Here is a 56,482-nt window from a genome sequence, read left to right as displayed (position 1 = left end):
CCAGGCAATGGCGAAAAGCGCCCCCGATGGTTAATGGGTGGCAAATGTGGCGCGATGGTGAAGGGAAGGCAAGGTTCGCGGGAACCGGCCGCTTTTGCAGGACAATTTGGCCTGCGCGCAACAGTCGATCGACACTGACTCGATGAGAATGGCCGATTCCCTCAGGGATTCGGCACGATCGAAGCGCGCTCGAACGGCTGCACGAAGCCGTCGGGCTGCAACTGGCCTTCGCGGTCGAACAGCATGCGCCGCTCGAAGGCGCTGGAGCGCAGGAAGGGATAGCGGGCCAGCACGCGTTCCCGCACCGTCGGCAAATGCGACGCCATCAAGCCGACCGGCTTCACCAGCCCGGGATAGAGCCGCGGCTCCGACCAGGTCTCGTGCAGGAACACACGCCGGTAGAACGCCATGTGCTCGGGCCGGACCGGCGCCAGGCCGTAATCGGCGTTGAAGTGCACGCCCGCGGTCGAGCCGAGGCGCACGGTGACATAGGGCAGTTCCGGGACGTTCCGGGCCTTCTCGGGATCCGCGACGAAGCGCGTCGAGTCGATGAAGACCAGACCCTGATCAAGCTTCGGCAGCAGCACGTCGCCGAACACCTCGAGCGTCGGCGAGGTACGCCATTCCGGCGTCACCACGGTGATGCGGATCGAGCTGCAGAGTTCGCCTTGCAGATAGACACCGAACACCCAGGCATTCGGCGCATCATCGAACTGATCGACAACCCGCTCATCCGCCGAGGGCCGGATCGCGCCTTCGCGCAGATAGGCGCGATAGCGAAGCCGGTAGATCTCGTCTTTCTGTTCCGGGGTCTGAGCGAGGCGGTAATCGACTTGATCCAGAGGGTCCGCAAGCCTTCCTGTCGCGGGCTTGATGGCTTCGGCCGCGGACCTCATTTGGTACTCCCTGAACAACGCAACAACTTCAACGCGCGGCCAAAAGATTAACAGCTTCTTAATTTCCGTCAAAGCAATCGAGGCAATACAGTTAACCTCTCGCCGCAAGGGTACACTACGAATGGTGCAGCCGAAGGCTCTCACAACTATCGATTGAGGGTATTGCGCCGGGTCAAGCGATCGAGCGCGAGGGAACCACGTGCAGTTGCTCGTCGGTCCGCCGGCCGTGCGAGGCATTGAGCAGCTGGCGGATGCGGACGGAGGGAACCGGCCGGCTGAACAGGTATCCCTGTGCTTCGGTCACCGCGCCATCGGCGCTGATCAGTTCGAGCTGCTCATTGGTCTCGATGCCCTCGACCACGACCGACATGCCGAGATCCGCCGACAGTCGCGCCACCCCCCGCAGCAGGGTCAGCGGACGGTCGCTGTCGATGCCCTCGAGGAAGGAGCGGTCGATCTTGACCTTCTGCAGCGGAAAATTGTGCAGGTAGCTGAGCGACGAGTAGCCGGTGCCGAAATCGTCCAGCGAGATCCGCACGCCGAGCGAGCGCAGCTGGGACAGCAAGTCGTGGGTCAGCTCGGTGTTGTGCAGCAGCGAGGATTCGGTGATCTCGATCTCGAGCCGGTGCGCCGGCAGGCCGGAGACCTCGAGTGCGTAGCGAACCTCGCTCAGCACGTCGCGCTGGTGGAACTGCTGCGGCGAGAAGTTGACCGCGACGCTGACCGCCTCGGGCCACTTCATGCATTCCATGCAGGCCTTGCGCAGGATCCAGCGGCCGAGATCGACGATCAGGCCCATGTCCTCGGCAACGGGGATGATGTCGACGGGAGAGACCGTGCCGCGTGCCGGATGGTTCCAGCGCAGCAGCGCCTCGCAGGTGCTCACCTTGCCGGACTTCAGGTTGATCAGCGGCTGGTAGAACAGCTCGAATTCCTCGTTGGCGAGCGCCTTGCGCAGGTCGAGCTCGAGGATGCGGCGGGCCTCGACGGTTTGCGCCATCTCGTCGCGGAAGAAGCAGAAGGTGCCGCGGCCGTCGGCCTTGGCGCGGTAGAGCGCCATGTCGGCGTTCTTCAGCAGCGTGTCGGCGCCGACGCCGGGCGCGGTCATCGCGATGCCGACGCTGGCGCCGATCTCGACCAAATGGTTGTCGATCTTGTAGCGCTCGCTGAGGCGGTCGACGATGCGACGAGCCAGCGCCGCAGCGTCCTCGTGCGAGTGGATGTTCTGCTGGAACACCACGAACTCGTCGCCGCCGAACCGCGCCACGAAATCCTCCGGCCGCAGCATCTCGCGCAGCCGCTCGGCGACCGCGCAGAGCAGCTGGTCGCCGCAGGGATGACCGAGCGTATCGTTGACCTGCTTGAACTGGTCGAGGTCGACGAACAGCAATGCGGAGCGATGGTCGCCGTGCTGCATGGCGAGCAGCCGGCCGATTTCGTCGCGGAAATTGACGCGGTTGGGCAGCGCGGTCAGCTCGTCGTAGCGCGCGAGGTGGCTGATCCGGGCCTCGGCGTCCTTGCGCTCGGTGATGTCCTCGACCAGCACCACCGTGCCGCCGCCGGCCATCGGCTGGAAAGTCCAGTCGAGCGAGCGGTTCTTGGTTGGGTCGGGATCGCTGGTGACGATATCGCCGCGCTGCGAGCTCTCGATCTCGTAGAGGATCTGCTGTGCGGCCGCGGCCGAGATCGAGCCGGACAGGACACAGGCGTTGCAGATGTCGGTCGCGCTGGCGCCGCGCTGCACGAAATCGTCCGACAGCTGCATCATCTCGATGAAGCGGTGGTTCATCACCGCAACGCGGCCGTCGGCGCTGAACATGCACAGGCCGTGCGGCATGTTGTTCAGCGCGGTATCGAACTGGCCCGCCAGCGCGGCCTCGCGCTCCTTGGCGATCCAGGCGTTGACGTAGATGCGCTGCAGGCTGGAGGTCAGATGCCGGATGGCGCTGAAGAACACCAGGCTGAGCAGTGCAAGGGCGATGTGATAGGGGCCGCCGACATACATCAGCGCCAGGATCAGGGGACCGATCGACATCAACAGATGCAGGTGGAAGATCTGCGGCCGGCCGAAGGTCCGCCCTACCCCCGCCGAGGTGTAGGCGACCACCGTGGTCACGCACAGCATGTGCGCGGCGGCATCATTGGTCGTGAGCAGCACGGTGACGCCCCAGATGCCGAGCGAGATGCCGTAGGCGATGGTGCCGATCCGGTAACGCTTCTCCCAGGTCACGGACTCTTCGACGGTGAGCCGGGAATTGCGCTGCTGGTAGCGGTACATCTGCAGCGCGCGCGCCAGCCCCACCACGATGAACAGCGGCACGCATAGCCAGCACAACAGATTGCTCGTGACAGCCGCAATCACGGCGCCCGCAATGGCGGGACCGAAGGCGCCGAAAATCATGGGCGCTGGGTTCATGAACAGGGAATCGACCAGTGCCGCCGAAATCGTCGGCGACATCGACCGGTCCGGTTCACCCGTCTGACTTGCAAACTGCATTGTGAGAGCGCGCGTCCTTTTCAGCTCGCACTCTTACTGATCGCAGGTGAAGTCTTTCTGAGCGAACATCGTTAGCAAGTCCTTGCCGCGCCCAGGCGACGACCGGAATTCACTATAAAATTCAGTGCGCTAGGTGAGAAGTGTTGACCGCCGCCGAGGTTCCCGGAGCAGCTCTGCACCCGGCTCACGACAACAGCGGCGACCAGGCCGGGTCGGAGGCAAAGCCCGGGGTCGGTACCCGCAGCTCGTTGCGGCCGGAGACGTCGATGGTGAACAGCGACGGGCCGCTGTTGCCGCCGGGATCGCGGAAAAACATCACGACGCGCCCGTTCGGCGCAAAGGTCGGGCCTTCATTGTGGAAGCCCGAGGTCAGGATGCGCTCGCCCGAACCGTCGGGTTTCATGATGCCGATCGCGAACTGCCCGCCGCCCTGCTTGGTGAAGGCGATGTAGTCGCCGCGCGGCGACCAAACCGGCGTCGAATAGGTGCCGTCGCCGAACGAGATGCGCTGTGCACCGCCGCCGGTTGCCGGCATCACGTAGATCTGCGGCTTGCCACCGCGATCCGACTCGAAGCACAGCCGCGTGCCGTCGGGCGCGTAGGACGGCGAGGTGTCGATCGCCGGCGTGTCGGTCAGCCGCGTCATCGACTTCGAGCGGAGATCCATCACGAACAGGTTGGAGTTGCCGCCCTGCTGCAGGCTCATGATGACGCGCTGGCCGTCGGGCGAGAAGCGCGGCGAGAACGACATGCCCGGGAAGTTGCCGACGATCTCGCGCTGGCCGGTCTCGATGTTGAGCAGATAGACGCGCGGGTCGCCCTGCCCGAATTCCATGTAGGTGATTTCCTGGGTCGACGGCGAGAAGCGCGGCGTCAGCACGAGATCCGAGCCGCGGGTCAGGTAGCGCACATTGGCGCCGTCCTGGTCCATCAGCGCGAGCCGCTTGACGCGGCGATCCGCCGAGCCGCTCTCGTCGACGAACACGACGCGGGTATCGAAATAACCCTTCTCGCCGGTCAGCCGCTCGTAGATCTGGTCGGAGATGATGTGGGCGATGCGCCGCCAGTATTCGGCCGAGGTGTCGTACTGCTGGCCGGCGAGCTGCTGGCCGGTGTTGACGTCCCAGAGCCGGAACTCCGCCTTGACGCGCCCGTTGCCCTGGCGCGTCATGCGGCCGGTCACCAGCGCCTGCGCGTTGATGCTCTTCCAGTTGTTGAAGTTCGGCGCCGCGTCGATGTTGATCTGCTTCTCGAGATAGGCCGCCTGATCGATCGGCGCAAACAGGCCGCTGCGCTTCAGATTGTTGGTGATCACCTGCGTCACGCCGACACCGACCTCGGTGTCCCCGGGCGTACCGGCGGCGAAGTTCGGGATCGCGATCGGCAGCGGCGCGAAGTCGCCTTCCGGAATGACGACGCGCTTCTGTGCAAAGGCGCTGCGGCTTCCGGCCAGCACGCCAAGGGCAGCCATTCCGGAGATCATCTGTCGGCGGTCGAGGCGAAACGTCATTGTACGCAAATCATTCTGGTCGGTCATTGTCCGTAGACTTTGTTTGCTATTGGCCAAGCGACGCCGTCGCCCTCAGGTCTTTCGCTCTGTGAACACCGGCGCAAAATACTTCCATTCGTCGAAGAAGGCCGCCGGCAGATTGTACGGCTGGCATTCGATGATCGCCCGCAGCGCGCTCTCCTGATAGACGCGCAGATAGGGCGTCGCCGGCGTGCCTTCCGGCACCGGCATGCCCTCGAGCGAGCCGTCACGCTTCAGCTTGATCGAGAACACCGCCTCGGTCTGCTGCGCCTCGATGCCACCATAGGGCTTCTTCCAGCAGCGCTCGACCTGCTGCTTGAACATCGCGCCCCAGGTCGCGGAGTTGTCGGCAGCCTTGCCCTTCGCGGTGCCGAGCGCCGCATTGGCATTGAGCGTATCGCCGGTCGCCGCGGCCCGCGTCGGGTCACGCTTGTCGAGGAGGGCTGCGATCTTGCTCTGGTCGAACACGCGATCCTTCGGCTTCTGCTCCGGCGGCGGCTTGGCGGCCTGTGCGACCGGCTTCGGCGGCGGCTTCTTCTCTTCCTTCTTGATCGCTTCCGCGATCGGGTCGGGCTTCACCGGATCGGGTTTCTTCTCGACCGGCTTCGGCTCTTCCTTCGGCTTGTTCTCGACCTTCTTCGGCGGATCCGGCTTCTTGTCTTCCGGCTTCTCCACCTTCGGCGCCGGCTGCGGCGCGGTGTCGGTCACGACAGGGGGCTTTTTCTCCTCGACCTTGCCGACGGTGTCGTCGACCGGCTTGGCTTCAGCGACCTTGTCGACCAGCGGCTTGGGATTTTCCTTCTTGCCGTCCTTCTGACCGGCCATGACATGCGAGAGCTGGTCGGGCGAGATCACGTCGACGGCAACCGATTCCTCTTCGGGCATCACGTACGCCTTGGTCGACCACGACACGAGGCCCCACCCGATCACGAGGACGTGCAGGACAATCGATGCCGCCAGAGTCTTGTCGACCTTGACCTTCAAATCAGGCTTCCCCGTGCCTTGGCATGGTGGTTATCCGCCTTCCGGGATGATGACGATATTCGCCTTGAATCCCGCGGCCCGGACCTCCCCGAGCAGTTTCATCATATCCGTGTAACAGACGTCCTTGTCGCCACGCAGATAGACCACTTTTTCGGCATCCGACCGGGCGTCACCGATCGCCTTGATCTTGGCCGGAAAATCGGCGGCCGTGACCGGCGCGTCACCCAGATAGAGCTCGACATTCGAGTTGCAGCCGCCGCCGGTGCGCTTGACCGACAATGTCAGCGGCGGCTGGTTCGACGAGATCGACTTGCCGCCGCTCGCCACCGGCAGGTCGATGTCGATGTTCGACGTCATCAGCGGCGCCGCGACCATGAAGATGATCAGCAGCACCAGCATCACGTCGACCATCGGCGTGACGTTGATCTCGGCCATGACCGGCTTGCGGCCGCCGCGGCGGCGTCTGCCACCGCCGGACCCTGCCATGCTCATCGCCATGATCGCACACCCGCAAAAGTGACCATCATCTAACTCAACCCCGCTCGTCGATCTGACGGGACAGGATGGCGGAGAACTCGTCGGCGAAGCCCTCCAGGCGCGCGGCCTGCCGGTTCACCTCCGAAGTGAACTTATTGTAGAAAATAGTCGCCGGAATTGCGGCAATCAGGCCGATTGCAGTGGCAAACAGCGCTTCCGCGATACCGGGCGCCACCACCGCCAAAGAGGTGTTTTTGGAGGCCGCGATCGACTGGAAGCTCGACATGATGCCCCAGACGGTGCCGAACAGGCCGACAAAGGGGCCTGCCGAGCCCACGGTGGCGAGCACCAGCAGCCGGCGTTCCAGCCGCTCCACCTCCCGGGCGATCGAGACGTTCATGACCTTCTCGATCCGCGCCTGCAGGCCGGCAAAGGACCGCGACTGGCTCTCGAAGGAGCGCTTCCACTCCCGCATCGCCGCGACGAAACAGGCCGCCATCGACTGGGTCGGCTTGGCCGAGAGGGCCCGGTAGAGTTCCTCGATCGACTGGCCGGACCAGAACGCCTGCTCGAACTTGTCCATGGCCCGCTTGGTGCGGGCGTAGAGCAGGATCTTGTCGATTGCGATCGCCCAGACCCACACCGAGCAGGACAGAAGTCCCAACATCACGCATTTGACGACCCAATGGGCCTGCCAGAACAGCGCGATCAGCGACACGTCGCTCGATGCCAGTGGCAGAGTTGACTGAGCCACGTCGGCGGGATTCATCGGCAATATCCTCTCAACGCAAGTGTCCCAATTCGGCGGGCCGCCAATCGGCACCCCTTCCACGGCCGCGCGCCCGGCGCGGCAAAACTGCGCGAGAGCCTCTTACATCTGTCGCATGGGGGGCCCGTCCAAAGCCGCGCCCTGCTTCCCCTGCCAACATGTCAAAACGAGGGCTTTTCACGCGTCATTCCGACCCTAACCAAACGCTAATCATGGTTAAGGCGAGGTTACCAAAGGGAAATTTGGAGGCGGGAAATGCCGCCGGCCGGGGAGGTTGGCGGGTTCCACAGATGAACAGTTTCCGCGGGATGGAAGGTGACGAGACCCCTGCCCACGTCGTCCCGGCCTAGTGCGCAATTGCGCACGGGGGCCGGGATCCAAACCACCGCACTCAGTGATGAACGGGATCGCGGCCCCAGCGCGCGCAACATTTGAGACTTGGGGTAATGGATCCCGGCCTTCGCCGGGACGACGGGAAGGATGGTTCTCGATTCAAGTTGCCACACCACGCGGTGTCATCACCCGCATGCGGGTGATCCAGTATTCCAGAGATGGCGGTGCCGAGTGCATCTCACGTCAAATGCCTGATGATCGCGAGCCCGGCGAACAGGCCGGCGATCGAGAGAGCGACCGAGCCCGCGACATACAACACCGCAAGGCCGAGCTCGCCGCGCTCGTAGAGCAGCGCGGTGTCGAGCGAGAAGGCGGAGAAGGTGGTGTAGCCGCCGAGGATGCCGGTCATCAAAAATAGCCGCCAGGGCTGCGAGGCGTCGCCCTTGAAGGCGAGATAGCCGGCGATCAGGCCCATCACGGTCGAGCCCGTGATGTTGATGATGAAGGTGCCGTAGGGAAACGCGGTGCCGATGCAGCGCGCGCAGGTGACGTTGATCAAATGCCGCAACGTCGCGCCGAGACCGCCGCCGAAGAAGACGAGGAGATAGCTTGCCGCGTTACCCACCAATGCCCCCGCTGGTGTGTCGAGTGAGGGCGCATCTTGCCGCACACTCAAATCACCCACCCCTGAAAGGGGAGGGTCGACGCGAATGAAATGAGCGGCGGGGCGGGGTCACAGTCTCTCCATTGAGAGACTGCTCGTGCTGAGAGATGACCCTCCCCGTTTCGCATTTCGCTTCGCTGCATGCGAAACGACCCTCCCCTTCAGGGGAGGGTGAAGAAATATGCGACGGTCGAAGCCGCGCTTAGCCGGCCTTGCCGAACAGCTCGTCGACATAGTCCCAGTTGACGAGGTTTTCGACGAACGCCTTCAGATAGTCCGGACGGCGGTTGCGGTAGTCGATGTAGTAGGAGTGCTCCCAGACGTCGACGCCGAGGATCGGCACCGCGCCGTGGACCAGCGGGTTCTCGCCGTTCGGAGTCTTGGCGACCTCGAGCTTGCCGCCCTTGACCTGCAGCCAGGCCCAGCCGGAGCCGAACTGACCGGCGCCGGCAGCAGCGAAGTCGGCCTTGAACTTGTCGAAGCCGCCGAGGTCCTCGTTGATTTTCTTCTCGAGCCGGCCGGGCAGCTTGCTGCCGCCGCCATTCGGCTTCATCCACTTCCAGAAATGGATGTGGTTGTAGTGCTGACCGGCATTGTTGAAGACGGCCGCGTTCTTGCCGAACGAACCCTTCACGATCTCCTCGAGGGACTTGCCTTCGAATTCGGTCCCCTTGATCGCGTTGTTGCCGTTGGTGACGTAGGCTTGGTGATGCTTGTCGTGGTGAAACTCCAGCGTTTCCTTGGACATGTAGGGAGCAAGGGCGTCGTGGGCGTAGGGCAGATCGGGTAGCGTGAAGGTCATGGGGTAATGTCCAACAGAGGGTGGGAGACTACACTTAACGGGCCCCCCTTATAGAAGGTTCCATGGCGGAGAAACACCGCATTTTCGGATCGCCCATGACAGATCGGCACAGCCCGAACCAAGACCAAGGACCCAGACGATGAGCATCGAAATCGACATTCTCAACGGAGATGCGTCGTGGAAGCGCGCCGAGCCGCTGCTCCAGGCGGTCTGGAGCCCGGATGCCGCCGAGAAGCCGGTCTGGGCGGACATCAAATGGGCCCACGCGGATTTGCGCGTACTGCTCGATGCGCCCGACGACAGCGGGCTGGCCTGCCATGTCGGTATCTATTTCCGGACCATCACCTGGAATGGCCACAAGGTGCATGTCGGCGGCATCGGCGGAGTCTCGACCCGCGCGGACTGCCGGCGGCGCGGCTATGCGTCACTCGCGTTGGATGCTGCCGTGCACACCATTCGTGCCAACGACGCGGTGAAATTTGCAATCTTATTCTGCGAGCCGCACAATTTCGCGTTCTACCAGGCGCGCGGCTGGCATCCCTTCAGCGGCGAAGTTTATTGCGAGCAGCCTTCCGGGCAGATCCGCTTCGAGGCGATGGCGCCGTTCGTCAACGACATCGTCCGCGCGCCGCGCCAGGGCAAGATCGACCTATGCGGCCTGCCGTGGTGACCCCTGCATCGGCGGCGGTGGCGATCAACGGTGCAACCTCGTAACATGTTGATCATCATTTATTGATTGCGAGCCCGGTTCACTGGCGTTGGATTGCAGTGCGCCCCTCTCCCGCTTGCGAAGTGAGCCGTGACGCATGACCATTGATGCCTCGATCGACGACGTGCAGCCGGCCACGGCCGCGCCCGCCACGCCGGTCAATGACCTGCTGACCGCGCCGATCCTGCCGACGCTGCTTCGCCTCGCGATCCCGAACACCATCGCCATGTTCGGCTCGACGCTGGTCGCGGTGGCCGAGACCTCTTACATCGGCCGGCTCGGCACCGAGCCGCTGGCCGGCATTGCGCTGGTGTTTCCGTTCGCGATGCTGACGCAGATGATGTCGGCCGGCGCGATGGGCGGCGGCGTCTCGTCGGCGATCAGCCGCGCGCTCGGCGCCGGCGATCGCGACCGCGCCGCCGATCTGGCGCTGCATGCGGCGATCATCGGCGGATGCGCCGGACTGTTCTTCACCGTGATGATGCTGGGCTTCGGCCGCAAATTCTATGCGCTGCTCGGCGGACATGGCGGCGTGCTCGAGCAGTCGATGCATTACTCGCAGGTGCTGTTCTCCGGCGCGATCTCGATCTGGCTGGTCAACACGCTCGCCTCCGTGGTGCGCGGCACCGGCGATATGCGAATTCCCTCGATGACGCTGATCACGGTCTCGATGATCCAGATCGCGGTCGGCGGCGTGCTGGGTCTCGGGTTGTTCGGCATGCCCGGTCTCGGCATGCGCGGCGTCGCCGCCGGACAGCTCACGGCCTTCACGTGTGGTGCGATCTTCCTCGCCTGGTATCTCGCCTCTGGCCGCAGCCGGTTGAAACTCGACTTCGCCGCCTTCAGCTTCCAGCGCGCGATGTTCCTCGACATTCTCAAGGTCGGCGCGATCTCCTGCCTGTCGCCGCTGCAGAGCGTGCTGACCATCCTGATCTTCACCAAGATCCTGGCCAGCTTCGGCACCGAGACGCTGGCCGGTTACGGCATGGGCTCGCGGTTGGAGTTTTTGCTGATCCCGATCGCGTTCGCGGTCGGCGTCGCCTCGGTGCCGATAGTCGGCATGGCGATCGGCGCGGGACTCGTGACGCGCGCCCGCAAGGTGGCGTGGACCGCCGGCACCGTCGCCGGACTTGTCGTTGGCTTCGTCGGACTTGTGGTCGCGCTCAAGCCGACGCTGTGGATTGCGCTGTTCACCACCGATCCCGGCGTGACCGCCGCGGCTTCGTCCTATTTCGCGCTGGCCGGCCCGGGCTTCGGCTTCTTCGGCGTCGGCGTCTGTCTCTATTTCTCCTCGCAGGGCGCGGCCAAGGTCGGCGGACCGGTGCTGGCCGGCACCATCCGCCTGCTGCTGGTCGGCATCGGCGGCTGGTGGCTCGCTACCGTGAGCGCCCCGGCGTGGACGCTGTTTGCGCTGGTCGGCGGTGCAATGGTGGCGTTCGGCCTCGCCACCATCATTTCGATCCGGCTGACCCGCTGGGGATAAATACGACGCAGCGCCCTCGCACCGGAGCGTTGCCTAAGCATGACTGCTCCGGAAACAGGCACCAAATTTTTTGGGAGCGCGCTCACCTGATCGCGCGAATATGACATTGCAGAAATTCTTCGACTTGTTATGCAGGCCGACCTCTAAAGCGCGATGAGATTGGGTCGAATCGTCATCGCGCTTTAGCTCTTTGTTTGATCATGATCTTTTCGGAAAACCGCTTCGCACTTTTCCGGATCATGCTCTGGGGGAATGAGCCATGGCCTGCAGATTCGAATTCATGATCGCAATCATTGCGACGGTGCTTGCCGTGCCCGTCGCGCATGCGCAAGGCGCGCCTGAGCCGGTCGGCGTCTGGCAGACCCAGGCCGGCGATGCCCGCGTCAAGATCAGCAAATGCGGCGGCGGCATCTGCGGCGTGGTGGTGAGCCTGCGCGACCCGATCGATCCGATGACCGGCAAGCCCCAGGTCGACAACAAGAATCCGAATCCGTCGCTGTCCAGCCGGCCGATCATCGGGCTGCCGCTGTTTTCCGGCATGCATCCGGTCGCCGCGGGCAAATGGTCGGGCCAGATCTACAACGCCGACGACGGCGGCACCTATGCGAGCAGCATCTCGGTGACCGGCGAGAGCACGCTGCGCGTCGAAGGCTGCGTCGGCGCGCTGTGCGGCGGCGAGACCTGGACGCGGGTGGGACGGTAATTCTGAGCCGAGCGGTAACCGCGACGGGACCGTGCTCCCTCGCCCCGCTCTTGCGGGGAGAGGGTTGGGGTGAGGGGCTCTATCCGCGTAGCCATATCTGAATTGTAGTCAGCTCACCGTCGATCTCGCGAGTCGGATGAATATCTCTTGCGGCCACGCATTGCCTGCCCTCACCCGAAAGCCACGCGAGGCGTGGCGTCCGACCTCTCCCCGCAAACGAGCGGGGAGAGGTGAGAAAAATTGCTACACCGCGCGCGCCTTCAGCACCGTCGCGGCCGAGGCGTAGCCGCCGCGGGCGCCGTCGATGAAGTGGACGTGGTCGGCGCGCATCACCGACGGGGTGAAGCAGGTCATCATCGCGGCATCCTGCTCGTGCAGGCCATAACGCACGATGCCCTGCGCCGCGGCGGCGGCGAGGCGCTGCTCGATGTCGGAAGCGAGCTCCGGCGTGCAATCCAGGATCATGCGCAGGCCGTCGTCGAACTTGCGAAAGTCTGAATTCTCGACGACCTGCTGCAGATAACGTTTCGGCGCGAACTTGCCGACCGGGATGTTGAACCGCATCAGCGTATAGGCCCACAGCGTGAATGTGAGCACCACGGCGCGACGCAGCGCGAGCGGGCCGCGGCGCCGTGCGCGCGCCTCGTACTCCATTCCCTGCGGCGGCCAGTGCAGCGGCGGACCGCTGGCGGGCACCGGCCGTCCGGCATCGGGACTTTTCTCGACGCGGACGACGATATCCTCGATCACCTTGCGGAAGGACGCGGGATCGGCGTTCTTCGCCGGCAGCACCAGCACCGACAGAATGACGCCGCGCGCGGACGGCATCACCTCGAAGCGGCAGGACAGGCCGGACAAATCGGGTTGCGTGCCCTGAGGCGCCGGATCGACCGCGAACTCGGCGCGCTTCATCGCGGCATCGGCGTAAGCAAGACCGCCGCCTGAGAACATCGCATAGGACAGATTGGCCGACGGCCCGAAGCGCGCGACGCGGACATCGGCGCCCGCGGCGCGGATCGCCGCCATCGGCACCAGCGCCACCCGCAGCACCAGATCGAGGTCGTCGTGCACCCAGCGCGCGGTCGCGGCCAGGGCTTCGCGCGCCTTGTCGAGATCGGCGGGCGCGACCGCAAAACTCGCACCGTCGCCGCCGAACACGAAGGGGAATTCGCGGCCCTCCAGCGCATTGGTGACGGCGGCGACCACCGCGGCGCCGGCCATGTTGACCGCCTTGTAGCGCTGCGCCGCGATCGCCTTGGTCGATTCCACGATATCGGCGACGCCGACCGTCCAGTCATCCGGCAACGGCGCATACAGCGCGGGGTCCATCAGCCGCGCGAAGCCGCGAAACACCGGAATGCCGCCGTAGAAGATATCGCTGCCGCCAGCCATCGCAACGCCGCGCCGTTTCCGCCCTGATGCGGGATTCTCTAGCAGATACGGCGCGGGTTGGGACCGGTTTTAGAAGCGTAGATGGGGTAACGGGCCGGCCGCCCGCTCGCTACGGCGCAATTTGGAAGCGCGCTCGCGAGCGGCCTGTTGGTTGGAAGGCGGTCGTCCCTCAAACTGATGGTGTTCAACGGAGTCGGGCAAGCCCGCTCCAAGCATCATTAAGGGACGACCATGTACCACTATGCAGGAATTGACGTGTCTTTGGAATGCTCGAGCGTTTGCCTTGTCGATGGGACAGGCAAGATTTTGCGCGAGACGAAGGTTGCGAGCGAGCCGGCGGCGCTGATCGCCTGGTTCCGGTCGCTGGGTCTGGTACTGGAACGGATCGGGCTGGAGGCAGGCCCCTTGTCGCAATGGCTGTATGCGGGTCTGCGAGACGCAGGGCTTGCGGTCGAGCTGCTGGAAACGCGGCACGTTCGCGAAGCCTTCAAGTCGATGCCGGTGAAGACGGACCGCAACGATGCCCGCCGGATCGCGCAGTTGATGCGGCTCGGCTGGTTCCGGCCGGTGCACTGCAAGTCGGTCGCGGCGCAGGAGACCCGCGCCATCCTGACGGCGCGCAAGCTGCTGCAATCCAAGCTTCGCGATGTCGAGAACAGCCTGCGCGGCATACTTCGCGGTTTTGGCCTGAAGGTCGGTGCGACCACCGAGCGCACGTTCGCCGGACGCATCCGCGAGCTCGTGACCGGCCATCCCGGACTGGAGTTGGTCGCGGCGGCGCTGCTCCAAGCCCATGCGGTGCTGCTGCGGGAGTTCAAGAGCCTGGACAAGCACACCCAGAAGCTCGCCAGGACGCATCCATCCGCCAAGCTCCTGATGACAACGCCGTCCGTTGGTCCGATCGTGGCGCTCACCTATGCCGCGGCGATCGACGACCCGAAGCGCTTCCGCTCCTCGAAGGCCACGGGAGCCCACTTTGGGCTCACCCCGAAGAAGTACCAGTCCGGTGAGACCGACTACACCGGCCGCATCAGCAAGATCGGGGATGCCTCCGTGCGCGAGGCACTCTACCAGGCAGCTCACGTCATGCTGACCAAGCCGGTCAAGAATTGCTCGGCATTGAAGAGCTGGGCGATGCGGATTGCCCGGCGCGCAGGCATGCGCAAGGCCAAGGTAGCGCTGGCTCGCAAGCTCGCCGTGATCCTGCATCGCATGCTCGCCGACACCAAACCGTTCAACCCGATGACCAAGGCCATCTAGCCAGGAGCAGCAATCGGTTCCGGGCGGGCCACGACACCAGGCTCTCCCCGAGCGAAGTCCCTCCGCTGGGACGATGGATCCGGTCAGGCCGCCATCCGGGAAGTGGCTCACGACCACGCAATCCGTAGATTGGCCGGCCGGCTCCTCAATGCACCCCATCAGGCGACGGCCTTCGCGCCGATCCCGTACAGAAGCAAGTGCCCGGCGAGTGGATGACGCGAAAAGGGATTGACTAACCAAGGCCCGTTACAGAAGCCCGGATGGAGCGAAGCGAAATCCGGGGACCTCTCAAGCGGCGGGAGACCCCGGATTGCGCTTCGCTCCATCCGGGCTACGGTGACTGTCTCACGCCGCCTCGCCTGTCCTGCTCCACGGCGGAAACGGATCGCGCAGCCCGGCCCAGGCTTGCGGGTCCATGCCCGGTCTGCCGGTGACGAGGCAGGCATCGAGCCTGCGGCGGATGTAGTCCTCGTTCATGCCGGAGCCGATGAAGACCAGCTCCTGCCGGCGATCGCCGTAGAGATCGTTCCAGCTCCGCTGCATCATCAGCCGCCAGTCCGGATCATCCGGCCAGCGCACGCGCGGGATCGCGGCCCACCACGAACCGAGCCCTTCGGTGCGGACGATGGCGCCGGCCTGGCTCAGCTCGCCGCACCAATCCGGGCGCGTCGCGATCCAGAAATGGCCCTTGGCGCGGATCACGCCTTGCCAGCTCTCGCGCAGGAAGCCGTGGAAGCGCACCGGGTCGAACGGGCGCCGCGCGCGGTAGACGAAGCTTTTGATGCCGTACGCCTCGGTCTCCGGCACGTGCCCGGCGAAGCCATAGAGTTCCTTGTGCCAGAGCGGATGCTGCTGCGCGCGCTCATAGGCAAAGCGGCCGGTGTCGAGCACGCGGTCGAACGGGACTTGCGCAAAATTCGCTTCGACGAGGTCGGCCTCGGGATTGAGCGCACGCACGATGGTACGGGCGGCCTCGCGCTGCGCAGGCGTCGCGGCATCGATCTTGTTCAGCACCACGACATCGGCGAACTCGATCTGCTCGACCAGCAGATCGACCAGCGTGCGCTTGTCGCCGTCGAGCGCTTCGCCGCGCTGGCTGAGGAAATCGGTCGAGGCGTAGTCCTTCAGGAGATTGGCGGCGTCGACCACCGTGACCATGGTGTCGAGCCGCGCGATGTCGGAGAGGCTCTGGCCATCTTCATCGCGAAACTCGAAGGTCGCGGCGACCGGCAGCGGCTCGGAAATGCCGGTCGATTCGATCAGGAGATAATCGAAGCGGCCGCTCTCGGCGAGCGTGAGTACCTCCTTCAGCAGATCGTCGCGCAGGGTGCAGCAGATGCAGCCATTGCTCATCTCGACCAGTTTTTCGTCAGTCCGGGACAGGTTCGCACCGCCATCGCGAACCAGGTCGGCGTCGATGTTCACCTCGCTCATGTCGTTCACAATCACCGCAACCTTCAGACCGCTGCGGTTGTTCAGGACGTGGTTCAGCAAAGTGGTCTTTCCAGCCCCGAGGAAGCCGGACAAGACGGTGACGGGGAGTTTTTGCATCGAGATCAAACAGTTGCTGGAGGGATCGGCGGCGGCGGGACATGGGGCATTCGCTTGATGTTATGTTATAACATAACATCAATGAGGCACGGCCTGTCAAGCGCCTGGGCGGCGCAGTCAGCCTGCCAGTTTTAGGAATGCGTAGCCCGGATGGAGCGCAGCGAAATCCGGGGCCGCGCTATCCACGGATGGACCTGTCCCGGATTGCGCTTCGCTCCATCCGGGCTACGGGCTCAGGATGACGGGTTCAGAGTTCGCGCTCTACTTCCCCAATCCGCGCAGCACGAGCTGGTTCATGCGCCCAGCGAACGCGGCGGGGTCGTCGGGCATCTCGCCGTCGAGGATCTGCGCCTGCTCGAACAGCAGCAGCGACAGGTCCTTCGCCTGCGCGGTATCGGTCGCGAGCGCCGCGACCAGCGGGTGGCGCAAATTGATCTCGAGCACCGGCTTTGTGATCGCGCCGCGGTTCTGCTGGGCGAGCAGCCGCTCCAGCGCGCGGTCGCGCGCATCGCCGCCGGCAACGAGGCACGACGCGCTCGCGGTCAGCCGCTGCGAAGCCCGGACGTCGGAGACGCGCTCGCCGAGCGCGTCCTTGATCACGGCGATCGTGGTCGCCGCGTCGGCCGCGGGTTCGTCCTTCTTGTCGTCCTTGTCGTCGGCAAGCGGGATCAGGCCGAAATCGACATCGCCCTGGCTCAGCGACTTCAGCGGCTTGCCGCCGAAATCGAGCGGCGCCGAGGTCCAGAACGCATCGACCGGATCGGTCAGGAGCAGCACCTCGATGCCGCGGGCGCGCGCCGATTCCAGTTTCGGGTTCGACTTCAGCCGCTCGACGCTGTCGCCGACCAGATAATAGATCTCGGTCTGGTTCGGCTTGAAGTCGTCGACAACCTGCTTCAGCGAGCGGTTCTCGCCCGACGTCGTGGTGAAGCGCGCCAGTGCCAGCAGCTTGTCGCGGCGCTCGAAATCCTCCCACAGGCCTTCCTTGATCACCGGGCCGAACGCGTTCCAGATCTTTGCGAAGGTCTCCGGCTCCTTCTCGCCGAGCGTCTCCAACTCGCCGATCACGCGGCCGGTGACGGCCTTGCGGATCTGCGCGAGCTGCGGATTGTTCTGCAGCATCTCGCGCGAGATGTTGAGCGGCAGATCCTCACTGTCGATCACGCCGCGGATGAAGCGCAAGTAAGCCGGCAGCAGCTCGGCATCGTCGGCGATGAAGACGCGGCGGACGTAGAGCTTGACCTTACCCTTGCGCTCGACCTGGAACAGGTCGAACGGCTTTTGCGACGGCGCGAACAGCAGCACGGCGTAGGACTGCCGGCCCTCGGCACGGTAATGCAGCGTCATCGCCGGCTCGTCGAACGCGCCGGCGATCTGCTTGTAGGCCTGGGCGTAATCCTCCGGCTTGAGCTCGGATTTCGAGCGCTGCCACAGCGCGCTCGCCGAGTTGATCTGGCGCGGCTCGCCCTCTTCCGGCACCAGCAGGATCGGAAACTGGATGTTGTCGGAATATTCGCGGACGATGCGCTCGATCTCGTAGGCCTCGAGATACTTGGCGGCGTCCTTCTTCAGATGCAGCACGATCTCGGTGCCGCGCGCGACACGCTGGGCGGCCTCTTCGCCCGCCGGTGCGATCTCGAAGCCGCTGCCGCCTTCCGACGTCCACACCCACACCTCGTCCGAGCCGGCGCGGCGGCTGGTGACGACGATCTTTTCGGCGACCATGAAGGCGGCATAGAAGCCGACGCCGAACTGGCCGATAAGGTTGGCGCCGTCCTTGGCCTCGGTGAGCTTCGACAGGAACGATCTGGTGCCGGAGCGCGCGATGGTGCCGAGATTGTCGATCAGCTCCTGGCGCTCCATGCCGATGCCGGTATCAACCACGGCAAGCGTGTTGGCCGCCTTGTTCGGGACGATCCTGATCTCCGGCGGCGTGCCGTCCGTGATCAGGGACGGATTGGCGATCGCCTCGTAGCGCAGCTTGTCGCAGGCATCCGACGCGTTCGAGATCAACTCGCGCAGGAAGATATCGGTCTCGGAATAGACCGAATGCACCATCAGGTGCAGCAATTCGGCAACCTCGGCCTGGAACGGCTGGGATTCGGCAGCGGCAGTTGTGGTCATGCGGAAACTCGGACAATCGGTAAGGGGCGGGAAAGCCCTGATATAGCGCGATCGCGCCGCGTGGCAAGGTTGCCAAAAGCGGCCGGAACCGTCAGTCCGAGATCGCCGCAATATAGCGCTGCACCGAGCGGTCGAACGCCGCCCTGGCGTCGGAGGCGATGTTCTTGCCCCACCAGGCGCCGTAGATCCGATCATAGGCCAGCGGCTCGACCACCCGCGCGACGCGGCGGACCGCCGATGCATTGAGCGGGATATAGTTCGGGTAGGAATACATGAAGCTGACCGAGCGGCGGTCCATCGCCACCATCGCGATATCCCCGGTCAGAAGCGCGCCGCGCCCGTCGGCGCCCTTGCGCCAATGCAGCATGGTGGCGCCGGCGAAATGCCCGCCGCCGCGCACCAGCAGGATGTCGTCGGAGATGCGATGGCTGTCGCCCTGCCACGGCACGATCGACGGATAAGGCCGCGTCACCCATTGTGCATCGTCGCCGTGCAGATAGACCGGGGCATTGTCGAACGCCGCGCTCCAGTCGGCGACCGCGCCATAATAATGCGGATGCGAGATCGCAATCGCCTTCAGCCCGCCAAGCGATCTGACATGGGCGATCGCCTCGGCGGTTGCCAGCGGCACGCAGTCCCACATCACGCAGCCGCCGCGGTCCGGCACCAGCAGCGCGCGCTGCCCGATCGCAAAGGACGGCTCGAGCGCGATCCCGACGAGGCCAAGATCGTCGCGACAGACCAGTTTGTGCCGCTCTGCGAGCTCCTCGCGCGTCAGCCACGCCTGCCCCTTCCAGTTCACATATTGCCGCTCGTCCTCGCAGATCGGGCAAGCCGGCGGCGGCGCAGCGGTCTCAGGAAATTGCGCGCCGCATTGTTCGCAGGTCCACAGAGGCATTGGCAGCGCCCTCGTTGCGATGAAGCTGGTCTGCTGATCTAGCGCCGCGGCAGGAGGCGTTCAATGCCGCCGCCCCAGTTCCATCTGCATCTCCGCCGGTGCTATGCCGAACTTCCGGCGGAACGCGCGATGGAAATAGGACAAGTCGTTGAAGCCGACCGTATAGGCGATGTCGCTGACCTTGCGGCCGGCGCCCTCTTCGTGCAGCAGTAGCCGGCGCGCCCGCAGCAGGCGCTGCTCGAGGACGAACTCCGAGAATGTCGTTCCTGCGGACGCGAACAGGCGCTGCGCCTGGCGGGTGCTCAGCGCATTCGCCTTTGCTATGGCTTCGATCGTGAGCTTACCGTTGTCGAGATTTTTGAGAACATCGGCCTTCATCAGATCGAGCCGCGCCTTCGCCACGCCGTCGCGTGCCGACAGCTGCTTTGTCTCGGCGCTGCTGCCGAGAACGAGACCCGCCAGGTCGGCGAGATGGTGCGCCGCCGCCCGCTGGCCGGGCACGTCCAGATCGCCGGCAAGCTCGGTGCAGAGCACGGAATAGCGCTCGATCATCGCGCCCAGGGCCGGCTCGCGCCCGAGTACCCGCGCCAGCTGCGTTTCCACCAATGGTGCGACCTGGAGCAGCAGGCGCCGCGGAAACCGCGTCGTCGTAAAGCTGCCCGACCGGGTGAGGTCGGCGGTGCCGACGATATTCATTTCGGTGAGGCACATCTGGCCGCGCTGAAGCTCGATCGCCTTGCCTGCCTGCGTGACCTGCACCGTGCCGCGCGTCGCAGAGATCAGGACGAGGTCGTCGCAGCCGTCATTCAGAAGCGCGCGGGTGCGGGCGAAGCGGGCCGAGCCGCCGCGCGGCGTCGCGATGGCGACCGTATGCAGCAGCGTAAACTCGTTGTGGCAGTCGATGCGGTTGTCGTCGGTCGGTCCGACGTCGAGCCGGCAGAAGCCGCGGCAAATCCCTTCGCGCCAAGCCTCATAGGCCGGCCCTTTGGCCAGCCCATGATGGAAAATCGAGAACCGGTTGGGCACCTGTGTCTCGGACATGATCCGCGCTCCGACGCTCGATCGATCAGGGCTGACACGATCGATCGCTTGCTGTCCGCCGCGCGCATGTCGTGTGCGCACGTCGTTCCTGTCCCTACGCTTGGCGCGACGGTCCACGACTCCGGCGCGGAGCCTGATACCACTGCGCCGATTGCCGGTAAAGCTATTCACGAGATGCAACCCTATGATGCGAAGTGCGAAAGCCGGGAATAAAACGGCGCAGCAGTTTCGCGACGCGGCATTGCCGTGTCTCGACGATGCCTACGCGTTCGCCCAGGTCCTGATGCGGACCGAGGCGGACGCCGAACTGGCCGTGCAGGAATGCTATCGGCGCGCACTGCGCCGGTTCGACGGCGTTCGCGGCCCGGCCATCAGGCCGTGGCTGCTCGCGATCCTCAAAGCCGTCTGCCAAGAGAAACTCGACCGGAAACCCTCCGGCAACAATGTAACGCCGGAACGGCGCGACACCCCGACCATCCGGCAACTCATCCATGACCTGCCCGCCCCGCTCGGCGAGGTCATCGCGCTGCGAGAGATGATCGATCTCTCCTACAAGGAGATCGCCGAAGTCACCGGCATTCCCGTCACCACCGTGATGTCGCGCATCGCGGAAGCGCGCGCCCTGCTGCTCCCAGCGTGGCGCGCGGCGAACAAGGCCGCGCAGGCGAAGCCGACGGCGCCTCAAAACCGGTGGTCTACCGCGCGAACGCCTGTTGAACCGCCGACGGCTCGGTGATGCCGTTCGCGATCAGGAGCTCGAGCAATACCCGCGCCTTCTGCGGGTTGAGATCGAGCGAGACCGCGAAGCCGAGCTTGTCGTCCTCGACCTCGACGTTGCGGTTGACGAAGCCTGAGCCGACCCGGGTCGAACGCACCACCACGACGCCCTGCTTCGCCGCGGCGGCCAGCGCATCGATCGCGCCCTTCGATGAATTGCCGTCGCCGACGCCGGCCAGCACGATGCCCTTGGCGCCGCGCCTGACCGCATCCTCGACCTCAGCGGCGTCCATGTTGGCGTGCGAATAGATGATGTCGACCCGCGGCAAGGGCGGCGCATCCGGCAGCTTCAACCTGGCAGCCTTGACGGGTGCGGCCGGCTGCAGGAAGCGCAGCGAGCCGGTGTCGACATAGCCGACCGGGCCGGCTTCGAGCGAGCGGAACGTCTCGACGCTGGTGGTGTTGGTCTTCTGCACCCAGCGCGCGGCATGGATGGTGTCGTTGAGCACCACGAGCACGCCGCGGCCGCGGGATTCCGGGGCCGATGCGACCCGCATCGCCTCGTAGAGATTGGCCGGACCGTCGGCGCCGATCGCGGTCGAGGGCCGCATCGATCCGACCAGCACGATCGGGACGTCGGTGTCGAGTACGTTTTGCAGGAAGAACGCGGTCTCCTCCATCGTGTCGGTGCCATGGGTGATGACGACGCCGTCGACCTCCTTGTCGTCAATGGCCGCGCGGATGCGCTTGACGAGGTCGAACCACACGTTGTCGTTCATGTCCTGCGAGCCGATCGACGAAATCTGCTCGGCCGACATCTGGGCGAGCTTGTCGATGCCCGGGATCGCCGCGACCAGGTTGGCTGCGCTGACCTTGCCTGAGTCATAGGCGTTGCCGGCGCGTGCGCTGGCCTGCCCCGCGATGGTGCCGCCGGTACCGAGCACGAGCACGCGGGCCAGCGCGGTGCCGGAGGCCTGTTGCGCTGATACCGGCGAGGCAAGCCCGATCGTGAGGGCGGCGGCGAGGCCGAGGAAGAGCCGAACGGAATAATTGGATTGAAACGAACGTGGCATGATCTTCTCCCCAAAGCGACAGGTCGCCAGTCCACAACTCGTGGTTTTGTCCCGTAACAAGTGGACAAAGTTGCGGCGGAAGATGCGATGGTCGGAAGATGGGTTGAAGCGTTTAGTGAGCTTCAAACGTGTTGCGCAGCTCGATCTCCGTCCCGACGGTTCGCCAGATCGAACGATCGACGAACAGCACCCGATCCTCGGCGTGGGCGAGCAGTCTTGCGATATCAAGCGCGTGCAGGCGCGCATTGATGGTGTGCAGCACCGCGCTCATGCAGGGCACGGCGAGATAAAGCTCGAGGTGACGGCGCGAGTTCCAGGCCAGCGTGGCAACGCGCATGCCGCGCTCGACGCCGATCTCGGCGAGGAAGTTGGCGAGCTGGCCCGCGCGGCCGAGCAGCTCCGCATAGCTGATGACATGGACGCGGTCGCAATACCGCGTCGTCACCGTCTTGTTCGGATAGAGATCCGCGACACGTCCCTCACCAGATTGAGGGTGAGCGGGACCTGCTGCATCAAGCCTGCGAGCATGCCGTATTCTCCGGAACTTCCGCAAAACCTTGACATCTGCCGGAAGGCGGCGCAACATTTTTCGAAGATTATTCGACTTTTGGTGCCTGCGATGCATTTTGAGCTTCCCGACGACCTCCGCGTTCTGCAAGGCCGGATGCGTGAATTCGTGCGCAGCGAGCTACAGCCGCACGATGCCGCGATCGAGGCGACCGGCAAGGTGCCGGACAGCGCCATGGCCGGCCTGCGCAGGATGGGATTGTTCGGCACCAACACGCCGAAGCAATTCGGCGGCCTCGGCCTCACGATGCTGGGCAGCTGCATCGCGATCGAGGAGCTCGCGAAGGCCCACACCGCCTTCTACTATCTGAGCGGGGTCAACGTTCACATCGGCTCGAAGGCGATCGAGCTCTACGCGCAGCCGGCGGTTCGCGACCGATGGCTGCCGGAGCTCGCCAGCGGACGGGTGATCGGCGCGTTCGCGCTGACCGAACCGAATGCCGGATCCGATGCCGCCCGGATCCAGACCCGGGCGCGGCGGGACGGCGATCATTACGTGCTCGACGGCCGCAAGACCTATATCACCAATGCGCCCGCGGCCGGCGTCTTCACGGTGTTCGCCACGCTCGATCCCTCCGCCGGCGCCAAGGGCATCGCGGCCTTTGTCGTCGACGCAAAGACGCCGGGCCTTGCCATCGGCCGCCTGGTCGAGATGGCTGCCGGACGCGGCTCGGAGCACGCCGAAGTGATCTTCGAGGATTGCCGTATTCCGCGCGAGAATCTGCTGGGACAGGAGGGCGAAGGATTCGCCATCGCGATGCGGTGCCTGGATGCCGGGCGCACCCATTGGGGCGCCTATTGCGTCGGCGCGGCGAGCCAGCTGCTGGACTACGCTCTCGACCATGTCTCGGAGCGCGAGACGTTCGGACGCAAGCTGCGCGACCATCAGGGCCTCGAGTGGCAGATCGCCGACATGGCGAGTTCGCTGCATGCCGCGCGGCTTGTCGCCTATGAGGCAGCCTGGCGTTACGACCGGGGCGATGCCGCCGCCCGCACCGCCGCGGCAGCGCTCTCCAAATATACCGGCGCCGACATGGTGCAGCGCGTCGCCGACACGACCATGCAGCTGTTCGGCGGTGCCGGTTATTCAAGAGACCTGCCGATCGAGCGCATCTGGCGGGAAACGCGGGTGGTCCGCATTCTAGACGGCACCTCCGAGATCATGCGCCAGATCATTGCCCGCAACGCGTTCCGCACACATGAACGGCGGAACGCGCCGGTCTGACCCGCAGGCTTTACCGCTGTATCCCGTCGCAATAGCACTTGTGTTCCGATCCCGCTGCCTTACTGTTTTTTTTACGGGGATGAGATTCCTGCTTTGACGCGTCTTCCTTGCGCGAACCGGTATCCACTTCGCGCGAAAACGCTCTTGGAGACCACCGTGGCTTCGGGGACGACACTCAAGCTCAAGCAGCAACGCAGCCGCGACCGGCGCGAGCAGATCCTCACGGCGGCCACCAAGCTGTTTGGCGAAAAAGGCATCGACGGAACCTCGCTCACCGAGGTCGCCGCCGCGGCGAAAGTACCGCTCTCCAGCATCTATGATTATTTCGAGGACAAGCGCGCGCTGGTGCTCGATGTGCCCGAAGGCAATTTCGAGGCGCTGTATCAGAAGACCGAGCCGCTGCTGGTCAAGGGTGGCGATCCCGTCGACCAGCTCCGCATCATCTTCCTCACCAACTTCCAGTACATCAAGGACAACCCGAGCTGGGGCCGGGTGTTCTTCCTCGAGATCTGGCCGAGCGTGCTTGCCGCCGAACCGCGGATCAAGAAGGCGGTCGACAGATACGCGCTGCGCTATGTGCAGTTGATCAGGCAGGCGAGCCGCGCCGGCACCTATCGCCGCAATCTCGATCCCTACACCGCGATGTCGCTGATGATGGGCGGGATGTGCCACCTCACCGCCGTCTGGCTGCTTTACGGCCGCAAATACGATCTGGTGAAGAAGGGCAAGGCGCTGTTCACCACGCTGCATAACGGGTTTGTGCAGCGTTAGCCGCGCCGGTGCGCGGCCGGCTCTCGTAGAATGGGTAGAGCGAAGCGAAACCCATCATTCGTCAGGTCGACACGGAGCGATGGGTTTCGCTTCGCTCTACCCATCCTACGCACCGCGTGGTTCGCGGCGCGAACGATTTGATCCAAATTCATCGCTGTTTGGCCGGCTGTGGCGGCGATCCGTTTCCGGAAAACCAATACACAACCGTCGAAATCCTGTTCTAGTATGACGTCGTGGGCGACCCGCGACCGGACACGCGGGCACTCGGGATGGGAGCGTACCGATGGACGTCAAGGCTGTTCTGCCGCCGCGTGGCCGCGACTATCGCCTCGATCTGCTGCGCGGCTTCGCCAACTGGGCGATCTATCTCGATCACATCCCGAACAACGCGGTGAACTGGATCACGCAGAAGAATTTCGGCTTCAGCGACGCGGCCGATCTGTTCGTGTTCATCTCCGGCTACACCGCATCCTTCGTCTATGCGCGCATGATGCTCGAGCGCGGCACCGTGATCGGCGCCACCCGCCTGATCAAGCGCGCTTGGCAGATCTATGTCGCCCACGTCCTGCTGTTCGTGATCTATATCGCCGAGATCGGCTATCTCTCCCAGCGCTACCACGACCCGAACCTGCAGGACGAATTCAACGTCGCGGGCTTCATGCACAATCCGGCCGAGACGCTCTATCAGGGCCTGATCCTGGCGTTCAAACCGGTCAACATGGATGTGCTGCCGCTCTATATCGCGCTGATGCTGTGCTATCCGCTGGTGCTGTGGGCGATGCTGCGCAAGCTCAATCTGACGCTGCTGGCCTCGTTCCTGCTCTATCTCGCGGCGCGGCAATTCGGCTGGAACCTGCCGGCCTATCCGTCCGGCTCATGGTATTTCAATCCGTTCTGCTGGCAGTTCCTGTTCGTGTTCGGCGGCTGGTTCGCGCTCGGCGGCGCGAGCGAATCGATCGCGTTCATCCGCTCGCGCGCCTTCCTTTGGCTCGGCGGCGCCTATCTGCTGTTCGCGCTGGTCATGACCTTGGCGGGCCGCTTCCCGGAGCTCGGACAGGCGATGCCGGCCTGGCTCTATGACGCCTTCAATCCGAACGACAAGACCAACCTTGCGCCTTATCGCGTGCTGCACTTCATCGTCCTCGCCTTCTTCGTCACCCGCTTCCTGCCGCGCGAATGGCCCGGATATGAATGGCCGATCTTCCAGCCGATCATCAAATGCGGCCAGCAGTCGCTCGAAGTGTTCTGCACCGGCGTTTTCCTCGCGGTCATCGCGCATGTGCTGCTGGTCGAGGTCTCCGGCAGCATCTGGATGCAGATCGCGGTCAGCATTGTTGGCATCGTGCTGATGACCGCACTCGCCTATTACCGCTCCTGGTCGAAGAAGGTCGACAAGGCGCCCGCGAAGGTACCCGTAGCTGCGCAGACGCCCGTGGCCGCGCAGACGCCAGCGACCGCGAAGCCGGCGGAGTAAGACGGCGCGCGGCCGAAGCCGCGCGCAACGTGCAAAGTAGCCTGCTATCTCGCCAGCGGCTTGCCGGCCGTCTCCGGCGCCAGGGCGATCAGCGGCAGGCCGACTACATAGATCAGCGACAGCATCGAAATCGCCAGCGGGAAGCTGCCGGTGCGGGCGGCGAGCGCGCCGATCAGGGTCGGGCCGGCGGCGCCGAGCACGCGGCCCATGCTGAAGGCGAAGCCGGAGCCCGAGCCGCGCAGCGCCGAAGGAAACATCTCCGGCAGCCAGATCGTGAACAGGCCGAACACACCATTGGTGAAGAAGCCGAGCACCGGCAGCAGCACCATGAACAGCGTCAGGCTGTCGAGCCATTCGATCGCGACCTCATAGGAGACCACGACGGAGATCAGCCCGCCGACGAAGAACAGCACCGCGGTGTGGCGCCGGCTGCCGAGCCAGGTCGTTAGCCATGGTACAAGGAGGCAGCCGATCAGCGTGCCGACATTGGTGATCAGGCCGGCCACCGCGCCCATCTCCTGCGCGTGCGCCGGCGTCGCGCCCGCGGCGACCAGCTTGGTCGAGATCACGGTCGGGGCCCAGAAGTTCGACGACCAAAGGCCGAAGATGATGCAGGCCATCATCAGCGCCGCGGCCCAGGTGGTGCGCGCCTGGTCGCCGGCAAACAAGGCCGCGACCGACGGCTGCTCGTGCGCAGCCCTGCGCTCGGGTTCGGGAATGTTGCTGCGCAGATACGCGATCAGCAGCGCGGGCAGAATGCCGAGCAGGAACATGCCGCGCCAGCCCAGCGTGCTGCCAATCGCAAGCGTGACGGCGGCGGCGAGGAATAGCCCGGTCGGCGTCGCCGTGTGCAGCCATCCGGCGAGCCGCACCCGCGTATTCTCCGGCACGGATTCCTGCAGCAGCGGCGTGCCCGCGGCCCATTCGCCGCCGATTCCGAAGCCGGCAACAAAGCGAAACAATGCGAACATCACGATACCGGTCGCAAGCCCGCACAGCGCCGTGAACAGCGAGTAGACCAGCACCGTCCAGCACATGATCCGGACCCGTCCGTAACGGTCCGCGGCCCAGCCCCAGACCATCGAGCAGGCCCAGCCCAGCATGAAGATCGAGAACAAGAGCCCGCCATAGATGCCGATATTGGCCTTGCTCGGCTCAATGCCGCTGGCCGGCAGCAATTCGCTCAACGCGCCGACCAGGATGTAGGCGTACATCGACGAATCGAAGCCATCGAGCATCCAGCCGAACCAGGTCGCCCAAAACACTTTTCGCGGCGACACTGCGCCAGGCGCCGCGACCGACGGCGCTACGGCATCAACGATGCTCTCAGTCATGTTTCCTCGCACGTTTCTTTTGTGCGGCGGACTATGACGAGGTTTGCGCGCCGAGACACCACCGGCAAACGGGACGGAGGTATCCGGCATGAGAATAGCGACGCCGATCACATCGACGTCACCGCGAACGCCCGCTCCTTCTACGAAGGACGCACGGAACGCCGGAAAATGTAGAAAGCGATGATGACCAGCGGCACGGCAAGTGCGAGCCAGGAGGCCTGGTCCCAGATCCCGTCGCCGAGGGGCGCCGAGACCTGCCCGAACGCGATAACGGCAAAGATCAATACCGACGCCGGAAAGATTTACGCGATCTCGCTCCCGACATCAGGATCGCTCCGCCACATGCGCGCGTGAGCGGGGATAAGATCCGTGAAACCTTCGATTTTTGGCGGATGCCTTCGACAACGCGAGCCTTGCAAGCTGGGATCAATCCCGTTTGGAGCGGGAAGAATGTAGGAAATGAATGCGTCGTAGTTGAACTCAGATATTGAGTTCGACGGGCTGAGAGTTCGACGGGCTGATTGAATAAGAGCGGGTCCGAACCGGGCCGGATCGCGCAGCTGAACAGGAACTGGTTCGAAAAAATCTACATCAGACATGCAAGCTAAACACGTTGTAGTGGCTCGATCAATCTTCGTCTCGTCCGGCGAGCATCAACACCGTCCGCCTCCCGGCCGCGCCTGGGGATGATGGTGCGGTTCGCTCGACGCGGCGCGATCAGCTTGTTAAGCCGCCTCTCCGCAAGGGCAATTTGAGTCGGGACATGACCGTAGCGATCGAGATGGGACAAACGACGGCCGGCACTTCGGCGGCCATCGACCTCGAGGAGCTATTGGCGACGCGCCTCTTGGTACAAGGCAATTCGGGTTCCGGCAAATCCCATCTGCTGCGCCGGCTATTGGAACAGAGCGCCCCCTGGGTGCAGCAGACCATCATCGATCCTGAAGGTGATTTCGTCACCCTGGCCGAACGATTTGGCCACCTCGTCATCGACGCCGAGGACCACACCGAGCGCAGCCTGCAGGTCGCCGGCGAGCGCGTGCGCATCCATCGCGTCTCCACGGTGCTCAATCTCGAAGGACTCGACGCCGAGAACCAGATGCGGCGCGCCGCGGCCTTCCTCGGCGGGCTGTTCGACGTCGCCCGCGACCACTGGTATCCGATGCTGGTGGTGGTGGACGAGGCGCAGCTGTTCGCGCCGGCGGTCGCGGGCGAGGTGTCCGACGAGGCGCGCAAGCTTTCGCTCGGTGCAATGACCAATTTGATGTGCCGCGGTCGCAAGCGCGGGCTCGCCGGGATCATCGCAACCCAGCGGCTGGCGAAGCTCGCCAAGAATGTTGCGGCCGAAGCGTCGAACTTCCTGATGGGCCGTACCTTCCTCGATATCGACATGGCGCGCGCCGCCGACCTGCTCGGCATGGAACGGCGGCAGGCGGAAGCCTTCCGCGACCTCGAGCGCGGACAATTCATGGCGCTGGGACCTGCGCTCTCCCGCCGTCCGCTGGGCTTGCGCATCGGTCCGACCGACACCCAGCCGCGCAACGCAGCGCCGCGGTTGATGCCGCTGCCTGAAGCGGCACTGGAGGACGCACGCGCGATCATCCTCGCCGCTCCGCCGCCGGAAGCGGTGCGGCCGCAGCGCCGGACGCCGTCGCCGGACCTGCTCAGCCAGTTGATGGCCGCCAAGCAGCCGGCACCGGAGCCAGATCCCGAAGCTGCGGAGCCGCCGCCGAGCGCCGAGCAATTGGCCGAGCGGCGTGAACGGTTGGACCGTATCCTGCGCGCTATCCTCGCCGAGCCCGACGCAGGCTTTCGCGCCATCGGCGTGCTCTATCAGGAGTTCGTGGTCCGCTGCCGGATCGAGGGTCTCGGTGCCGTTGTGCCGGAGCTGACCGATTTCCGCCGGATGCTGACGCGGGCCCGCGCCGGGCTCGGCGCCGATGTCGCGGAGGACGACGCCTGGCAGGACGTCTCGCTGCGCGCCGCGTTGCTGCCCGAGGACATGCAGGGCGTCTTCATGATGATCGCGCGCGCCGCGAAAGAGGGCTGGCCGTGCCCGAGCGATGCCGCGATCGCCCGCGCCTACGGCACGCATTCGCTGCGCCGTGCCCGGCATCTTCTGACCTACATCGAAGAACAAGGCCTGATCGTCTGCCAGCTCGACGGTGCCGGCCGGCGGATCGTGACCCTCGTCGAGCTCGCCTGGGCCACCGCCGCGGCCGACCCGAATGTGGACGACCAGGCGGTCGAAGCAGCCTGTAACGGCTCGTCGCTGTGATCAGGTGCTGAGCAGGCGTTAAGTGTTGAGCGGCATCGCGGAAGCGCTGCAAGACTGGAAAAAGGCCCGCCAGGAGGCGGGCCTTTTCATCTTTGCCGGTTGAGGGATCTTGGTCGCGGAGGGCCCGCAACAGGCCCTCCACAGCCGCCTATCTCAAGCCCTTACGCATGCTGCGGCTGCGCAAGCTGACTGACCTGCATCGCCGGCGGATCGACAACCGAGGTACCGCCATGGCCGTCGCTCGAGGCCGTGAATGTGGAAGCCATGTAGTTGCCCAGCAGCGCAATGCTGGCGGTGACAGTGCCGTCCGTCACCGTGAGCGTTCCGCCCGAGGCGTTTCCGCTGAAGGTCGGCGTTTGAACGTTCGCGAAATTGATATTCGCGAAATCGATCGTGTCCGAACCGGACATCCCGGCGACAGTTCCGGTGAAGCTCGCGGAATTGTCGAGCTTCAGCGTCCCCGTGCTGCCCAGGAACGTAACGGCGGCGTTCGAAGCCCCCGTCAATTCCAGGGTGGTACCCGCTGCGATGGTGGCAGTGCTGGGGCTCTCTCCCGTTACGTTGAAAGGCTGCCAGACACCCCACGCACTGCCATCATAGGCCCGGATCCAGAGCTGGTCGGTGCCGGAACCGGCCTGATAGGTCGTCTGGGCAAGTTGTGCCGAAGTGACGTCGATCTCTGTATTCGCAGACTGGTTCACGCCGTTGACATTCCAACGCCCGTTCGTGTTGGAATCCCACAACGCATATTTCGTGATGGTATCGCCATCCGCGTCCGTCGCGCTGACCAGGCTCGAAGCCGCGAAGACCTGCCCCGAGACTGTCGTCACGTTCGAGACCGAGACTGTCGGCGCCTGGTTCGTTGCGGTGGCCGTGAAGCTCTTCCAGGCGCTCCACATGCTGCCGTCATTGGCCTTAACCCAGAGCGTATCCGATGGCGAGCCACCGGGGCCGAAGACGTAGCTCACCTGTGACAGGTTGGCCGCGCTCACATCGATCTCGGAGTTGGCGGCCTGGGCGACACCGTTCACAACCCAATGGCCGTTCCCGCCGGTGTCCCAGAAGGCGTACTGGGTGATCGTATCGCTGCCGACACCATCACAAACTATCAGGTGTGGGATTCGACGGCGGATGCGAGCAGTGGGCACTGGGTTGTCGGAGGAGTCGCCCAAGGCACCAATGCCGCCATCAATGTCACGGCAGCCCAGCTTTCGAGCACAAGCTTTCAAAGCGGCTCGGGTTCGGACGATCTCTGGGTGAGGGCTTACGACGGCTTTGCCTGGGGCGCGTGGAAGGAGTTTCACGTCACCGCGCCGGTTGACAGCGCTCCGTTAGTGACCGCGTCCGACTTCCACGCGACGGCCAATCAGAGCGTGGCCGCCTTAACCCTGTTTTCAGTCTCGGATGCCGACGGCGACAGTATCGCACAATATCAACTCTGGGATTCGACGCCGTCGGCAAGCAGCGGCCACTGGAGCATTGGCGGGAATACGCAGCCCACCGGCACCGCCATCAACGTCAGCGCGGCCCAAATTGCGAGCACGTCATTCCAGGGCGGTACCGTGCCTGACGACCTCTGGGTTCGCGCCAGCGATGGCATTAGCTGGAGTGCGTGGCACGAATTCCATTTCATCGTCTAGGGAGCGGCCCGCGTTGCGGAAACGCCGTGATCTGCACCCAATCGGTCGACGACACGAGGCCCGATTGTCCTCCCAAAGCAAAAATGGCCCGCGAAATGCGGGCCATTTTGTCGGAACCGGTTGGTCCGGACTTGGTTGCGGGGATAGGATTTGAACCTATGACCTTCAGGTTATGAGCCTGACGAGCTACCGGGCTGCTCCACCCCGCGTTAAACCGTTGCGTGCCTTGCAGAAAGGGTGCCTGAGCCGGCCGGCCAACGCTTTTCAACGGCGCCGATCGATCCGTCCGGGGGCTTCCTGAGAAGGCGACCCGGGCCGAGGCCATCGGGTGCGGGGCGTATGTATCAACGTGAGCCCGGTTTGGAAAGCCCCGGATGCGGGTTTTTGAGGATTTTGTGACGTCGAAATCGCCGGCTTATCCCGGCAGGATTTGCTGCCGGGAACCGGGCCTTGCCAGACCGCGCGCAAAAGCGGAGCTTGGCGCGCAACAAATCAGTCAAGAATGCGTCATCCGAGGGGGAAATGCCATGGACCGGCCATTGAAGAGCCCGGGGCTGCATGCGCTTGAGGAGGCCTTTCATCGCCAGTTCGAGCTGTCGCGCAGCGAGCCGGCGCCGACATTGCAGGCACGGCTCGACCGGCTGCGCCGCCTGCGCGCCGCGCTGACCGAGAATGAGACGCGATTCGAGGCGGCGATCTCGGCCGATTTCGGCCACCGCTCTACCGTCGAGACCGCGATCGCCGAGACCATGCTGGTGCTCGGCGAGATCAGGCACGCGGCCAGGCACCTCAAGGGCTGGATGGCGCCGCGGAAGGTCCCGACCACGGCGCAGTTCGCGCCGGCCAAGAACCGGCTGATGCCGCAGCCGCTCGGCGTGGTCGGCATCATCGCGCCGTGGAATTATCCGCTGCAGCTGACCCTGGCGCCCGCGGTCGCCGCGATCGCGGCCGGCAACCGCGCCATCATCAAGCCGAGCGAGCTGGTGCCGCGCTTTGCCGGGTTGCTGATGGAGACGATCGCAAAAAAATTCGATGTCACCGAGCTCGCGGTCACCGATATCGACGACGAAATCGCAAAGGCGTTTGCCGCGCTGCCGTTCGATCATCTGATCTTCACCGGTTCGACGCGGGTCGGCCGGCTGGTGGCCGAAGCCTGTGGCCGCAATCTGACGCCGGTGACGCTCGAGCTCGGCGGCAAGTCGCCCGTGATCGTCGACGGCTCCGCCGACATCGATGAAGCCGCGCAGCGCATCGCCTATGGCAAGCTGCTGAATGCCGGCCAGACCTGCATCGCGCCCGATTACGTGCTGGTACCGCAGGCCGCGGTGCAGCCCTTCGCGATGCGGTTGCAGGGCCACATGCAGCACATGTTCGGTACCGATCCCGATAACACTGATTACACGTCGATCGTCTCGGATCGGCACTATGCACGGCTCGAGGGGCTGGTCGCCGACGCCGCCGCGAAGGGCGCGACCATCATGCAGCCGGCAACGCCGAACGACCGCGAGTGGAAGGCGGGGCGCAAATTTCCGCCGACCGTGATCGTCGGCGCGACGCCGGACATGACGGTGATGCAGGAAGAGATCTTCGGGCCGCTGTTGCCGGTCATCGGCGTGCGCGATGCGACGGAAGCGATCGCCTTCGTCAACAGCCGCGATCGCCCGCTGGCGCTGTACTGGTTCGGCACCGACAGCGCCGCCCGCGATGCGGTGCTGGCGCGCACGGTGTCCGGCGGCGTCACCGTCAATGACTGCCTGTTCCACTTCGCGCAGGCCTATCAACCGATGGGCGGCGTCGGCGCCTCCGGCACCGGCGCCTATCACGGCGAGTGGGGGTTCAAGACGCTGACCAAGTTCAAGCCGGTGTTCTACCGCTCGCGCTTCAACCGGCTTGCCGATCTCTATCCGCCCTATGGCGCGAAGGTCGCGCGGCTGGAGAAGCTGATGCGGATGTTGTCGTAGAAGTGCTGTCGTTCCGGGGCGCGAAGCGAACCACAGATGCGCAATTGCGCATCGGGGAACCTCGAGATTCCGGGTTCGATGCTAACGCATCGCCCCGGAATGACAAATAAGGAATGGGGGAAACGTGACTGACACATTCGATTTCGTGGTGGTGGGCGCGGGCTCCGGCGGCTGCGCGGTGGCGGGGCGGCTGTCGGAGGATCCGGCGACGTCGGTGGCGCTTCTCGATGCCGGCGGCACCAATGACAATTGGGTCGTCACCACGCCGGGCGCCCTGGTGCTGATGGTCGCGGGCACCGTCAACAACTGGGCCTTCAACACCGTGCCGCAGAAAGGCCTCAACGGCCGCATCGGCTATCAGCCGCGCGGCAAGGGGCTCGGCGGCTCCTCGGCGATCAACGCCATGGTCTACATTCGCGGCCATCGCGCCGATTACGACCACTGGGCCGCGCTCGGCAATACCGGCTGGGCGTTCGCCGACGTGCTGCCCTATTTCAAGCGCTCGGAAGACAATTCCGATTTCGACGGCGAGTATCACGGCAAGGGCGGCCCGCTCGCCGTCAACAAGCTGCGCTCCGGCAATCCGATCCAGCAGACCTTCCTGCAGGCGGCGCAAGAGGCGCAATTCCGCATCCGCGAGGATTTCAATGCCGACGACCATGAGGGCCTCGGCATCTACCAGGTAACGCAACGCAACGGCGAGCGCTGGAGCGCGGCACGCGCTTATGTGCATCCGCACATCGGCAGGCGTCCCAACCTTCGCGTCGAGACCAATGCGCACGCGACGCGCATCCTGTTCGAGGGTAAGCGCGCGGTCGGCGTCGAATACCGGCAGGGCAAGGAGCTGAAGCAAATCCACGCGCGGCGCGAAGTCCTGCTTGCCGCCGGCGCGTTCCAGTCGCCGCAGCTGTTGATGCTGTCGGGCGTCGGCGATGCCGCAGCGCTCGGCAAGCACGGCCTCGCCAGCGTGCATCATCTGCCCGGCGTCGGCCAAAACCTGCAGGACCATCCCGATTTCATCTTCGGCTACATGTCCGACAATCCGAACTTCGCCGGCATCTCGCTGAAGGGCATGCCGCGGCTCGTCCGCGCCATCATGCAATATCGGCGCGAGCGCCGCGGCCCCCTCACCTCGAACTTCGCCGAATGCGGCGGCTTCCTGAAGACGCGGCCCGATCTCGACATCCCCGACATCCAGCTGCATTTCGGCATGGCGATGGTCGACGACCACGGCCGCAAGCGCCACGGCGGCACCGGCTTCTCCTGCCATGTCTGCCTGCTGCGGCCGAAGAGCCGCGGCAGCGTCGCGCTGGCCGGCAGCGACCCGATGCAGGCGCCGCTGATCGACCCCAACTTCCTCGGCGAGGAGGCCGATCTCGAATCGATGGTCGCGGGCTACAAGACCACACGGCGGCTGATGGAGGCGCCGGCGCTGCGCGCCCTGCAGCAGAAGGATGTGTTCACGTCCAACGTCCGCACCGACGACGACATCCGCAGCATCCTGCGCGAGCGCGTCGACACCGTCTATCACCCGGTCGGCACCTGCAAGATGGGCACCGGCGATCCGCTCGCGGTGGTCGATCCGAAGCTGCGCGTGCACGGCCTCGAAGGCCTGCGCGTAGTCGACGCCTCGATCATGCCGACCCTGATAGGCGGCAACACCAATGCACCGACCATCATGATCGGCGAGAAGGCGGCCGACATGATCAGGGCGGAGATACGGGCGGGGTGACCAAATGCGTAGGGTGGGCACGGCGCAAGAGCGCCTTTGTCCCCCTATGAGGCTGCCGTCGCGGGGCCGCATGGCCAAAAATATCGAAAACAACCCCATGCAAAGGAGCCGCGGGCTGCCGGCTTCGACACGGCGACTTGACTCGTCGGGCAAATCAGCGGCATTCTTCTATTATCCAGAAACCGCGCCCGACTGCCTCGGGCCGTGCTCGTGACCTGATGCGTTGCAATCGTAGCCCGGATGAAGCGAAGCGTAATCCGGGACCTTCACGCATGCTCCCCGGATTTCGCTGCGCTTCATCCGGGCTACAAAGCTAGTTCAGCAAGAACCCGCCATCCACCGTCACCACCGTCCCGGTCATGTAGCGCGAGGCGTTCGAGGCCAGCAGCATGATCGCGCCGTCGAGATCGGACTCGGCACCGACCCGGCGCTGCGGGATGCGCTTGGCGAGCCGCTCGCCTGCCGGCGTCGACCAGAAATCATGGTTCATCTCGGTATCGATATAGCCCGGCGCCAGCGCGTTGACCCGGATGTTGTTGCCGGCGAGCTCCAGCGCCATTGCCTTGGTGCCCTGGATCATGCCGGCCTTGGAGATCGCATAGGGCGACACCGCCTTGAGCACGCCCTGTCCGAGCACGGACGCGACGTTGATGATATTGCCCGGCTGCTTGCGCGCCATCATGCGCCGCGCAAGTTCGGTCGCGAGGAAGTAGGCGCCCTTCAGATTAGCGCTGATCACGGCGTCCCAATCCGCCTCGGTCTGCTCGGTCGACAGCTTCTCGATCGCGATGCCGGCATTGTTGATCAGGACCGTGACCGGACCGAGCGCGGCTTCCGCGGCGTCGAGCGCTTGCGCGATGCCGGAAATATCCGCGACGTCCATCTGCACCGCGGCAGCGCGGCCGCCCTTAGCCTTGATCTCCTCCTCGAGGCTTTTCAGCTTCGCGGTCTGGCGCGCGGCCAGCACCACCGCGGCGCCATGTGCCGCCAGCACGCGGGCGAACTGCCGCCCGAGCCCCTGCGAGGCGCCGGTGATGAGGATGATTTCTTTACTGACATCGAATAGGTCGGACATCGACAGGTTCCCGGATTGAAGCGGACGAGTGATAGCGACAATTGTCCCTGATGTAAGCAGGCTTGATCAACCAGGGGACAGTAGGAGATTGGGGCAGGAATTCCTCATCCATGAATCTCTTCGACCTTGCCGTCATCCTCGGATCGGTGTTCGCAGTGGTGACCGGCTTCACGACCGGCCTGTTGCGCAGCGCGGTCACTATCCTGGCCTATCTCGTCGCCATGCCGCTTGCAGTCGCCGCGTTGGCGATGATCGGGCCCCACATCGCGACGCTGCCGTCGTCGCCGTTTCCGCCCAATGGCGTGCTGCTGTTCGGCCTCTTTCTCCTGATTGGCGTCATCCTCGGAAAGATGGCGCGGACGATGCTCGACGACACCATCGGCTCGGAGATCGGGATCGGCGACCGCCTCGGCGGCGCGCTGCTCGGCGCCATCAGGGTCGGCCTCGTCGTGACCACGCTGGTGCTGGTGTTCGATCAGCTGGTGCCGCTCGCCAGACAGCCGCAATTCCTCAACGGATCGCAATTGCGGCCGTTGTTCTCCGCGGCCGGACAGGCCGGATTCCGCTCGCTGCCGCCCGAGGCCACCATGGCGATCGAGCGGCTGCGGCGCGAGCAACGCATCTAGGGCGCCGGCCCACCGCACTGTTCCTGCCCGGCATGCACTTATGCATTGCACGTCCCTTATCGGCGCCGCCGAGCTTCGCTAGACTGGTGCAATCAAACCTTTACAAACCGACCGACATCACAGGGAGTGAACCGTGGATCTTGGAATCAAAGGCCGCCGTGCCATCGTCTGCGCATCGAGCAAGGGACTGGGCCGCGCCTGCGCGATCGCGCTCGCCAATGAGGGGGTGCACGTTACCCTGACGGCGCGCGGCGCCGAGGCGCTGAAGCAGACCGCCGACGAAATCCGCAAGGCGCACCCCGGCGTCACCGTCACCGAGATCGTCGGCGACATCACGACGGCGGCGGGACGCGAAGCCGTGCTCAAGGCCTGCCCCGAGCCCGACATCCTGATCAACAATGCCGGCGGCCCGCCGCCGGGCGATTTCCGCAACTGGACCCGCGACGACTGGATCAAGGCGATCGACGCCAACATGCTGACGCCGATCGAGCTGATCAAGGCGACCGTCGACGGCATGATGGCGCGCAAGTTCGGCCGCATCGTCAACATCACCTCGGCGGCGGTGAAGGCGCCGATCGAGATCCTCGGCCTGTCCAACGGCGCCCGCGCCGGCCTCACCGGCTTCGTCGCCGGCCTGTCGCGCAAGACCGTGATCAACAACGTCACCATCAACGGCCTGCTGCCGGGCCCGTTCGAGACCGACCGCCTGCGCGGCACCGCGAAGCCCGAGGCCGAGAAGCGCGGCATCTCGGCCGAGCAGGTCCTGGCCGAGCGTGCCAAGCTGAACCCCGCCGGCCGCTTCGGCGATCCCGACGAATTCGGCTATGCCTGCGCATTCCTGTGCGGCGCCAAGGCCGGCTTCATCACCGGGCAAAACCTGTTGCTCGACGGCGGTGCCTTCCCAGGCACATTGTGAGAGCTGTTTGGTACGAACGGACCGGCGCGGCGCCGACGGTGCTTACCGTCGGCGAGATGCCGACGCCCGAGGCTGGTCCCGGTGAAGTCCGGGTTCGCCTCGAGGCGTCCGGCGTCAACCCGGCCGATGTCGGCCGCCGCAGCGGCAACTATCGCGCGATGGAATTCCCGCGCGTGATCCCGAACAGCGACGGCGCCGGAATCATCGACCAGGTCGGCGAAGGCGTCACCCGCTTTGCGGTCGGTGATCGCGTCTGGCTGTTCAACGGCCAGCGCAACGGCCGCGCCTTCGGCACCGCGGCCGAATACATCACGCTGGCCGACTATCTGGTAACGCCGCTGCCGCAGGACGTGTCGTTCGCGGCAGGTGCTACGCTCGGCATCCCCTGCATGACCGCGTGGTGCGCGCTGTTTGCGGACGGCCCGATCTCGGGGCAGACGGTGCTGGTTACCGGCGGCGCCGGCGCGGTCGGCCACTACGCCGTGCAATTGGCAAAATGGGGCGGCGCGCGCGTAATTGCGACCGTCAGTTCGCAGGTCAAGGACGTCGAGGCACGGCTCGCCGGCGCGGACACCGTCGTCAACTACCGGACCGAAGATGTCGTCTCCAAGGTGATGGCCTTCACCGAGAACCGCGGTGTCGACCGCGTGATCGACGTCGATTTCGGCGGCAATCTCGCGACCACGCTGAAGATCATGGCCATGAACTCGACGATCGCGGTCTACGCCACCAACGGCAACCGCACCCCCACGCTGCCGGTGCGCGAATTAATGGAGAAATGCATCACCGTGCGCTCGCTGGTGCTGTTCGCGCTGCCGCCGCCGCTGCTCGCGGCCGCGCAGGCCGACATCACCAAATGGCTGGCGTCGGGCACCCGCGTGCACAATATCGCCGGGCAATTCGCGCTCGCCGAGACCGCCGACGCCCATCTCGCCGTCGAGAAGGGCGACAAGATCGGCACCGTGATCGTCGACTGCGCACGTTAGCACGGTTTCTCCTTCCTGCTCCCTCTCCCCGTTCTTACGGGGAGAGGGTTGGGGTGAGGGGCTGTCACCGCAAAGACGGTGAAGGCAAAGATTGCGGAGGCCCCCCTCACCCGGAATTCAAGCTACGCTTGAATTCCGACCTCTCCCCGCAAGCGCAGGGGTGTCCGGGGAAATTCAGGCATAGCGGAGCTCCATCTGGTCAGGTGAGATGGTTGATTTCCGACGGCCGGGGTTGATGGGCGGAGGTTTGTCGATGGCAGCGAGGGATCGACGCGTGAGCAGGAGCTGGCCGACGAGTTCGGCGAACCTGAGCGGGAGCATTTTGATGCAGTTGGTGTGAGCGGCGATGCGCAGCAGCAGGTAGGCAATCATCGCAGCGAGCACCTGAAGGCGGATCGCGTTGTCGTTGGCGCCGAGGAACTTGCGAATATCGAGATGCTGCTTGATCCAGCGGAACAGCAGCTCGATTTGCCATCGGCTCTTGTAGAGGGCGGCGATCTCGACGGCGCTACGGGCAAGGTCGTTGGTCAGGAGTGTGATCTTGCCGCCTTTCTCGCGTCTGATCTTGATGCGGCGGAGCGGGATTGGAAGGCGCGAATCGCCCTTGCTGGTGAGCTTCACCTCGTCATCGGCAAGGATTTCGAAGCCATCCCCGTTACGCTTGCGGATGGCGCGATGCCTGAGCGAGCGAAGACGGATGCTCGTCTTCGCCCGGGTAACGAACAAAGCCTTGCTATCATTGATCTTCTGCCACCAGTCGAAACGGCAATAGCCCTTGTCAAACACATAGGTGGTGGCGGGCTGGATTGGGGTCTGTCGGCCGATCTCGATGTCATTGACGTTCGCGGCCGTCATCTCGACGCAGGTCGGGACATCGCTCCTTGGGTCGTAGACGACATGCAGCTTCATGCCGCGGATGCGGCCGTTCCACGTCGCCCAACTGCAGACCTTGCCGAGCGGGATCGGACTGGCGTCGATCAGACGCACCATCTCCATGCCTTCACTCCGCAGCTGGCGACGCGCCATCGCCGACAGCGCCGCAAAGGTTTGCGCGAAAATGCCGATCGGACGGCGGGCATTGGCATCGGACAACGTCGAGCGCGACAGCTTGCCGGTTCCCAAGTGATAGTGATGCTGCGAATTGGCGTTGAAGCCAGTCACCACCCCGCGCAGACTGCTGTTGCCGCTAAGCTGGGCATAGATCAGCGCCACCAGATGATCCCAGCTCCTGAACGACTTGTCGTAGGCATCCCCGTCCAGACGATCCACAACCGTCTGAAACTGCCGTCGATTGATCGGTTCAAGCAGCCTTCCAAAAATGCTACCGCGATATCGCATGCTCGGCCCTCTGTGTCTCGACAACCAGAAAAGACCGATTTGCCTCGGTCCTGCCGAGCATGCACCGCGACACAGTGAATCATTCCCCGGACACCCCTGCCGCAAGCGGGGCGAGGTAAGCAAGGAGCCGCATCCTTAGTGGATCGGCGTGATGCGTTCGTCGCTCGGCCCCAGGCCAAACTCGTCGAGTCCTTCAGCCAGGAGATCGCCGAGCATCGGCTCGCCCAACAGATAGTTGGCGACATGGCCGGTGCGTCCGCGCGCCGCCTCGCGGCGCAGATCGGCCCATTCCTCGATCGTGCCGTCGCCGCGGCCGAGCCGCATCAGGGCGACGAGGTCGACCTGCTCGTCCTCGCTGAGCGCGTTGATGAAGCCGGTGATCTCGCGCGCCACCGGATCGGTGCCGTCATCCTCCAGCACATCGATCATGTCGTCGTCGGCGCCGTTCGAGCCGGAGTCGGGATCGACGAGCCCCTCCTTGACGTCGAATTCCCGCGCCTTCTCGATCAAGAAGCCGACCTTTTCAGGGGAGATTGCGAGTTCCGGCATTGCACACTCCTTCGTCCAACGAGGCGGTAACGCAGGAGGCGCCGACTTGATCCATTGCGTCGGCGTGCGGAAACCCGCATGGTCCGGCAAGAGCAACAAAAAAATAGAGGACACGCCGCATGCACTGGACCGTAGGCAAGGTCAGGATCACGAAAGTCGTCGAGCTCGAGACGGTCGGCAGCACCCGCTTCATCCTGCCGCTGGCCGGCCGGGAAGAGATCCAGAGCCTGCCCTGGCTGATCCCGCATTTCGCCAACGAGGACGGCCGGCTGAAGATGTCGATCCATTCGCTGCTGGTGGAAACGCCGGAGCACCGCATCATCGTCGACACCGGGCTCGGCAACGACAAGCAGGGCCGCAACGTGCCGACCTGGAACAACCGCAGCGATCCGTTCCTGGAAAAACTGACCACAGCCGGATTTGCCCCAGACAGCATCGACACCGTGCTGTGCACGCATCTGCATGTCGACCATGTCGGCTGGAACACCAAGCTCGTCGGCGGCAAATGGGTCCCGACCTTCGCCAAGGCGCGCTACGTGTTCGGCAAGACCGAATACGAGCACTGGCGCGACCATAGCGACGATCCCGCGCATGCCGCCGTGTTCGCCGATTCCGTGAAGCCGATCGCGGATGCCGGCAAGGCCGAACTGGTGCCGAGCGATCACCGGCTGACCGAGGAGATCACGCTGATCCCGACGCCGGGACACAGCCCCGGCCATATGAGCATCCACATCAGGTCCGGCGGCGAGGAAGGCCTCTTGACCGGCGATGTCGCGCATCATCCCTGCCAGATGTACCACCTCGACTGGTCGTCGACCGCGGACTCCGACCAGCAGCAATCGGCCGCGACGCGGCGCGAATTGTTCTCGCGCTTTGCCGATACGTCGACGCTGGTGATCGGCGGGCATTTCAATGCCGGCCACATCAAGCGCGACGGCGACGCGTTCAGGTTTATCGCGCTGGGCTGATTGGACCGAAATGGCCTTGAAATAAGGCTTGGCAGCAATGCAGCGCGCTCAGGGCGGTTGAATTTCCCGGCGCGCTGTTCCATGAAGCGTGTCGAGGTATACCAGTAACAATCCTCAGGACATCGTAGGGAGTGATCAACATGAAGCTTGTTCGTTATGGCGAAAAGGGTGCGGAAAAGCCCGGTCTGATCGACAAATCCGGCCAGCTCCGCGACCTCTCGGCCCATCTGAAGGACCTGACCGGCGATGCCTACACGCCGGAATCGCTGAAGAAGCTTGCTGCCCTCGATCCCGCCTCCCTGCCCGCCGTCGCCGGCAAGCCGCGCTTCGGCGCCCCCGTCACCGGCATCTCCAAATTCGTCGCGATCGGCCTGAATTATTCCGACCACGCCAAGGAAACCGGCAACCCGATCCCGTCCGAGCCGATCTTCTTCCTGAAGGCCAACACCGCGCTGTCCGGTCCCAACGATCCGGTCGAGAAGCCGCGCGGTTCGACCAAGCTCGACTGGGAAGTCGAGATCGCCGCCATCATCGGCACCCGCGCCAAATATGTCTCGGAGGCCGACGCGCTGAACCACGTCGCCGGCTACTGCATCTGCAACGACGTCTCCGAGCGCAACTTCCAGATCGAGCGCCTCGGACAGTGGACCAAGGGCAAGTCGCACGACACGTTCGGCCCGGTCGGCCCGTGGCTCGTCACCAAGGATGAAATCGCCGACGTGCAGAAGCTGTCGATGTGGCTCGACGTCAACGGCCAGCGCCGCCAGACCGGCACGACCTCGACCATGATCTTCACGATGGCGAAGTGCATCTCCTACGTCTCGCAGTTCATGACGCTGCTGCCCGGCGACATCGTCACGACCGGCACCCCGCCCGGCGTCGGCACCGGCATGAAACCGCCGCAATATCTCAACGTCGGCGACGTCGTGACGCTCGGCATCGAAGGCCTCGGCGAGCAGCGCCAGGAAATCGTTGGGGCGTAGTTTTCGGGGATACAGCGCAATCTCTCCCCTCGTCGTCCCGGCTCCCTTGCGCACTAGGCCGGGACGACATCGAGTATGTTGCGTCATCGAGAGTCATACATTCACGGTCTCTCAGGATGACGACTGTGTGTTCGTAAAGAGGTCATCTCCATGAAACTCACCTTCTCTCCCGCCTCCCCGTTCGCCCGCAAGGTGCGCATCGCGGCGATCGAGCTTGGCCTGATCGACAAGATCGAGCTGGTGCCGGCGACCGTCGCGCCCGGCACGGCCAACGACGAATACTCCAAGATCTCGCCGCTGAAGAAACTGCCGGTGCTGATCCTCGACCATGGCGACGTCATCCTCGATTCCTACGTCATCGTCGAATATCTCAACGAGCTCGGCGGCGGCCGGCTGATCCCGGGCTACGGCCCGCGACGCTGGAAGCTGAAGACCGATCACTCCCTGCTCAACGGCATGCTCGATTCCATGCTGCTGTGCCGCTACGAGAAAATGGTGCGGCCGCAGGGCTCGCTGTGGCAGGCCTGGCACGACGATCACTGGAACAGGGCCTGGGCCGGCATGGCGCGGTTCGAGAACCGGCCGGATGTTCTCGATGGCGCGTCGTTCGACATCGCGCAGATCGGCCTCGTCTGCGTGCTCGGCTATGCCGATTTCCGCTTCGCCGATTGCGGCTGGCGCAAGGCCTATCCCAAGCTCGATGCCTTCTACCAGAAAATGCTGGAGCGGCCGTCGGTGAAGATCTCGGCGCCGCCGGCGGCGTAACCACGGCAACAGCGGGGAGCATGTGACGCGCGAATGCCTCCCCGCCTCTCACCTCCCGGCGCAGGTCTTGTGCATCGCCGGCCGGGCTCAACCACGACCGGACAATATCTCGCCGTCATTGTCGCGATCTCTACCTTGTGATGATGGCGGCGGCAGCCCGGTACGGCGAGCCCAAGGAAGGCCTTGCGGCAATGGATATCCTTGCCAACATCATCATTCCCGCCGTGCGCGACGCGCACTAGGGACTTTTTTCGCGTTTTCTTCGCGCGAACCGGACTCCACTTCGCTCGAAAACGCCAACGCCAAGGAAGCACCATGAGCCTGAAGTTTGCCGCCGGCGATCTCACCATTCATCGCATCGTCGAGCAGGAGACGACGTTCCTGCCCGCGCACGACATGCTGCCCGGACTGACGCCGGACGTGCTCGCCGAGAACCGCGGCTGGATGAGAACGGCGGGTGCGCTCGACGACAGCGACACCTTGATCCTGGCGTTCCAGTCCTATGTCGTGAAGACGCCGCACCACACCATCCTGATCGACAGCTGCATCGGCAACGACAAGCCGCGGCCGGCGCGGCCGAAATGGAACATGAAGACCGACGACAACTATCTGCGCAGTCTGGCGTCAGCCGGCTTTTCGGTCGCTGACATCGACTATGTGATGTGCACGCATCTGCATGTCGATCACGTCGGCTGGAACACGCGGCTGGAGAACGGCCGCTGGGTGCCGACCTTTCCAAACGCGCGCTACGTGTTCGACAAGGCCGAGTTCGACTACTGGACCGAGAGCAACGCGAAGGCGGAGGTCCCGCCTTTCGTGGACAGCGTGCTGCCGGTGGTCGAGGCCAAGCGGGCCGAGCTCGTCGGCCATGACTTTGCGATCGGCGACCATGCTCGCATCCTGCCGACGCCCGGCCACACGCCGGGCCACGTCGCCTTCGCCTTCGGCCGCGGCAAGGACGCTGCGGTCTTTTCGGGCGATCTGATGCACTCGCCGATCCAGACGCATTATCCGGAGCTGTCGGCGAAGTTCGATGTCGACCAGGCGCAAGCCGCGAAGACGCGGCGCGGCTTCCTGGAGCGTTATTGCGACACCGACACGCTGTGCTGCCCCGCGCATTTCCCCTCGCCGTCGATTGGCAAGATCAGGCGGAAGGGCAGCGGGTTTGTGTGCGAAACGGTGTGACGTGAGCCAAACTCGCGATAGTCGCACCCTGCCACCCTCCCCTGGAGGGGTCGAGACGAGCGTAGCTCGCTCTCTGGGTGGCTCACATCAGGCGCAGCGCAATGTGAGACGGGGTGGGGTGATCTCTCAACGCGGGCAGCGCCCGTTACGAGAGACCTTCACCCCACCTCGGTTCGCATTTCATGCGAACCGATCCTCCCCTCCAGGGGAGGATAAGAAGAGCGTGCACCTCAATCAAACAAGCTCGGCGTGTGGTTCACGATCGCGCCTTCGATCTGCAGCATCTTCAGCTTGGTGACGACGCCGCCATTGGCCGAGAAGCCGCCCGGCTTGTTGCCCGCCGCCAGCACGCGGTGGCAAGGCACCACGATCGGGCACGGGTTGCGGCCGAGCGCCTGGCCGACATCGCGTGACAGCTCGACCCCGCCGAGCTGCTTGGCGATATCGCCATAGGTTACGGTCTTGCCCGGCGGGATCTTCCGCGCGATGTCGTAGACGCCGCGGTTGAATTCCGGCACGCCGTCGAGATCGAGCACAATGTCGGCAAGGTCGTTCGGCTTGCCGGCGAGCAGCTCGATCATGCCGTCGATCGCGTGCTGCACCTCGGCCGGCGGCGCCGCCTCGGTGACCTCGCCGTTGCGCTGGAAGATCCGCTTGCGGGTCTTCTCCTCGGTGCCCATCGGCAGCTGCACCCCGGTGACGCCGTGCTCGCCCCAGACGACGCCACAGGCGCCGATCATGGTCTCGAAGATTGCAAAATGCTGGCCGGTCATGGCTCGCTCCAGATGTTCCCTTCAGCTCTCGCGTGAGCCTGCTGTTGATCCGGAATCTAGGCTTGGAGAATGTTGCTATCCACCCGAATTCCGTGGGAACTTCGGCCAAATCAACAACATCTCCTGCCTCTCCGCGAGCCCAAAATGCACAGCCTCCACGTCAACGGTTTCGACATGCCCTATCTCGATGTCGGAGAGGGCCCGCCGCTGATCTGCGTGCACGGCTCGCTGTGCGACTTCCGGATCTGGTCGGCGGTGCTCGGCCCGCTGACGCGGCGGCACCGCGTGATCGCGGTCAGCCTGCGGCATTTCTTCCCGGCGCATTGGGACGGCATCGGCGACACCTATTCGATCGCGCAGCGCTGATCCTCGCCGAGCCGGGCGGCGAGCTCGACGAGACCCTCGATCCAGATTTCAAGCCGGGCCCCTCGCCGCTGGCAGCACGCTTCGCGGCATGCGCGGCGGAAATCGCCAAGGGCGATATCGACGGCGGCTTGCAGATCTTCATGGACGCGCTCGAAGGCCCCGGCGCGTGGAAGCGGATTCCGGCAACCTCCAAGCAGCTGCTGCGCGACAATGCGACCACGCTGATCGGCCAGACCCGCGACCAGCGCCCGCCATTTTCGAAGGCGGACGCGGAAGCGATCAAGACACCGACGCTGTTCATCGGCGGCGCCAACACCAAGGGCATGCTGCCGAAGGTGCTGCACGCGCTCGCCGCCAATGTGAAGGGTTCGCGCACCGAGATGATCCCGGGCACTACCCATCCGATGTTCGAACAGGCCCCGCAGCGCTACTGCGAGATCGTGCTGGAGTTTCTCTCCGCGTAAGCGATGCCCCCTCTCCCCTTGTGGGAGAGGGTGGCGCGATGGCGCGCAGCAGCATCGTGCCGGGTGAGGGGTTCTCTCCGCGGAGGCAGACCCCTCACCCGCCACCGATGCGACGCATCGGTGGCGGCCTCTCCCACAAGGGGAGAGGCGAAGTAAGAAAGCTACTCTCTCACACCTTCCAGGCGCCGACCGGCTGGCGCACCGCGACGTTGAGCCGGTTCCAGACGTTGATCGCCGCGATACCCAGCACCAGGGACGCGAGCTGCTGCTCGTCGAAGTGCTTGGCCGCCTCGTCCCACACCGCGTCCGTCACCGGATCCTCGCGGTCGCTGAGCCGGGTCACCGCTTCGGTCAGCGCCAGCGCGGCGCGCTCGGCCTCGGTGAAATACGGCGCGTCGCGCCAGGCACCGACCGCGAACAGCCGCTCGTCGGTCTCGCCGGCACGCCGGGCGAGCTTCGGGTGCATGTCGACGCAGACGCTGCAGCCATTGATCTGGCTGGCGCGCAGATGCACCAGTTCCAGCAGCTTTTCCGGCAATGCCGGCTTGGTGCTCTCGCTCAGCGCCTGCAACGCCTTCATGGCCTCGGGAACAACCATCACCGGATGGTTCATGCGGGCTTTCATCATGTCATTCTCCTGATTTGTCCTTTGACGCCGCTGCGCCGATCTGTTGTCACATCGGCGCAGTTTCGTTCGTCATGGCCATGACGGAGCGGACTAAGGGAATGTGACCGATGGACGAGAAAAATTCTCTCACCGAACAGTTCGAGGCCAACCGGCCGCGCTTGCGCGCCGTGGCCTACCGCATGCTGGGCTCGACCGCCGAGGTCGACGATGCCGTGCAGGAAACCTGGCTGCGGCTCGGCCGCACCGACGCTGCTGCGGTCGACAATCTCGGGGGATGGCTGACCACGGTGATCGCGCGCATCTGTCTCGACATGCTGCGCTCGCGCAAATCGCGCCGCGAGGAGCCGATCGGCCCACAAGTGCCGGAGCCGATCGCGGACAATCCGTCCGAGCGCGAGACCGAGATGGCCGATTCCGTCGGCGCCGCGCTGCTCGTGGTGCTGGAAACGCTGGCGCCGGCCGAGCGGCTGGCTTTCGTGCTGCACGATATGTTCGCGGTGCCGTTCGAGGAGATCGCGCCGATCGTCGGCCGCACGCCGGCCGCCGCGCGGCAGCTCGCCAGCCGTGCCAGGCGTCGCGTGCAGGGTGCGCCACCCGCACCGGATGCCGATCTCATCCGGCAGCGCAGCATCGTCGAGGCCTTTCTTGCCGCATCCCGCAACGGCGATTTCGAAGGGCTGCTGGCCGTGCTGGCGCCCGACGTCGTGGTGCGCGCCGATCAGGCTGCGCAGCGGCTCGGCTCGCTGCCGGTGATCCGCGGCGCCGCAGCGGTGGCCGAAAGCTTCAAGGGACGCGCGCAGGCGGCGAGGCCCGCGCTGGTCGACGGCGGGATCGGCGTTGCCGTCATCTTCGGCGGCGCGCTGCGCATCGTGCTGCGGGTCACGATCTCAGGCGACCGGATCGCGGCGATCGATGCGACCGCCGACGCCTCGGAGATCGAGACCTTCGATGTCGAGGTGCTCGAGCGCAGCTGACACAGCTGGAGGCAGCCAAGTCGCAATGCTAGTGTCTCCCTGCATCTGCGCAGGGAGGACAATCATGAAACTGTCCATCAAATTGCTCGCGTCGGCCGGCCTGCTCGCCCTTGCCTCCTCCTCCGCCCTTGCCGCCGCAGACGAGAAGCTGCGTGCGGCCGCCGAGCAGGCCCAGCCGGCCGTGATCGAGAGCCTGCACGACATGGTGCTGATCGAATCGGGCTCCAGCGATGTCGAAGACCTGAAGAAGATGGCCGACTACACCGAGGCACGGCTGAAGGCGCTCGGCGCCAAGACCGAGCGGCGCAAGACCACGAAGGGCGCCGGCGCCGACATGGTGATCGGCAGCTTTGAGGGCACCGGCACGAAGAAGCTGATGCTGATCGCGCATATGGACACGGTGTACGAGCACGGCATCCTCGACACCCAGCCTTACAAGATCGACGGCACCAGGATCTATGGACCCGGCATTGCCGACGACAAGGGCGGCATCGCCGTCATCCTGCATGCGCTCAAGATCCTGAACGATGCGGGCTGGCGCGATTACGCCAAGCTCACGGTGTCGTTCAATCCGGATGAGGAGGTCGGCTCGATCGGCTCCGGCGAGATCATCGCAGAGCTCGCCGACCAGCACGACGTGGTGCTGTCCTGCGAGCCGACGGTGGCGCCGCCGGTCGCGAAAAATGAAAGCCTGCTGCTCGGCGCCAGCGGCACCGCCACCGGCACGATCGATGTGAAAGGCAAGGCCTCGCATGCCGGCGCGGCGCCGCAGCTCGGCCGCAACGCGCTGATCGAGCTCGCGCATCAATTGCTGCAGACCCAGGACATCGCGAAATCGATTCCGGGCACGCAGCTGAACTGGACCACCGCGAAGGCCGGCACTGTGCGCAACCAGATCCCCGATCATGCCACCGCCGGCGCCGACATCCGCCTCACCATTCCCGACGGCGTGCAAAAGCTGCAGGCCGCGCTCGACGAGAAGGTGAAGAACAGACTGATCGCGGACACCGAGGTGACCGTGAAGGTCGTCGCGGGCCGTCCGCCGTTCGTCGCCGATGATCGCGGCCGCGCGCTCGCCAGGCAGGGACAGGCGATCTACACCGAGCTCGGGCGCACGCTCGACATCGCGGAAATGACCGGCGGCGCGACCGACGCCGGCTACGCCGCGCGCAGCGGCAAGGCGGTCGTGGTCGAAAGCTTCGGCCTCGCCGGCTGGGGCTATCACGCCCGCGACGAATACATCGACACCAATTCGATCGTGCCGCGGCTCTATCTGATGACGCGAATACTGATGGAGCTGAGCAAGGCGAAGTAGCGTTTCCGAAAAACTCGTCATGCCCGGGCTTGTCCCGGGCATCCGCGTCTCTGGTCCCACATAAAAAAAGACGCGGACGGCCGGCCATCACGACGTTGGGACGGCTGTCGCAGCGCGGCCCGGTCAAAAACCGGCCCATTCTCAATCGCTTAGCGTGGTCGCAAACCGAAGCCTTGACCGCTCCCCCAACCCACAGTAACCTCATTCTCGAACACAGAATTCCGTATTCCAAAGCTGGACGGTCGGTATGATCCCGTTGGACCCGCTTCCAAACCTCATCGACCAGGTTTACGGGCGATTGCTCGAAGCGATCATCGACCGCACGCTGCTGCCTGGCCAGCGCATCACCCAGAACGAACTTGCCGATCGGCTCGGCGTCTCGCGCCAGCCGATTTCGCACGCCCTGCATCTGTTGCATCGCCAGGGCCTTGTCGCGGAGAGCGGCAAACGCGGCTTCGAGGTGACGCAGCTCGATCCGCAGCGCATCCGCGAACTCTATGAAGTCCGCGGCGCCATCGATGCGCTGGCGGCACGGCTTGCCGCTACGCGTGTAAAGGAAGATGCCGCGGCACGCGCGCAACTCGAAGCCGCGCTCGAAGCCGGACGCGCGATCGACGACGGCACGCCGCTGGCGCGCCTGATCGCACTCGACGTCGATTTCCACAGCGCGATCTATCGCCTCGCCGGCAATTCCGCGATCGAGGAGATGATCGCGCCGCAATGGCCGCATATGCGCCGCTCGATGGCGACCGTGCTCGCCGAGCTCGATTACCGCGGCAGCGCCTGGATCGAGCACGAGACCATCGCCGCGCATGTTTTTTCCGGCAATGCCGCAGCGGCAGAAGCCGCGGCGCTGGCGCATGCGCAGACGGCAGGACGGATGACCGAGGAGAAGCTGAGGGCAATCGACGTGGCGGCGTGACGTTCACGCCGTCGTTCCGGGGCAGTGCGGAGCACCGAACCACAGATGCGCAATTGCGCATCGGGGAACCTCGAGATTCCGGGTTCGATGCTCACGCATCGCCCCGGAATGACAATAACAACAGGAGGAAAGCACCATGAAACTGACCCAAGAGCAGGTCGAATTTTTCCATCGCGAAGGCTGGCTGTTCCTGCCCGAGCTGTTCAGCCAGGAAGAGGTCGACTTCCTCGCGCGCGAAGCAGTCTCGATCTATGACGCCAACCGCCCCGAGGTGTGGCGCGAGAAGAGCGGCGCGCCGCGCACGGCCTTCGCCGCGCATCTCTACAATGAGGCGTTCGGCACCCTCGGCGCGCATCCGCGCATGATCGACCCCATCGAGCAGCTGTTCGGTGAGAAGGTCTACATGCATCAGTTCAAGATCAACGCGAAGGCGGCCTTCACCGGCGACGTCTGGCAGTGGCACCAGGACTATGGCACCTGGAAGCGCGATGACGGCATGCCGGAGCCGCGCGCGATGAACATCGCGATCTTCCTCGACGAGGTGATGCCGATCAACGGCCCCTTGATGCTGGTGCCGCAGAGCCAGACCGCGGGCGATCTGAAAGCCTCGCACGATCTCGAAACCACATCCTATCCGCTGTGGACGCTGGACGAGGAAACCGTGACCCGCCTCGTGAAGCAGGGCGGCATCGTCGCGCCGACCGGCAAGCCCGGCGGCATGCTGATGTTCCACGGCAATCTGGTGCACGGATCGAGCGGCAACATCACTCCCTACCCGCGCAAGATCGTCTACCTGACGCTGAACGCGGTCTCGAATTACATCCGCACCCCGACGCGGCCCGACTACATCGCGCACCGCGACTTCACGCCGATCCAGACCGTCGCCGACGACGCGCTGCTGCGGCTCGCTCGTGCACCGCGGCAGGCGGCGGAGTAAAGTCTTCGACCGTCATTCCGGGGCGGTGCGTTAGCGTCGAACCGCAGATGCGCAGTTGCGCATCGGGGAATCTCGAGGTTCCGGGTTCGCGTTTCACGCGCCCCGGAACGACCCTTTTGTTTGGAAAGCATCATGAACCTGCATCACCTCCTCAAAACCCGCGCCGCCGCCGGCAAGCCGGTGCGCGTCGTCCTGATCGGCGCCGGAAAATTCGGCTCGATGTTCCTGTCGCAGGTGCCGCACACGCCGGGGCTTGAGGTGCCCGTGATCGTCGATCTCGACCGTGACCGGGCCCGCGAGGCGTGCCGCACGGTCGGCTGGGACGACGCGCGGATCAGCGCCACCACCTTCACCGACGACGGCGCGCGTGCGATCGCCGGCGGCGCATTCGATGTCGTGGTGGAAGCGACCGGCAATCCCGCCGTCGGCATCCGCCATGCCCGCGCGGCGATTGCCGCCGGCAAGCATGTCGTGATGGTCAATGTCGAGGCCGATGTGCTGGCGGGGCCGCTGCTCGCCGAGGAGGCACGGAAGGCCGGCGTGGTCTATTCGCTGGCCTATGGCGACCAGCCGGCGCTGACAGCCGAGATGGTCGACTGGGCCCGCGCGACAGGCTTCCGCGTCGTCGCCGCCGGCAAGGGCACAAAGTACCTGCCGGCCTATCACGACGTCACGCCGGACGGTGTGTGGCAGCATTACGGGCTCACCGCCGGCGAGGCGCAATCCGCCGGCATGAATCCGCAGATGTTCAACTCCTTCCTCGACGGCACCAAATCCGCGATCGAGATGGCGGCGATCGCCAACGCCTGCACCCTCGACGTGCCGTCGGAGGGATTGCTGTTTCCGCCCTGCGGCGTCGACGACCTGCCGCATGTGATGCGGCCGCGCGACAAGGGCGGCGTGCTGGAGAAATCCGGCATCGTCGAAGTGGTGTCGTCGCTGGAGCGCGACGGCCGTCCGGTGTTCCGCGATCTGCGCTGGGGCGTCTATGTGGTGCTGGAGGCGCCCAACGATTATGCCGCCGATTGCTTCAAGCAGTACGGCCTCAAGACCGACGCCTCCGGCCGCTATGCGGCGATGTACAAGCCGTATCATCTGATCGGACTCGAGCTGAACATCTCCGTGCTGTCGGCAGCGCTGCGCAACGAGCCGACCGGGCAGCCGCGCGGCTTCCGCGGCGACGTCGCAGCGGTGGCCAAGCGCAATCTGCGCGCCGGCGAGACGCTCGACGGCGAAGGCGGCTACACCGTGTGGGGCAAGCTGATGCCGGCCGCCGCCAGCCTCGCCGCCGGCGCATTGCCGATCGGGCTTGCCCATCGGGTGAAGCTGAAGAGCGACGTCGCCCATGGCGCTGTCGTGCGCTGGAGCGATGTCGAGGTCGACGAGAGCAACGATACGATCAAGACGCGCAAGGCGATGGAGCAGGCGTTTTCGCGGTAACGTCTTCGGTCGCTCCGCTCGCCGAAAGAGCGAGTGTGCCCTTCACCTCTCCCCGCTCTTTGCAGGGGTGTCCGGGGAATGATTCACTGTGTCGCGGTGCATGCTCGGCAGGACCGAGGCAAATCGGTCTTTTCTGGTTGTCGAGACACAGAGGGCCGAGCATGCGATATCGCGGTAGCATTTTTGGAAGGCTGCTTGAACCGATCAATCGACGGCAGTTTCAGACGGTTGTGGATCGTCTGGACGGGGATGCCTACGACAAGTCGTTCAGGAGCTGGGATCATCTGGTGGCGCTGATCTATGCCCAGCTTAGCGGCAACAGCAGTCTGCGCGGGGTGGTGACTGGCTTCAACGCCAATTCGCAGCATCACTATCACTTGGGAACCGGCAAGCTGTCGCGCTCGACGTTGTCCGATGCCAATGCCCGCCGTCCGATCGGCATTTTCGCGCAAACCTTTGCGGCGCTGTCGGCGATGGCGCGTCGCCAGCTGCGGAGTGAAGGCATGGAGATGGTGCGTCTGATCGACGCCAGTCCGATCCCGCTCGGCAAGGTCTGCAGTTGGGCGACGTGGAACGGCCGCATCCGCGGCATGAAGCTGCATGTCGTCTACGACCCAAGGAGCGATGTCCCGACCTGCGTCGAGATGACGGCCGCGAACGTCAATGACATCGAGATCGGCCGACAGACCCCAATCCAGCCCGCCACCACCTATGTGTTTGACAAGGGCTATTGCCGTTTCGACTGGTGGCAGAAGATCAATGATAGCAAGGCTTTCTTCGTTACCCGGGCGAAGACGAGCATCCGTCTTCGCTCGCTCAGGCATCGCGCCATCCGCAAGCGTAACGGGGATGGCTTCGAAATCCTTGCCGATGACGAGGTGAAGCTCACCAGCAAGGGCGATTCGCGCCTTCCAATCCCGCTCCGCCGCATCAAGATCAGACGCGAGAAAGGCGGCAAGATCACACTCCTGACCAACGACCTTGCCCGTAGCGCCGTCGAGATCGCCGCCCTCTACAAGAGCCGATGGCAAATCGAGCTGCTGTTCCGCTGGATCAAGCAGCATCTCGATATTCGCAAGTTCCTCGGCGCCAACGACAACGCGATCCGCCTTCAGGTGCTCGCTGCGATGATTGCCTACCTGCTGCTGCGCATCGCCGCTCACACCAACTGCATCAAAATGCTCCCGCTCAGGTTCGCCGAACTCGTCGGCCAGCTCCTGCTCACGCGTCGATCCCTCGCTGCCATCGACAAACCTCCGCCCATCAACCCCAGCCGTCGGAAATCAACCATCTCACCTGACCAGATGGAGCTCCGCTATGCCTGAATTTCCCCGGACACCCCTGCGCTCTTTGCGGGGAGAGGTCGGATCGCCCCGGCGATGCGAAGCATCGTCCGGTGTGATCCGGGTGAGGGGCGAGGCAAACTGCTCAACAAGCGGCGAAGTGCTCGCCGGATGGATGCCCCTCACCCCAACCCTCTCCCCGTAAGAACGGGGAGAGGGAGAAGATGGAGCGCGGCTCAATGACTACGGCAGCAGCCGGCTCGCCTTCGCCAGCCTGAACCACTTCCGGAACATGGCTTCCGTATCCATCATCTCGGTGAAGCCGGCCTGGTTGATCTTCACCGTCGAGACGATCGACGGCGGACCAGCTTCAGTCTGTCCGTAGCGCATGCTGTAATCGGCATATTGGAAGGACAGGCCGACGAACTCCTCCAGCCCGGGCGCGATCAGATCGTGCGTCCTGCGCAATTCGTCCCACGGCGCGATCCATTTCGGATACTCCTGCGCCAGCGACAGCGGCACGTGCCGGCCCGGCGTCATCTCGAGCGCGTCCGAGACCGCCGGCCAGATATTTTGCCAGGTGAAGACGTCGCCATTGGTGACGTTGAACGCTTCATTGCGCGCAGCCTCGGCGTCACCCGACCAGGCGATCGCGCGTGCCAGCAGATCGACATCGACCGCTTGCGCGACGCGCGGCGCGCCGCCCGGATAATCCAGCGGCCTGCCCTGCGCGCGCAGCACCGCCGCGTAGACGCCGAGCGGCGGGATCAGGTCCATCGCGCCGCCCATGGCTTCGCCGATGATCAGGACCGGGCGCAAGATGCTCCAGTGCCAGCTCTTGCCCCGCTGCAGCTCGCGCAGGAAATTCTCCTGCGCCCAATAGAAATTCGGCTGCTCGTACATCTCCGAACGGCCCTCGCGTGCCGGCACCGTGAGCGGCCGGACATGCACGCCATAGGCCTTGGTGCCCTGCAGCAGCGCGACATGCTTGAGATCGGGCGCGACGGGTTCGAGCACGCCCATCAAATTGCGCAGCATCCGGTCGTTGGTTTCGATCTGGCCGGCATCGCGCCAGCCATCAACCAGGCTGGGCGCCTCATAGAGCGCGGCGTAGATCAGGTGCGTTGCGCCGCCGAGCTCCGCCGCGGCGCGACGGCAATCCTCCGCGCTGGTGAGATCGATTCGCACATGCCGCGCGCCATAGAGATCGCGTGGCAAGCGGCGCGACAGCGCAATGCGCTCGCAATCGTCGGATGCGCCGAAGTGTCGCAAGGCGGCGTTGCCCACGAGGCCGGTTGCGCCGGTAACCACGATCTTCTTGTTGGCCATGTCCTTGAACTCCCATCAACCCACCCGCCCTGCGTAGCAGATCGCGGCAGGGCCGGCAGCCATCGCGGCGGGTATCGGATGAGACCGACAGCGCCGATTGCCCTTCGCACCTGCAACGAAGGCAGGCGCTTGATTTCCTCCGGCAAACGATCATCCTGACCGGCGGAACCGGAAACTCGGATTTCCACAACAAGAGCCCGTCGAGGGCCACCGGACACATTCATCACAGAACGTCGATCGATCGGCGAAGAAAGACGGCACCAAGATCGTTCCCCTTGTCGAGGCATCGGCACACAGGAGGGATACGCATGAAACGTCGTGAATTCTTGAAGGCAGGCGGCGTCGGGCTGGCTGCGACGGCGGTCGCCGCGCCCGCGGTCGCGCAATCGATGCCGGAGGTCAGGTGGCGGCTCGCGGCGAGCTGGCCGAAGGCGCTCGATACGCTCTATGGCGGGTGTGAATTCTTCTGCAAGCGCGTCGCCGAGATCACCGACAACCGCTTCCAGATCCAGCCGTTCGCCGCCGGCGAGATCGTCCCCGGCCTGCAGGTGCTGGACGCCGTCTCCAACGGCACGGTCGAGATGGGCAACACCGCGCTGTATTATTACTGGGGCAAGAATCCCGCCTTCACCTTCGGCACGTCGCTGCCGTTCGGCCTCAACACGCGCCAGCACATTTCCTGGCTGCAATGGGGCGGCGGCACCGACCTGCTCAACAATCTGCTCGCAGAATTCAACTGCATCGGCATTCCGACCGGCTCGACCGGCGCCCAGATGGGCGGCTGGTTCAGGAAGGAGATCAAGTCGATGGCGGATTTCCAGGGCTTGAAATTCCGGGTCGGCGGCTTCGCCGGCACCATCATCGCCAAGGTCGGCGGGGTGCCGCAGCAGATCGCCGGCGGCGACATCTATCCGGCGCTGGAAAAAGGCACCATCGACGCCGCTGAATGGGTCGGGCCGTATGACGACGAGAAGCTCGGCTTCGTCAAGGTCGCGAAGTTCTACTACTACCCCGGCTGGTGGGAAGGTACCGGCCAGGGCCACAATGTGATGAACAAGGACAAGTGGAACGCGCTGCCGAAGCACTATCAGGCCGCGATCCAGGCCGCCTCCGAGGACACCTTCACCTGGGTGACCGGCAAATATGATGCGGTCAACCCGCCGGCGCTGAAGCGCCTGATCGTGGCCGGCGCGCAGTTGCGGCCATTCCCGCAGGAGGTGCTGGAAGCCTGCTACAACGCGGCCAACGAGATCTACGCGGATCTTTCCAAGAGCAATCCGCATTTCGGCAGGATGCATGCGAGCCTGGCCGCTTATCGCAACGAATCGCTGGCCTGGATGCAGGTCGCCGAGCTCTCGTTCGACAGCTTCATGATGCGGATGCGCACGCGCACCTGAACCGGACGATGGCTTTACACTGCCGTCATTGCGAGGAGCGATAGCGACGAAGCAATCCATTTCTCCGCTTGCGATGAGATGGATTGCTTCGCGGAGCCTGTCATCGGGCGCGCGTTCGCGCGACCCGTTGGCTCGCAATGACGGGGCTGGAGCAGCGCTTATTATTTCGGTCATCTTGAGCCGGGCGCGTTCCGAGACAATAAAAAAGGCCCCGGAGAATGTCTCCGGGGCTCTCTTCCTGATTCGATTCCTGATTCGATGCGACGCATTAATTGTCGTCGCTGCCGCCGAACTCTTCCATCAGCTTGTCGTAGCTCTTGGTCACGAGATCGATGTTGCCCTTGTTCTCGACCGCAGGCGGCGGCGACTTCAGGGCG

At 64.6% G+C, this 56,482-nt stretch carries 50 protein-coding genes, 1 tRNA gene and 1 pseudogene (1 of these 52 running past the window's edge); 27 read left to right on the top strand and 25 right to left on the bottom strand.

Annotated elements, in window-relative coordinates; translation table 11 throughout:
- Positions 1 to 161: 161 nt before the first annotated feature.
- The 8 genes from J2R80_RS12100 to J2R80_RS12065 all read right to left on the bottom strand — a co-directional run bounded on the left by J2R80_RS12100 (position 162) and on the right by J2R80_RS12065 (position 8,953).
- The gene (locus J2R80_RS12100) at positions 162 to 896 is read right to left on the bottom strand and encodes a hypothetical protein (RefSeq protein ID WP_057018120.1); all 735 of its coding nucleotides are present in this window, start codon (positions 894 to 896) and stop codon (positions 162 to 164) included.
- 172 nt (positions 897 to 1,068) lie between these two features.
- A complete protein-coding gene (locus J2R80_RS12095; protein WP_076828017.1) occupies positions 1,069 to 3,393 on the bottom strand; it encodes a bifunctional diguanylate cyclase/phosphodiesterase in 2,325 nt (774 codons plus the stop codon).
- Positions 3,394 to 3,577: 184 nt separating this feature from the next.
- Positions 3,578 to 4,903 (bottom strand): Tol-Pal system beta propeller repeat protein TolB, encoded by a 1,326-nt coding sequence (tolB, locus tag J2R80_RS12090; protein ID WP_028340643.1) that lies wholly within the window; start codon positions 4,901 to 4,903, stop codon positions 3,578 to 3,580.
- Positions 4,904 to 4,975: 72 nt separating this feature from the next.
- Positions 4,976 to 5,908 carry a cell envelope integrity protein TolA gene (locus J2R80_RS12085; protein WP_057018118.1) on the bottom strand — a complete coding sequence of 311 codons (933 nt, stop codon included), beginning with the start codon at positions 5,906 to 5,908 and terminating at the stop codon, positions 4,976 to 4,978.
- Between the two features lie 30 nt (positions 5,909 to 5,938).
- Positions 5,939 to 6,406 (bottom strand): biopolymer transporter ExbD, encoded by a 468-nt coding sequence (locus J2R80_RS12080; protein WP_016846953.1) that lies wholly within the window; start codon positions 6,404 to 6,406, stop codon positions 5,939 to 5,941.
- A 34-nt stretch (positions 6,407 to 6,440) separates the two neighbouring features.
- Positions 6,441 to 7,154 (bottom strand): protein TolQ, encoded by a 714-nt coding sequence (gene tolQ, locus J2R80_RS12075; protein ID WP_016846954.1) that lies wholly within the window; start codon positions 7,152 to 7,154, stop codon positions 6,441 to 6,443.
- Between the two features lie 571 nt (positions 7,155 to 7,725).
- Complete coding sequence (crcB, locus tag J2R80_RS12070) at positions 7,726 to 8,112, bottom strand: fluoride efflux transporter CrcB (protein ID WP_076828042.1); 387 nt, start codon at positions 8,110 to 8,112, stop codon at positions 7,726 to 7,728.
- A 241-nt stretch (positions 8,113 to 8,353) separates the two neighbouring features.
- Positions 8,354 to 8,953 (bottom strand): superoxide dismutase, encoded by a 600-nt coding sequence (locus J2R80_RS12065; RefSeq protein ID WP_016846956.1) that lies wholly within the window; start codon positions 8,951 to 8,953, stop codon positions 8,354 to 8,356.
- A gap of 139 nt (positions 8,954 to 9,092) precedes the next feature.
- Between J2R80_RS12065 and J2R80_RS12060 the strand changes: the two genes are divergently transcribed.
- From J2R80_RS12060 to J2R80_RS12050, 3 genes are all read left to right on the top strand, one after another.
- Entirely contained in the window at positions 9,093 to 9,623 is a 531-nt protein-coding gene (locus tag J2R80_RS12060; RefSeq protein WP_076828015.1) for a GNAT family N-acetyltransferase, read from the top strand.
- Positions 9,624 to 9,759: 136 nt separating this feature from the next.
- The gene (locus tag J2R80_RS12055; RefSeq protein WP_076828013.1) at positions 9,760 to 11,145 is read left to right on the top strand and encodes an MATE family efflux transporter; all 1,386 of its coding nucleotides are present in this window, start codon (positions 9,760 to 9,762) and stop codon (positions 11,143 to 11,145) included.
- A gap of 259 nt (positions 11,146 to 11,404) precedes the next feature.
- Positions 11,405 to 11,848 (top strand): DUF2147 domain-containing protein, encoded by a 444-nt coding sequence (locus tag J2R80_RS12050; protein ID WP_076828011.1) that lies wholly within the window; start codon positions 11,405 to 11,407, stop codon positions 11,846 to 11,848.
- 243 nt (positions 11,849 to 12,091) lie between these two features.
- Here the strand turns inward: J2R80_RS12050 and J2R80_RS12045 are convergent, their stop codons facing one another.
- Positions 12,092 to 13,240, bottom strand: a complete 1,149-nt coding sequence (locus tag J2R80_RS12045; protein WP_057018114.1) for a DUF3095 domain-containing protein — start codon at positions 13,238 to 13,240, stop codon at positions 12,092 to 12,094.
- Positions 13,241 to 13,471: 231 nt separating this feature from the next.
- Between J2R80_RS12045 and J2R80_RS12040 the strand changes: the two genes are divergently transcribed.
- On the top strand, positions 13,472 to 14,500 hold the full coding sequence (locus J2R80_RS12040) for an IS110 family transposase (protein ID WP_057016162.1): 1,029 nt from the start codon (positions 13,472 to 13,474) through the stop codon (positions 14,498 to 14,500).
- 345 nt (positions 14,501 to 14,845) lie between these two features.
- On the opposite strand, the gene zigA is transcribed toward J2R80_RS12040, so the two are convergent.
- From zigA to J2R80_RS12020, 4 genes are all read right to left on the bottom strand, one after another.
- Positions 14,846 to 16,051 (bottom strand): zinc metallochaperone GTPase ZigA, encoded by a 1,206-nt coding sequence (zigA, locus tag J2R80_RS12035; protein ID WP_253638608.1) that lies wholly within the window; start codon positions 16,049 to 16,051, stop codon positions 14,846 to 14,848.
- 261 nt (positions 16,052 to 16,312) lie between these two features.
- Positions 16,313 to 18,175, bottom strand: a complete 1,863-nt coding sequence (gene htpG / locus J2R80_RS12030; RefSeq protein WP_076828097.1) for a molecular chaperone HtpG — start codon at positions 18,173 to 18,175, stop codon at positions 16,313 to 16,315.
- 91 nt (positions 18,176 to 18,266) lie between these two features.
- Positions 18,267 to 19,073: an MBL fold metallo-hydrolase gene (locus J2R80_RS12025; RefSeq protein ID WP_076828099.1), complete on the bottom strand. Its 807-nt coding sequence runs from the start codon at positions 19,071 to 19,073 to the stop codon at positions 18,267 to 18,269.
- A gap of 60 nt (positions 19,074 to 19,133) precedes the next feature.
- Positions 19,134 to 20,114: a helix-turn-helix domain-containing protein gene (locus J2R80_RS12020; RefSeq protein WP_076828101.1), complete on the bottom strand. Its 981-nt coding sequence runs from the start codon at positions 20,112 to 20,114 to the stop codon at positions 19,134 to 19,136.
- Positions 20,115 to 20,298: 184 nt separating this feature from the next.
- On the opposite strand from J2R80_RS12020, the gene J2R80_RS12015 reads away from it, so the two are divergent.
- Positions 20,299 to 20,850 (top strand): sigma factor-like helix-turn-helix DNA-binding protein, encoded by a 552-nt coding sequence (locus tag J2R80_RS12015; RefSeq protein WP_244558823.1) that lies wholly within the window; start codon positions 20,299 to 20,301, stop codon positions 20,848 to 20,850.
- On the opposite strand, the gene J2R80_RS12010 is transcribed toward J2R80_RS12015, so the two are convergent.
- Together J2R80_RS12010 and J2R80_RS12005 are read right to left on the bottom strand one after the other, a co-directional pair.
- A complete protein-coding gene (locus J2R80_RS12010; RefSeq protein ID WP_194295354.1) occupies positions 20,810 to 21,904 on the bottom strand; it encodes an asparaginase in 1,095 nt (364 codons plus the stop codon). The genes J2R80_RS12015 and J2R80_RS12010 overlap by 41 nt on opposite strands.
- Positions 21,905 to 22,016: 112 nt before the next feature.
- Positions 22,017 to 22,490, bottom strand: coding sequence for an AMP-binding protein (locus tag J2R80_RS12005; protein WP_194295355.1), 474 nt, complete (start codon positions 22,488 to 22,490; stop codon positions 22,017 to 22,019).
- A 33-nt stretch (positions 22,491 to 22,523) separates the two neighbouring features.
- Here J2R80_RS12005 and J2R80_RS12000 point away from each other — a divergent pair, with 33 nt between their 5' ends.
- The 3 genes from J2R80_RS12000 to J2R80_RS11990 all read left to right on the top strand — a co-directional run bounded on the left by J2R80_RS12000 (position 22,524) and on the right by J2R80_RS11990 (position 25,941).
- Positions 22,524 to 23,696 carry an acyl-CoA dehydrogenase family protein gene (locus tag J2R80_RS12000; protein WP_076828105.1) on the top strand — a complete coding sequence of 391 codons (1,173 nt, stop codon included), beginning with the start codon at positions 22,524 to 22,526 and terminating at the stop codon, positions 23,694 to 23,696.
- A gap of 156 nt (positions 23,697 to 23,852) precedes the next feature.
- Positions 23,853 to 24,467 carry a TetR/AcrR family transcriptional regulator gene (locus tag J2R80_RS11995; RefSeq protein ID WP_076828126.1) on the top strand — a complete coding sequence of 205 codons (615 nt, stop codon included), beginning with the start codon at positions 23,853 to 23,855 and terminating at the stop codon, positions 24,465 to 24,467.
- Between the two features lie 283 nt (positions 24,468 to 24,750).
- Entirely contained in the window at positions 24,751 to 25,941 is a 1,191-nt protein-coding gene (locus J2R80_RS11990; RefSeq protein ID WP_076828107.1) for an OpgC domain-containing protein, read from the top strand.
- A 44-nt stretch (positions 25,942 to 25,985) separates the two neighbouring features.
- Here J2R80_RS11990 and J2R80_RS11985 read toward each other — a convergent pair whose 3' ends face one another.
- Positions 25,986 to 27,275: an MFS transporter gene (locus J2R80_RS11985; RefSeq protein WP_076828109.1), complete on the bottom strand. Its 1,290-nt coding sequence runs from the start codon at positions 27,273 to 27,275 to the stop codon at positions 25,986 to 25,988.
- Positions 27,276 to 28,038: 763 nt separating this feature from the next.
- Here J2R80_RS11985 and J2R80_RS11980 point away from each other — a divergent pair.
- Positions 28,039 to 29,553 (top strand): ATP-binding protein, encoded by a 1,515-nt coding sequence (locus tag J2R80_RS11980; RefSeq protein WP_076828111.1) that lies wholly within the window; start codon positions 28,039 to 28,041, stop codon positions 29,551 to 29,553.
- A gap of 161 nt (positions 29,554 to 29,714) precedes the next feature.
- On the opposite strand, the gene J2R80_RS11975 is transcribed toward J2R80_RS11980, so the two are convergent.
- The gene (locus tag J2R80_RS11975; protein WP_076828113.1) at positions 29,715 to 30,584 is read right to left on the bottom strand and encodes a hypothetical protein; all 870 of its coding nucleotides are present in this window, start codon (positions 30,582 to 30,584) and stop codon (positions 29,715 to 29,717) included.
- 6 nt (positions 30,585 to 30,590) lie between these two features.
- Between J2R80_RS11975 and J2R80_RS11970 the strand changes: the two genes are divergently transcribed.
- Positions 30,591 to 31,193, top strand: coding sequence for a hypothetical protein (locus J2R80_RS11970; RefSeq protein WP_076828115.1), 603 nt, complete (start codon positions 30,591 to 30,593; stop codon positions 31,191 to 31,193).
- Positions 31,194 to 31,325: 132 nt separating this feature from the next.
- Here J2R80_RS11970 and J2R80_RS11965 read toward each other — a convergent pair.
- Positions 31,326 to 31,402 (bottom strand) — tRNA-Met (locus J2R80_RS11965).
- A gap of 318 nt (positions 31,403 to 31,720) precedes the next feature.
- Between J2R80_RS11965 and J2R80_RS11960 the strand changes: the two genes are divergently transcribed.
- On the top strand, positions 31,721 to 33,154 hold the full coding sequence (locus tag J2R80_RS11960) for a coniferyl aldehyde dehydrogenase (protein ID WP_076828116.1): 1,434 nt from the start codon (positions 31,721 to 31,723) through the stop codon (positions 33,152 to 33,154).
- A gap of 124 nt (positions 33,155 to 33,278) precedes the next feature.
- Positions 33,279 to 34,886, top strand: coding sequence for a GMC family oxidoreductase (locus J2R80_RS11955; RefSeq protein ID WP_194295356.1), 1,608 nt, complete (start codon positions 33,279 to 33,281; stop codon positions 34,884 to 34,886).
- 313 nt (positions 34,887 to 35,199) lie between these two features.
- Here the strand turns inward: J2R80_RS11955 and J2R80_RS11950 are convergent, their stop codons facing one another.
- Positions 35,200 to 35,961, bottom strand: coding sequence for an SDR family NAD(P)-dependent oxidoreductase (locus J2R80_RS11950; RefSeq protein WP_057017838.1), 762 nt, complete (start codon positions 35,959 to 35,961; stop codon positions 35,200 to 35,202).
- A gap of 110 nt (positions 35,962 to 36,071) precedes the next feature.
- Here J2R80_RS11950 and J2R80_RS11945 point away from each other — a divergent pair, with 110 nt between their 5' ends.
- From J2R80_RS11945 to J2R80_RS11935, 3 genes are all read left to right on the top strand, one after another.
- Positions 36,072 to 36,587 carry a CvpA family protein gene (locus J2R80_RS11945; RefSeq protein ID WP_057017839.1) on the top strand — a complete coding sequence of 172 codons (516 nt, stop codon included), beginning with the start codon at positions 36,072 to 36,074 and terminating at the stop codon, positions 36,585 to 36,587.
- Positions 36,588 to 36,720: 133 nt separating this feature from the next.
- Positions 36,721 to 37,503, top strand: coding sequence for an SDR family oxidoreductase (locus J2R80_RS11940; RefSeq protein ID WP_057017840.1), 783 nt, complete (start codon positions 36,721 to 36,723; stop codon positions 37,501 to 37,503).
- Positions 37,500 to 38,489: an NADPH:quinone reductase gene (locus tag J2R80_RS11935; protein ID WP_076828120.1), complete on the top strand. Its 990-nt coding sequence runs from the start codon at positions 37,500 to 37,502 to the stop codon at positions 38,487 to 38,489. The genes J2R80_RS11940 and J2R80_RS11935 overlap by 4 nt, the downstream gene beginning before the upstream one ends.
- Before the next feature lie 174 nt (positions 38,490 to 38,663).
- Here the strand turns inward: J2R80_RS11935 and J2R80_RS11930 are convergent, their stop codons facing one another.
- Together J2R80_RS11930 and J2R80_RS11925 are read right to left on the bottom strand one after the other, a co-directional pair.
- Positions 38,664 to 39,827, bottom strand: coding sequence for an IS4 family transposase (locus J2R80_RS11930; protein WP_253588621.1), 1,164 nt, complete (start codon positions 39,825 to 39,827; stop codon positions 38,664 to 38,666).
- 135 nt (positions 39,828 to 39,962) lie between these two features.
- Positions 39,963 to 40,376 (bottom strand): DUF3775 domain-containing protein, encoded by a 414-nt coding sequence (locus J2R80_RS11925; RefSeq protein ID WP_057017842.1) that lies wholly within the window; start codon positions 40,374 to 40,376, stop codon positions 39,963 to 39,965.
- 119 nt (positions 40,377 to 40,495) lie between these two features.
- Between J2R80_RS11925 and J2R80_RS11920 the strand changes: the two genes are divergently transcribed.
- From J2R80_RS11920 to J2R80_RS11905, 4 genes are all read left to right on the top strand, one after another.
- Positions 40,496 to 41,344 carry an MBL fold metallo-hydrolase gene (locus J2R80_RS11920; RefSeq protein WP_057017843.1) on the top strand — a complete coding sequence of 283 codons (849 nt, stop codon included), beginning with the start codon at positions 40,496 to 40,498 and terminating at the stop codon, positions 41,342 to 41,344.
- A 140-nt stretch (positions 41,345 to 41,484) separates the two neighbouring features.
- Positions 41,485 to 42,327, top strand: coding sequence for a fumarylacetoacetate hydrolase family protein (locus tag J2R80_RS11915; RefSeq protein ID WP_076827518.1), 843 nt, complete (start codon positions 41,485 to 41,487; stop codon positions 42,325 to 42,327).
- Between the two features lie 150 nt (positions 42,328 to 42,477).
- The gene (locus J2R80_RS11910) at positions 42,478 to 43,092 is read left to right on the top strand and encodes a glutathione S-transferase family protein (protein WP_057017844.1); all 615 of its coding nucleotides are present in this window, start codon (positions 42,478 to 42,480) and stop codon (positions 43,090 to 43,092) included.
- 315 nt (positions 43,093 to 43,407) lie between these two features.
- Positions 43,408 to 44,277, top strand: coding sequence for an MBL fold metallo-hydrolase (locus J2R80_RS11905; RefSeq protein WP_076827485.1), 870 nt, complete (start codon positions 43,408 to 43,410; stop codon positions 44,275 to 44,277).
- A 230-nt stretch (positions 44,278 to 44,507) separates the two neighbouring features.
- Here the strand turns inward: J2R80_RS11905 and J2R80_RS11900 are convergent, their stop codons facing one another.
- Positions 44,508 to 45,050, bottom strand: coding sequence for a methylated-DNA--[protein]-cysteine S-methyltransferase (locus J2R80_RS11900; protein ID WP_057017846.1), 543 nt, complete (start codon positions 45,048 to 45,050; stop codon positions 44,508 to 44,510).
- A gap of 144 nt (positions 45,051 to 45,194) precedes the next feature.
- Between J2R80_RS11900 and J2R80_RS11895 the strand changes: the two are divergent.
- Positions 45,195 to 45,880, top strand: a pseudogene (locus J2R80_RS11895) (alpha/beta fold hydrolase).
- Positions 45,881 to 46,049: 169 nt separating this feature from the next.
- On the opposite strand, the gene J2R80_RS11890 reads toward J2R80_RS11895, so the two are convergent.
- Positions 46,050 to 46,505, bottom strand: a complete 456-nt coding sequence (locus tag J2R80_RS11890; protein WP_028341912.1) for a carboxymuconolactone decarboxylase family protein — start codon at positions 46,503 to 46,505, stop codon at positions 46,050 to 46,052.
- Between the two features lie 110 nt (positions 46,506 to 46,615).
- Here J2R80_RS11890 and J2R80_RS11885 point away from each other — a divergent pair, with 110 nt between their 5' ends.
- From J2R80_RS11885 to J2R80_RS11860, 6 genes are all read left to right on the top strand, one after another.
- Entirely contained in the window at positions 46,616 to 47,482 is an 867-nt protein-coding gene (locus J2R80_RS11885) for a sigma-70 family RNA polymerase sigma factor (RefSeq protein WP_076827482.1), read from the top strand.
- A 64-nt stretch (positions 47,483 to 47,546) separates the two neighbouring features.
- On the top strand, positions 47,547 to 48,797 hold the full coding sequence (locus tag J2R80_RS11880) for a M20/M25/M40 family metallo-hydrolase (protein WP_076827480.1): 1,251 nt from the start codon (positions 47,547 to 47,549) through the stop codon (positions 48,795 to 48,797).
- Positions 48,798 to 49,044: 247 nt separating this feature from the next.
- Entirely contained in the window at positions 49,045 to 49,719 is a 675-nt protein-coding gene (locus tag J2R80_RS11875; RefSeq protein ID WP_141340952.1) for a GntR family transcriptional regulator, read from the top strand.
- A 136-nt stretch (positions 49,720 to 49,855) separates the two neighbouring features.
- Positions 49,856 to 50,656, top strand: coding sequence for a phytanoyl-CoA dioxygenase family protein (locus tag J2R80_RS11870; protein ID WP_050425629.1), 801 nt, complete (start codon positions 49,856 to 49,858; stop codon positions 50,654 to 50,656).
- A gap of 132 nt (positions 50,657 to 50,788) precedes the next feature.
- Entirely contained in the window at positions 50,789 to 52,096 is a 1,308-nt protein-coding gene (locus J2R80_RS11865) for an NAD(P)H-dependent oxidoreductase (RefSeq protein WP_076827516.1), read from the top strand.
- A gap of 161 nt (positions 52,097 to 52,257) precedes the next feature.
- On the top strand, positions 52,258 to 53,421 hold the full coding sequence (locus J2R80_RS11860; RefSeq protein WP_057015126.1) for an IS4 family transposase: 1,164 nt from the start codon (positions 52,258 to 52,260) through the stop codon (positions 53,419 to 53,421).
- A gap of 201 nt (positions 53,422 to 53,622) precedes the next feature.
- Here J2R80_RS11860 and J2R80_RS11855 read toward each other — a convergent pair whose 3' ends face one another.
- Positions 53,623 to 54,708 (bottom strand): NAD-dependent epimerase/dehydratase family protein, encoded by a 1,086-nt coding sequence (locus tag J2R80_RS11855; protein WP_076827476.1) that lies wholly within the window; start codon positions 54,706 to 54,708, stop codon positions 53,623 to 53,625.
- Positions 54,709 to 55,016: 308 nt separating this feature from the next.
- Here J2R80_RS11855 and J2R80_RS11850 point away from each other — a divergent pair, with 308 nt between their 5' ends.
- Positions 55,017 to 56,105, top strand: coding sequence for a TRAP transporter substrate-binding protein (locus tag J2R80_RS11850; protein ID WP_076827474.1), 1,089 nt, complete (start codon positions 55,017 to 55,019; stop codon positions 56,103 to 56,105).
- 268 nt (positions 56,106 to 56,373) lie between these two features.
- Here J2R80_RS11850 and J2R80_RS11845 read toward each other — a convergent pair whose 3' ends face one another.
- Positions 56,374 to 56,482: the final stretch of a hypothetical protein gene (locus J2R80_RS11845; RefSeq protein WP_076827472.1), read on the bottom strand. 527 nt of this gene lie beyond the right edge of the window; the window shows 109 of its 636 coding nt (coding positions 528-636); its start codon lies beyond the right edge, outside the window; its stop codon occupies positions 56,374 to 56,376.

This window comes from Bradyrhizobium sp. USDA 4541, assembly GCF_024171085.1.
In the GTDB taxonomy this organism is placed as follows: domain Bacteria; phylum Pseudomonadota; class Alphaproteobacteria; order Rhizobiales; family Xanthobacteraceae; genus Bradyrhizobium; species Bradyrhizobium australafricanum.
This window is presented reverse-complemented; position numbering and strand designations above follow the sequence as displayed.

What these genes read in the sequence shown, in the direction of transcription:
- J2R80_RS11920 (WP_057017843.1), top strand. Translation starts at nt 40,496, where the DNA reads ATGCACTGGACCGTAGGCAAGGTCAGGATCACGAAAGTCGTCGAGCTC.
- J2R80_RS11930 (WP_253588621.1), bottom strand. Translation starts at nt 39,827, where the DNA reads ATGCGATATCGCGGTAGCATTTTTGGAAGGCTGCTTGAACCGATCAAT.
- J2R80_RS11905 (WP_076827485.1), top strand. Translation starts at nt 43,408, where the DNA reads ATGAGCCTGAAGTTTGCCGCCGGCGATCTCACCATTCATCGCATCGTC.
- J2R80_RS11890 (WP_028341912.1), bottom strand. Translation starts at nt 46,505, where the DNA reads ATGAAAGCCCGCATGAACCATCCGGTGATGGTTGTTCCCGAGGCCATG.
- J2R80_RS11945 (WP_057017839.1), top strand. Translation starts at nt 36,072, where the DNA reads ATGAATCTCTTCGACCTTGCCGTCATCCTCGGATCGGTGTTCGCAGTG.
- J2R80_RS12020 (WP_076828101.1), bottom strand. Translation starts at nt 20,114, where the DNA reads ATGTCCGAGACACAGGTGCCCAACCGGTTCTCGATTTTCCATCATGGG.
- J2R80_RS11850 (WP_076827474.1), top strand. Translation starts at nt 55,017, where the DNA reads ATGAAACGTCGTGAATTCTTGAAGGCAGGCGGCGTCGGGCTGGCTGCG.
- J2R80_RS11950 (WP_057017838.1), bottom strand. Translation starts at nt 35,961, where the DNA reads ATGTCCGACCTATTCGATGTCAGTAAAGAAATCATCCTCATCACCGGC.
- J2R80_RS12015 (WP_244558823.1), top strand. Translation starts at nt 20,299, where the DNA reads ATGATGCGAAGTGCGAAAGCCGGGAATAAAACGGCGCAGCAGTTTCGC.
- htpG (WP_076828097.1), bottom strand. Translation starts at nt 18,175, where the DNA reads ATGACCACAACTGCCGCTGCCGAATCCCAGCCGTTCCAGGCCGAGGTT.
- J2R80_RS12080 (WP_016846953.1), bottom strand. Translation starts at nt 6,406, where the DNA reads ATGGCGATGAGCATGGCAGGGTCCGGCGGTGGCAGACGCCGCCGCGGC.
- J2R80_RS12055 (WP_076828013.1), top strand. Translation starts at nt 9,760, where the DNA reads ATGACCATTGATGCCTCGATCGACGACGTGCAGCCGGCCACGGCCGCG.
- J2R80_RS12065 (WP_016846956.1), bottom strand. Translation starts at nt 8,953, where the DNA reads ATGACCTTCACGCTACCCGATCTGCCCTACGCCCACGACGCCCTTGCT.
- J2R80_RS11980 (WP_076828111.1), top strand. Translation starts at nt 28,039, where the DNA reads ATGACCGTAGCGATCGAGATGGGACAAACGACGGCCGGCACTTCGGCG.
- J2R80_RS12010 (WP_194295354.1), bottom strand. Translation starts at nt 21,904, where the DNA reads ATGCCACGTTCGTTTCAATCCAATTATTCCGTTCGGCTCTTCCTCGGC.
- J2R80_RS11910 (WP_057017844.1), top strand. Translation starts at nt 42,478, where the DNA reads ATGAAACTCACCTTCTCTCCCGCCTCCCCGTTCGCCCGCAAGGTGCGC.
- J2R80_RS11900 (WP_057017846.1), bottom strand. Translation starts at nt 45,050, where the DNA reads ATGACCGGCCAGCATTTTGCAATCTTCGAGACCATGATCGGCGCCTGT.
- J2R80_RS12100 (WP_057018120.1), bottom strand. Translation starts at nt 896, where the DNA reads ATGAGGTCCGCGGCCGAAGCCATCAAGCCCGCGACAGGAAGGCTTGCG.
- J2R80_RS12095 (WP_076828017.1), bottom strand. Translation starts at nt 3,393, where the DNA reads ATGCAGTTTGCAAGTCAGACGGGTGAACCGGACCGGTCGATGTCGCCG.
- tolQ (WP_016846954.1), bottom strand. Translation starts at nt 7,154, where the DNA reads ATGAATCCCGCCGACGTGGCTCAGTCAACTCTGCCACTGGCATCGAGC.
- J2R80_RS11875 (WP_141340952.1), top strand. Translation starts at nt 49,045, where the DNA reads ATGATCCCGTTGGACCCGCTTCCAAACCTCATCGACCAGGTTTACGGG.
- J2R80_RS12045 (WP_057018114.1), bottom strand. Translation starts at nt 13,240, where the DNA reads ATGGCTGGCGGCAGCGATATCTTCTACGGCGGCATTCCGGTGTTTCGC.
- J2R80_RS11885 (WP_076827482.1), top strand. Translation starts at nt 46,616, where the DNA reads ATGGACGAGAAAAATTCTCTCACCGAACAGTTCGAGGCCAACCGGCCG.
- J2R80_RS11925 (WP_057017842.1), bottom strand. Translation starts at nt 40,376, where the DNA reads ATGCCGGAACTCGCAATCTCCCCTGAAAAGGTCGGCTTCTTGATCGAG.
- J2R80_RS11990 (WP_076828107.1), top strand. Translation starts at nt 24,751, where the DNA reads ATGGACGTCAAGGCTGTTCTGCCGCCGCGTGGCCGCGACTATCGCCTC.
- zigA (WP_253638608.1), bottom strand. Translation starts at nt 16,051, where the DNA reads ATGCAAAAACTCCCCGTCACCGTCTTGTCCGGCTTCCTCGGGGCTGGA.
- J2R80_RS12060 (WP_076828015.1), top strand. Translation starts at nt 9,093, where the DNA reads ATGAGCATCGAAATCGACATTCTCAACGGAGATGCGTCGTGGAAGCGC.
- J2R80_RS12025 (WP_076828099.1), bottom strand. Translation starts at nt 19,073, where the DNA reads ATGCCTCTGTGGACCTGCGAACAATGCGGCGCGCAATTTCCTGAGACC.
- J2R80_RS12040 (WP_057016162.1), top strand. Translation starts at nt 13,472, where the DNA reads ATGTACCACTATGCAGGAATTGACGTGTCTTTGGAATGCTCGAGCGTT.
- J2R80_RS11960 (WP_076828116.1), top strand. Translation starts at nt 31,721, where the DNA reads ATGGACCGGCCATTGAAGAGCCCGGGGCTGCATGCGCTTGAGGAGGCC.
- J2R80_RS11880 (WP_076827480.1), top strand. Translation starts at nt 47,547, where the DNA reads ATGAAACTGTCCATCAAATTGCTCGCGTCGGCCGGCCTGCTCGCCCTT.
- J2R80_RS11870 (WP_050425629.1), top strand. Translation starts at nt 49,856, where the DNA reads ATGAAACTGACCCAAGAGCAGGTCGAATTTTTCCATCGCGAAGGCTGG.
- J2R80_RS11915 (WP_076827518.1), top strand. Translation starts at nt 41,485, where the DNA reads ATGAAGCTTGTTCGTTATGGCGAAAAGGGTGCGGAAAAGCCCGGTCTG.
- J2R80_RS11970 (WP_076828115.1), top strand. Translation starts at nt 30,591, where the DNA reads ATGGCCGTTCCCGCCGGTGTCCCAGAAGGCGTACTGGGTGATCGTATC.
- J2R80_RS12005 (WP_194295355.1), bottom strand. Translation starts at nt 22,490, where the DNA reads ATGTTGCGCCGCCTTCCGGCAGATGTCAAGGTTTTGCGGAAGTTCCGG.
- J2R80_RS11985 (WP_076828109.1), bottom strand. Translation starts at nt 27,275, where the DNA reads ATGACTGAGAGCATCGTTGATGCCGTAGCGCCGTCGGTCGCGGCGCCT.
- J2R80_RS12000 (WP_076828105.1), top strand. Translation starts at nt 22,524, where the DNA reads ATGCATTTTGAGCTTCCCGACGACCTCCGCGTTCTGCAAGGCCGGATG.
- J2R80_RS11865 (WP_076827516.1), top strand. Translation starts at nt 50,789, where the DNA reads ATGAACCTGCATCACCTCCTCAAAACCCGCGCCGCCGCCGGCAAGCCG.
- tolB (WP_028340643.1), bottom strand. Translation starts at nt 4,903, where the DNA reads ATGACGTTTCGCCTCGACCGCCGACAGATGATCTCCGGAATGGCTGCC.
- J2R80_RS11855 (WP_076827476.1), bottom strand. Translation starts at nt 54,708, where the DNA reads ATGGCCAACAAGAAGATCGTGGTTACCGGCGCAACCGGCCTCGTGGGC.
- J2R80_RS12050 (WP_076828011.1), top strand. Translation starts at nt 11,405, where the DNA reads ATGGCCTGCAGATTCGAATTCATGATCGCAATCATTGCGACGGTGCTT.
- J2R80_RS11860 (WP_057015126.1), top strand. Translation starts at nt 52,258, where the DNA reads ATGCGATATCGCGGTAGCATTTTTGGAAGGCTGCTTGAACCGATCAAT.